The sequence below is a fragment of the Sinobaca qinghaiensis genome (assembly GCF_003610495.1).
In the GTDB taxonomy this organism is placed as follows: Bacteria; Bacillota; Bacilli; order Bacillales; family Marinococcaceae; genus Sinobaca; species Sinobaca qinghaiensis.
The window spans coordinates 403700-461370 of record NZ_RAPK01000008.1; the positions used below are offsets into that span (position 1 = coordinate 403700).

Below are 57671 nucleotides of genomic sequence, written 5' to 3' on the forward strand. Positions count from 1 at the left end.
GTGGAGCATTGTTACAGCCACCACCGTCGGATACGGAGATATATCTCCGGAAACACCGGCCGGACGGATGATTGCCATTGTCCTGATGATCTTTGGAATTGGTTTGATCGGGATGCTGACAAGCTCCATTACGACATATTTCCTCTCCTCTAAAACGAAGCAGACGCACTCGGCTGATGTGCAGCATATTATCAACCAGCTGCGCCGGTATGAAGAGCTCGAAGCCGTTGAAGTGCGGCGGCTTCGGATTCTTCTTCAAGAGCTGGAAAATGATAAACAAGAAAAGGAGAGACCTTCATGAAATATACGCTCTTTGCTTTAACTATTATATTGGTTCTCGTTTTCACCGCCTGCAGCAGCACTGGCACTACAGACGGCCGTATTCCGGCAACGATGGATAGAGTGGTCGACGGGGATACGCTCCGGATTACAATGGACGACGGCACGGAAGAAACGGTGCGGCTGCTTATGGTAGATACACCCGAGACGGTGCATCCCAATGAACCGGTTCAGCCGTTTGGCCCGGAGGCCGGCAGTTTTGTGAAACAAAACCTGGCTGAAGGTTCTTCTATAGAAGTGGAAGTCGACACAACGACACGAGACCGATATGACCGCTTTTTGGCTTATATTTGGCAGGACGGGGAGATGATTAACGAACAGCTGCTGGAAGAAGGCCTGGCCCGGGTGGCCTACGTCTATGAACCAAACACCCGTTATGAAGAGGAATTCCGTGAAATAGAACGAGAAGCACAAGAGGCCGGCCGGGGCATCTGGAGTATAGATGGGTATGTTTCCGAAGACGGCTTTCGTCCCGACGCCGCTTCGCATAAAGCTCCTTCTTTTCAAATAGACTGCGAAGACCCGGCAGTTAAAGGAAACCACAGTTCAAGCGGTGAACGAATTTATCATGTGCCCGGCGGCCAGCACTATGAACAAACAAAGGAAGAAGAGTTATTCTGCACACCGGAACAGGCAGAACAGTCAGGATACCGGGCTTCACAACGTTAAAAAAAGAGACGAAGCCTTTGCGGCTCCGTCTCTTTATGTTTTTTTATTCCACTTTTTCGCTTTTTCCACCGATTCCTGAACCTCTTTCAAGGCTTTTCCCATACCGGCTTCCACTACTGATACATAGGCGCCTTCTACAATAGGCGCATCGGCAATAACGACTTCGCCTTCCAGTTCATCCAGCATATCCAGAGCCATTTCCGTGTTCATTAGAGCACTGCCTAAATCAAAAAGAACCACAGTTCCTGCAGGGTTGTCAGCTTTTTTTAACGCTTCACTGATTAAATCAGGCGACGTCCCTATCCCGCCGTCTTCTGTACCGCCGGCTGCAATAACTATGACATCCTCCTGCTTTGTCTGATTGATTAGTTCAATTACTCCATCAGCCAGCTGACGGCTGTGGGACACTACTACTGTACTTACTTTAGCCATTTGCTTCTCCTCCTGCTTCTATCGCTTCCACCAGAGCTTCAAACAACAGATAGGAGGAATAAGCTCCGGGGTCGAGATGCCCTATAGAACGCTCCCCCAGGTAGGCAGCACGCCCTTTTTTTGCTTCGATGCCTTCTGTTTTTTCCATTGCTTCCTTTGCCGTTTGGGCCAGCTGTTCCGCCTCAATATTTCCTTTTTCAGCTTCCTGAAGTACAGGTATCCATACATCCAGCATTGTTTTCTGCCCCTGCTCGGATTTGCCGCGCTGAGCGATGCCGTCTATTGCTGCTTTTAGACCTTCAGCAAACTCTTCATCAGACACTTCAGCCTTTCCTTTCCAGACTCCTGAAGCTTTAAGAAAAGCTGTTCCATATAAAGGTCCTGCAGCTCCGCCTACTTTGGAAATAATGGTCATCGAGGCGTCTTTTACTACGCCTCCTACATCGTCGTACGTTTTTGAAGCAATCTTTTTTTCCACTTCGGCAAAGCCGCGCGCCATATTATGGCCGTGGTCTCCATCGCCTATGGCCTGATCGAGCTCTGATAGGTAGCCTTTGTTTTCCTGCATGTCGCGTCCTGCTGCAAGAAGCCATTGTTTTGCTGTTTCTGTAGTAAGATTCATGCCATTTCCCCCGCTTTTTTAATGTAAGAAATATTCGAGCTCATCATCAAGCTTTAAGATGCTTACCGAGCATCCCGCCATTTCAATAGAGGTCATATATTCTCCAACAAATGTTTTTTTAATTTCTGCTTGCTTTTCATTTAAAAGCTCGCTGACCTTCCGATTCATGATGTAGAGTTCCATTAACGGAGTCGATCCCTGCCCGTTTATCATAAGGGCAATCCGGCTGTTTTTTATATCCATATGCTTCAGCAGGTTCTGCACCAGCTCTTCTGCAATCTCATCGGCCGGCTTAAGCGTTTTGCGTTCTATTCCCTGCTCTCCGTGAATGCCTGTTCCGATTTCCATTTCATCCTCTTTGAGTTCAAATCCCGGCTTACCGGAAGCCGGAACAATGCTCGGGCTCAGCGAAACCCCCATGGAGAAAACATTATCTGCCGTTTTTTGGGCAAGTTCTGCTATATCCTTCAGGGATTTACCAGATTCAGCAGCAGCCCCCGCAATTTTATGCACAAAAATAGTACCTGCTACGCCACGGCGGTCTTCTGGATTGGCTATCGCTACATCATCACGGATGATAACCTGTTCTACTTTAATTCCTTCGTCTTTTGCCATGTCGGCTGCCATATCAAAATTCATGACATCACCGCTGTAGTTCTTAACAATAAGCAGCACACCCACTCCGCCGTCTACTGCTTTTATTGCTTCGTACACCTGGTCCGGGGTCGGCGAAGTAAATACTTCCCCGCATACTGCCGCGTCAAGCAGCTTATGGCCGACGTAGCCGGCATGGGCGGGCTCGTGGCCGCTTCCGCCGCCGCTCACTAAACCTACTTTTCCTTTTATCGGAGCATTGCTTCGAACGATTACGTTTGTTTCTGCCAGTCGTTTAATTTCATTTGGGTGGGCAGCCACCATGCCCTCAAGCATCTCATCAAGGATATCATCTGTCTGGTTGATTAATTTTTTCATTTCTGCACCCCTTTTTTCGTTTTGGCAGTCGTTAGTCTACCTATACCCTTTATATTCTGTTTTCATGTACATTCCCCTGCCTGCCCTATCGTTTTTCTTTATATAGAAAAACACCAGCCTGCAGCCGATGTTTAAGTAGAGGTTGTAGAGGTTTTCGAATGTTTTAAAACAATGATCATCCAGATAATATTGAGAATCACTACAACCAGCAGACTGATCATAAATAAGGAAATTAAGCTGATAAATATAATGGAAATATTTTCACTCTGAAAATTCCCGCCGACGATCCAAAAGGGCACCATTGCTCCAAGAAAAAACAGCCAGGGAAGCACATGCGATACAAAAGCTCTTTTTGCATGTTTAGAAACAAATTCATTGCCAACTATCCATACAATGAGAGGCAGAAGCACAGGAGCAAAAAAAATACTTATGTACGAAACAGCAGAAATGATTCGATCAGACGACATAGGACACCTCGTTTTTCATTATACGCCCTATTATCCTTTTTTATGGAAAATAAATCAAATCAAAAAGAGGCCTGCATCTGCAGACCCCTTGTTTATGTTTTTCTTTTGACAAAAAATAATACAGCACCGATCAAAATCCAGACGCCCAGAATGACCCATTCATACGGCCAGATTAAAGCGGCAGGCATGCCGGGGAAATATAATAGTATAAATCCGATGCTCAAAATGATGGCAAGCCATCCTACGACCTGTGCATTTCTAATCCGGAACGGACGTTCAAGCTCCGGCTCCGTTTTACGGAGCTTTAAGAAAGCCATAGAAACAAGCAGATAGCCGCCTACAATTCCCACACCCCCGGCATCTACAATCCAGACCAGAGCCGGACGTCCAAACAAAGGAGCAATAAAAGCCAGTGCGCCAAGAAAAAGAATAGCATGAGTCGGTGTCCCGTATTTTGGGTGAATGTAGCCAAACCACGCCGGCACCATTTTACGTTCCGCCATTTTACCAAGAATACGGCTGCCGCCGATAATAAAGGCATTCCAGCTTGTAATAATACCAGCTACCCCGCCCAGAACAAGAACGGTGCCGAAAGCCTGGCTGCCAAGCAGATTTACCATGGCATCTGCGGTGGCAAGCTCCGTGGTGGCAAGCTGATTGGGAGACAGACCAAGCGTGACGCCAAAAACGATTAATAAGTAAAACACAACGGCACTCACAATAGAAGCAATGAGAATACGTCCAATGCTTTTTCCGGGTGCATTTATTTCAGAAGCCACCTGCGGAATAACATCAAAACCGACAAAAAGAAACGGCACCATTACAAGAACCGCAAACATCCCGACGGCCCCGTCCTGAAAATAAGGCTGAACGTTGCCGTAGTCTCCATTAAAAAGAGCTCCGCCGAGTAATAGAATTCCAGTTCCCGCAATAATTAATGTAAAAATGGATTGGAAGAAAGAAGCCGGCTTTAAACCAAAGTAGTTCAACGCCGTCAGCGCAAGAGCTCCACCGGAACCAATTAATACCCACGTTATGTAAACATCCCACCCGCTCAACGTCCACAGATAGCCTGCATGTTCACTGGGCAGAATATAATCAATAACGGTTGGAAGCGCTACTGCTTCAAATGTAATAACAGAAACATAGCCGAGCAGTATGCCCCAGGCAGCAATAAAAGCCAGCGTCCGGCCAAAAGCCCGTTCGACGAATACAAGGCCTCCTCCTGATTCAGGTAACGCTGCAGACAATTCTGCATAGGTTAAGCCAATCATAATAACGAGCAGCCCGCCTATGAGAAATGCTATCGTACTTCCCAAGGAACCCGCTTCATTAATCCATGTGCCGGATAAAACAACCCAGCCCCAGCCAAGCATGGCTCCTAATGCTAAAAACATGACATCTTTTTGTGAAAGTACTTTTTTCTGCAAGATAATTTCCTCCTATTTAATTGACTCAGCCAACTGATCGTACAGCAGCTCCAGTCCCTTTTCAAGCTGATCATCCGTAATAACGATTGGCGCAAGAAAACGGATCACGTTTCCATAGACACCTGCCGATAAAAGCAGAAGACCGGAAGCATTTGCTCCCTTTACAATAGAAGAAGTTCGTTCCGGATCAGGTGTTATACCATCCTCTTTTACGATTTCAAAAGCAGCCATTGCTCCAAGGCGCCGGAATCCCCGGACAAAATGAAATTCTTCCGCCCACTTTTCCACTGTTTTTTCCACATCCGCCCCGATTTTTTCGGCACGTTCGTTAAGTTTTTCTTCCTTAATAATGTCTATAACCGCAAGTGCTGCTTTGCAGGCTACCGGGTTCCCGCAGTAAGTGCCTCCAAGCTCTCCAGGCGCCGCTGCGTCCATTACTTCGCTGCGTCCGACTACTGCGCTTAACGGGAAGCCCGCAGCAAGCGACTTGGATACGGTAATCAAATCCGGTACGACGTCAAAGTGCTCAATACCAAACCATTCTCCCGTCCGGGCAAAACCGGCCTGAATTTCATCAGAAATAAACAAGATGCCATGTTCCTTGCACCGATCTGCAACATGCTGGACAAATGCTTTCGGAGGAATAATAAACCCGCCTTCTCCCTGAACCGGCTCCATTACCACGCAGGCAATACTTTCCGGCGCAGCCTGGGTCTTGAAGAATAAATCAAATTCATCTTTGCTCCACTGAATATAAGCTTCCTCTGTCACGCCCTCCGGCTTTCTAAACATGTAAGGATAAGGTGCATGATAGACTTCAGAGGCAAACGGACCAAAACCAAGCTTGTACGGCTTTACTTTGCTGGTCATTGCCATCGTCATATTTGTACGGCCGTGGAAACCTCTTGTAAATGTAACAACAGCCTGTCGTCCAGTTGCTTTGCGGGCAATTTTAACCGCGTTTTCTACCGCTTCCGCTCCGCTGTTTAATAAAATCGCTTTTTTATCGAAATCCCCCGGAGTAATGTGGCAAAGCGCTTCAGCCACTTCAATATAGCTGCCATACATCATCACGTTAAATCCAGGATGCGTTACCTTTTCCACCTGGGCTACGGCAGCTTCGACTACTTTCGGATGCGAATGGCCGACGTTCATTGTACCTATAGCTCCGGCGAAATCGATATAGTCGGTTCCATTTGCATCTGTGAGAATGGCACCTCTTCCGGATACAGCCATTGCTCTGTTCCCATTTCCAACGCCTTTTGGAACATATCGATCTCTTTTTTCCTGCCATGTTTCTGATTGTACGTTTGTCATTCTTTTCACTCCCTGTATTAAGTATTTTCACAATTGTATGATTTATTTGGTATGCTTAATAGAACCAGTTTTAAAATAATAATGGTACCAGTTAAAGGGGAATTTCTTATGTTATCCATTCAGCTCACACGCTCTGTAAACAGCGGACCTTTATATAAACAGATTTACCAGGCCCTTAAACAGCAGATTTTGGAAGGTATACTGGCCGAACACGATCAGCTGCCTTCCAAAAGAGAGCTCGCTGACTATCTGCACGTCAGCATGAACAGTGTCATATCAGCCTATCAGCAGCTGATTGCCGAAGGATATGTTTATACGAAAGAGAGACGCGGGTATTTTGTAGAGGCGCTGGATGCGTTTATTGCCGTTCCGGAAGAGGAGATTTTCCCGGAAGAATTAATCGAAAAAAGAAGTCCCGCTTATCTATTTTCCTTTTCGCATATGAATGCAGATGCTTCATTATTTCCATTCCGTGCCTGGCAGCACTGTGAACAGCAGGCACTCCGCCACTACGCAGCCAGTCTGGATAACCTGGAACATCCACAGGGCCAGTGGCTGCTGCGCGAAGAAATTGCAAGAACTATCGGACGCACCAGGGGCGTACGCTGCCGACCTGAGCAGATTGTACTCGGTGCAAGCACGCAGTGGCTGTTCGATCTTCTTGCGATGATCTGTGATAAACATGCTTTATTTGCCGTAGAACATCCCGGCTATCAGCGGATTTACCAGCAGCTCCACGCATCCGGCCGACCGGTGCTGCCTATTACCGTTGACTATAAAGGAATGAGTCCGCAGGAGCTGGAAGAATCCGGCGCTTCCATCGCTGTCGTTACTCCGTCCCACCAAATGCCCACGGGCCTCATTATGCCGGTTTCCAGGCGCATTCAGCTTTTAAACTGGAGCTACAAAGAGGAAGGCCGTTATATCGTGGAGGATGATTATGATGCGGAATTCAAATACGAAGGCGATCCGATACCAGCCCTTCACAGTCTGGATGATTTGAAACGGGTCATTTATGTCGGTACCTTTTCCAAATCGCTGCTCCCCGGCCTTCGGCTCAGCTATATGGTACTTCCTCCTGCTCTGCTCGCCGTATATAAACATCACGCTTCTCATTTAATGCAGACGTCTTCCTCGCTGATTCAGCTGGCTCTTTACGTTTTTATTAAAAGCGGCGAGTACCAGAAACACATTAAGCGTATGAGCAAACACTATAAAACGATACGGGCCGAACTAATTGAAGCGCTCCATGACAAATTCGGCTCGTCTATATCGATTACCGGAGAAAAAGCCGGCCTGCATTTTTTAATGGAGATCAATACACCCCGTCCGACCGGTGCTATTTTAGAAAAAGCGAAAGAGCACCGCCTTGAGCTGTACGGTATGGACCGGTTTTGGCTGAAAGAAACGACGCCTGCAGAAGGCCGGCCCGTTATTATTATCGGATTTGCCCGGCTCCGTTCGCAGGACATAGCCTCCGCTGTGTCTCTTCTGCATCATTGCTGCTTTGACAAGGCCTGAAAGTATTTCGAGTTCAGAAATTTGTTTCTGTCTGCCGAATCCCATACAATAGAAAAATGAACAGATGACAGAGATGTTTCTGAAACAATTCCTTAAAAAGAAAGGACGATTAGCATGGATCATACTCCATTGAAAGACATACCATTTTCTATATTAAATTTATCTCCAGTAAACCAGAATCAAACGATAGCAGAGTCAATGCACAACAGCCTTGACCTCGCTCAGCACGCCGAAAAGTGGGGATATAACCGGATGTGGCTGGCAGAACACCATAACATCGACGGCATTGCGAGCTCAGCAACTTCCGTTCTTATGGGCTATATTGCCGGAGGCACAAGCACTCTCCGCGTCGGATCCGGAGGCATTATGCTTCCAAACCACGCGCCGCTTGCTATTGCCGAGCAGTTTGGTACATTGGAAACTCTTTACCCGGACCGCATTGACCTCGGCCTTGGCCGCGCCCCGGGCTCAGACCAGCTGACAGCGATGGCGCTCCGCCGTAACGTGAACAGCAGCGATAACTTTCCGGCGCTTCTTGAAGAACTGCGCAGCTATTTTGAGCCGTATGATGAATTTTCCCGCCGCGTCCGAGCCATTCCCGGAGAGGGGCTTGATATCCCCGTCTGGCTGCTTGGATCAAGCACATTCAGCGCACAACTTGCCGGTCAGCTGGGTCTCCCATTTGCTTTTGCCGGACATTTCGCACCGGCCAGCATGATGGATGCCCTATCTGTTTACCATCGGGTTTTCACACCATCCAAAGTACTGGATAAGCCTTACGCAATGGTCGGCGTCAATGTTATTGCTGCAGATACAAATGAAAAAGCGGAGCACGTAGCTTCTTCTCTTTATTTAAAATTTCTCAGCCTGATCCGTAACACCCCCGGACGCACTCAGCCGCCTGTAGATGATATAAATGAGGTATGGAGCGAACGGGAAAAAATGGCTGTTAACGATATGCTGAAAAATACATTCGTTGGCGACAAAGAAACCGTGGCTGCTAAAATGGACGAGTTTGTGAAACGAACCGGCGTCCAGGAGCTGATGATTAACAGCGAAGCCTATCATCATGAAGACAGGCTCCGTTCATTTGAACTCATTGCCGAAGCCAAAAACCATCCAATTTCAGCATCCCAGTCCAACTAAAAAAAACCGGAGAGCTCATGCTCTCCGGTTTTTCTTTATTACGCTAACGTAATTTCTACTTTTTCAATATCATTGACTGTCTTATCCAGCCTGCGGCCCTCTATATCTATCTCTTCAAAGGGAGCATTCAGTTTTTTTCCTTTACTCAGTAAAGCAAACAGCTCATCGTATGTTCCATTCACCTGTGCTGTTTCGTATATTTTTCCATCATTAAAATGAAAACGAATCATGAAGGTATGCTCCTTTCTCTTTTTTGTTGACGCAGGGAGGCCTGCTGCTCTTTTATCTTCTGCACGATCACTTCATTTGTACTCCGGCTGTCTACACCAATCGATGATACCCTTCCCTGGTGATCCCACTGCGTATATACGAAAAAATCAGGTGCGGCTCCAAGTGTGCGTTTCGCCTTTTTTGTCAGTTCTTCATCTAAAATATAGTAGTACGCGGCCAGTGTCTGCTCTGAATACATTTTCATGATATGCTGCCTCCCGCTTGTCTTATTGTAAAGAAAAGGAAGAAGAGATGGCCTCTGCTTCCTTTTTTTATTATGCGTTTTTCTTTTTACGGATGAATAGTGCAGCTGCGCCACCCACAAGGGCCGTTACACTTGCCCATAGTGCTGTCATCCAGCCATCATTGCTTGTTCCGCCCATGCCTGTCTGCGGCATTTCTTCCGGCATCATGTTCTCATCGCCGCCGAACTGGTCCGGGTTCTGAGCAGAGATGGCACCGCCAAGTGCTTCCCCTACGCCGAACATGAACTGGTAGCCTTCACGGAAATCAGCCGTAGACGCTTCATAGTCTTCTGCATTGTAATTGTCAAACGTGCTCAGTACCTGCGCTTCATGTGTACGAAGTGCTTCCTGTGCAGCTTCTGTTGGAAGATTTCCCTCTGTTGCTGCGCCAAGGAAAGCCCCAAAGTCCTGAGTGAACATATCAATGTGATCAAGCGCCATTGTGCGGGCTTCTTCGTCGCCTTCCAGTTCAGCTGCTACGAGCTGTCCCTGCGCGTCAATGTGATCGGGCTGCCATAGTTCTGCAAACTGGCCGCCTGCTTCTTCACCGTAAATAGAGGATATAGCTGCGGTGAAATCTGCGGTATTCTGGTCTTCTGCCCATGTTACAAAGTCATAATCATCTGCCTGGTTTACTCCTTTTTCCATACCGTAGGTGGCAAGAGCAAAGTGTTCAGCCGTTAATTTATTTAAATCGGAACGAAGGTCTGCGGCTGGCGTATCGACAGAAGTGTTGTTAAACTCTTCCGGCATCTGCGTTACAATCGCGCCTGACAACGCTTTGCTGATATCAAACATTCTGGAGAATCCTTCTCTGTAGCTTGTGTAGGCTGCTTCATAGTCGCCTTCTACGTAGCTGTCAAATGTGCTTAGAACGTCCATTTCATGGGCACGAATAGCTTCTTCAGCTGCTTCCTGCGGAAGGTTATCTTCTGTTGCACCTGCCAGGAATGTAGAGAACTCTACAACAAATTCTTCTACTTCTTCCTCTGCATCGGCACGAGCTTCTTCATCTCCCGATTTAGCTGCCTCTACAATGTCATCGGTATAGTCATTATGCTCCGTGAAAATGCGGTCAAATTCTGCCGCTCCTTCTTCTCCATAAACGGATTCAATTGCCGGCAGCATATCTTTTGAATTTTGGTATAAAGCGTCTTCTGTCTCCTGTGCATCCGGCGCTTCGTCATATGTCTTCTGCATGGTTTCAACAGCAAGTACGAAATGCTCCGACAGCAAGTAATCCAGGTCGGATCTTAAATCAGATGCCGGGGAGGTTTCCATTGCCGGCTCCATTTCCGTTTCTTCATGGTCAGCCGCCATTGCTGCGGTAGGTAGTAAAAAAGTTACGCTCATTGCGCCTGCTAGAGTTCTTTTCAATTTCATCTTCAATCATCTCCTGGTTAATTTTTTTTATGCTGTTTTCTTATCAGGGTTAACGCAGGCAGATTTCATTTGGATCACTTTCTTTGTAAATCTTTTTTTCCGGGGCACTTCATTCCATGCCGGAAGTATCGTTTTGTATCCTGTTTGAAAGAAAGGTTTTATTTAAGAGAAAAACACCACTGTTTATGCTAAACTGGGAGAAACTTCTTTAAGAGGGGGCGTTATCATGCACGAAGCTATTACAGACAAACAATCCTTTCAGGAAACAATTTCGGCCAGCGAACCGGTAGTGATTCATTTTTCTACAGACTGGTGTCCGGACTGCAGACGTTTTGAAGCATTCTTCCCTGTAGTGGAAGAAAAATTTTCAAACCTGCCTATTTATGAGGTCGATCGCGATAAGCTTTCTGACATTGGCGAGGAATATGAGGTGCGGGGCATTCCAAGTCTTCTCGTATTCAAGGATGGCAAAAAAACGGCCCACCTGCACAGTGCAGATTTAAAATCACCTGAAGACGCAGAGGAATTTCTTTCGAAATACTTTGATTAACGTTAAAAAGCTCCGGATAAAAGGCTTCTGCCTTTTATCCGGAGCTTTTTTGCTGTTGTTTTATGGTTTTAGAATAACTTTGATATTGCCATCTTCTTTTTTATCAAAAATCCGGTAGGCTTCCACTGCTTCCGAGAGAGGCATTGGATGTGTAATGATGTCGGTTGGGTCAATCAGCTTATTTTCCACCATTTTATAGAGACTTGGCATCATATGGATAACAGGTGCCTGTCCCATCGTCAGTGCGACGTTGCGGGTAAAAAAGTCACCGATTGGAAAGTTATTTGCTTCTGTACCATACACACCGGTTAATTGTACAACACCGAATTTCTTTACAGCCTGCGATGCTGTAATGATTGGACTGATGGTACCAAATTGATTGTCCCCTTCTGAGCCGAACGTTTCATTAGGCTGAACGGTGCCATCCATGCCGACACAGTCGATCACGACATCAGCGCCGCCTTTTGTATCTTCATGAAGAAGCTGTCCGATATTATCCATTTCGCTGAAATTATACGTTTCAACATGGTTTGTACGCTTAGCATGCTCCAGACGGTGCGGTACCTGGTCGACAGCGATGACTCTTGCGGCACCTTTTAACCAGGCAAATTTCTGTGTCATCAAGCCGATTGGACCGCAGCCGAGAACGATGACCGTATCACCGTATTTTACGCCGCTGTTTTCCACACTCCAAAAGGCAGTAGGAATGACGTCAGACAAAAACAATACACTTTCATCACTCAATTCGCTGTTTTCCGGCACTTTGAATGAGGTGAAATCCGCATAGGGCACCCTTAGATACTCTGCCTGGCCGCCGGGGAAACTGCCGAAATCTTCGGAGAAGCCGAACAGCCCGCCCATTTCCTGGTGAGGATTCGAATTATCACACTGGCTTTCCATATCATGTGTACAATAATGACATTCACCGCACCCTATATTAAAAGGGATAACGACCCGATCTCCTTTTTTCAGGGTTTTCACGTCCGGTCCGACCTCTTCTACAATACCCATCGGCTCGTGGCCGATAATATAGTCTTTGGGTGCTGGAATACCGCCTTTATATAGATGGAGGTCTGATCCACAGATGCCGGATGCCGTAATTTTTACAATCATATCATCATTTTTTTGAATTTTTGGAGCTTCTACTTCTTTTACTTCCATATGCTCTTTTCCTTGTATCGTTACAGCTTTCATCGAATCTCTCCTTTTGGTTTTTTATACAACCGCATACTAGACGGCTGGTGCTTTTTTTCTGCTGAAAGATAGTATGTATAAATAGTCCCTTTCCTCTCCCTCTGCAGAAGAAAAGGCTCTATTTTTTAATGCATGGCCAATGCATCATCATTTGATTACGCGTTTCCTTCTTCTTTAGCAAGTCTTACCAGCACACGGGCAAGAGGACGCTTCTCTTCATCATCCGCTACGTTCCACATTTCATGAAGAAGCTTTTCTTCAGGGTTTTTAGGATCATCTTTTTTGTTAAGGTGTTCTGCGACACGTTCTGCGCCTTTAGCCAGCTGCTCTTCGTTCAGGCCGACTTTTTCTCCTTTGTGGATCTGCTTTTTCAAGTAATCCTGAAATCCCTGATAGCTTTCCAGAATATCCTGCTTTTTTTCTTCTGATGTTTTCTCAAGCTGATCGTCTGCGTGCTGTTTTGGATCTGTCATAATAAAATTCCTCCTCTAAAATGATAAATATATAGTATTCAGTGTCTATGAGCTCTTGTACGCTTTGTTTCGGCTGTTCTTTTTTTATCACCTCCTGTATGTACACTGCTTTGTGAAAAACGGAGGGTAAAAAAAGCCGGAAAGAAGGTAAGTCGTCTTCTTTCCGGCTTTACACGCGGCTCTATTGTCCGGTGATTTATATGCCTCATATTTTTTTATGTTGGTATTCTATAATGACATGCAATAAGGATGAGTGTTGTGTACTTGTCCTCTGTTATCCTGTTTTCCCCCTATTTCGACTTTGAAACATTATTAAAAAGAAAACAGCTTTCTTTTCACTTTATTGTTTAGGAGTATTCATTAAAGGAAAGGGTTTATTATTTACTTACAAGCGAAAAGGAGGAACTTACCCGTGGATACAAAAATGTCGATTTCTTCATCCATAAAAGACAGAACAGTAGAGTATGCTGGAAGAAATCTGCTGTCTGGATTTCTTTTTGGGCTTGGTCTGGTAGCTTTTATAGATGAGATGGTTTTTCACCAGCTTCTTCACTGGCACCATTTTTATGACCTTTCCACTTCGGACGCTGGATTGGTTTCTGATGGTATCTTTCACGCTTTCAGCTGGCTGGCTACAGTTGGATCTCTTTTCATGGTCGCTGACCTGCGCAGACGCGGGGCCTGGTGGATAAAACGCTGGATCGGCGGTCTTCTTGCAGGCGGCGGTCTTTTTAACCTTTACGATGGACTCGTACAGCACAAAGTGATGGGACTTCACCAAATCCGTTACGGCGTGGACCTGCTGGTTTATGATCTCACGTGGAACATTGGAGCTGTCGTTCTTCTTATAGCAGGACTTATTATTATTTTCCAGACGAATAAAACGATCAGGCAGAAAGGAACGTCCTGATGCATAATCATCATGCTGCACTGGAATGGTGGCCGCAGCTGCTGTTGGCCGCACCTTTTTTATTTCTTTTTATTTTATATGGGATCCTTTATTTTCTTTCCTTTCATAAAAGAAAGCCATGGCCTATTCATCGGCTTTTATTATGGAATACCGGACTTGCGCTTTGCCTGATTTCTGTTATCGGTCCGCTTGCCCGGCAGGCTCATTTTGATTTCACTGCCCATATGACCGGGCATCTTTTCCTTGGAATGGCCGGACCGCTGCTGCTCGTTCTCGGGGCGCCTATTACACTGCTGCTTCGTACTCTTTCTGTATCCCGGGCAAGAAAAGTATCGGCTTTTTTAAGAAAACCATTATTACGTGTGCTGACCTATCCTATTCTGCCTGCTCTCTTAAATGTAGGAGGACTCTGGCTTCTCTACACAACCAGTCTCTACCAGTTGATGCATGAGTATATGCTGCTTCATATACTTATTCATCTGCATGTATTTTTTGCAGGATATTTGTTTACAGCTTCTATTATTTATATAGACCCTATTCCCCACCGGGTCAGCTATCTCACCCGGGCTCTGGTGCTGACGGGGGCTCTTGCCGGCCACGGCATTCTATCCAAATACCTTTATGCTCATCCCCCGGCCGGCGTTCCGGCTGAACAGGCACAATCCGGGAGCATGCTGATGTACTACGGGGGCGATGCTGTAGATTTAGTCATTATCATTATCCTCTGCCGGCACTGGTATCATGCAGCGAGACCACGTACTCTGCATTCAGGGCAGATATCAACAGGCGGGTGACCAATATTTAGTATTTCCAGCCGATATTTCGGCTGTTTTTTTATGCATAAATTTCTCTTTTCTTAATAAACCCGTGCAGCCTCCTTATTTTCACACGCTTATACGTTGGCACGGCTCTTGCAATAATTATAGGCAGATCTACTATTCTTTAAGGAGGGTTTCACTTATGAAAGCAGCAGTAGTAAACGAGTTTCACCAAAAGCTTGAGATCAAAGATGTTCCAATGCCGGAGCTGGACTATGGGGATATTCTGGTAAAAATACACTCCTGCGGTGTGTGTCACACAGACCTTCATGCCGCTCACGGTGACTGGCCCGTTAAACCTAAGCTCCCTCTTATTCCAGGTCATGAAGGGGTAGGAACGATTGAAAAAGTGGCGGAGGGCGTCAAATCATTGAAAGTAGGCGATCGCGTCGGCATCCCCTGGCTCTATTCAGCCTGCGGAGAATGCGAATTCTGCCTTTCCGGCAGGGAAACGCTCTGCCACAATCAGTTAAACGCAGGCTATTCCATTGATGGAGCGTACGCGGAATACTGCAAAGCACCTTCTGCCTATGTATCAAAAATACCTGATAATTTGGGTTTTGATGAAGTAGCTCCTCTTTTCTGCGCCGGCGTAACGACGTACAAGGCCCTTAAAGTATCTGAAGCTAAACCAGGGGATTGGGTGGCTATCTTCGGCATCGGGGGACTTGGCCACGTAGCCGTACAATACGCCAAAGCCATGAGTCTTAAAGTAGTCGCTGTTGATATACGCGATGATAAATTAGAACTTGCCAAACAGCTTGGCGCTGATGAAGTAATCAATGGGATGAACGAAGATCCGGGGGAAGCTATTATGGAGCGTTTCAACGGAGTTCAGGCTGCTATCAGCGTCGCCGTAAATCCAAAAGCATTTGAACAAGCCTACCGCTCTGTTAAAAGAGGCGGAACCCTTGTTGTTGTAGGACTGCCTGTCGGAGAGCTTCCTATCCCTATCTTTGAAACCGTATTAAATGCCGTAAACGTTCGCGGTTCTATTGTAGGAACGAGAAAAGATCTTCAGGAATGCCTGACGCTTGCTTCCGAAGGAAAAATCCGGCCGATTATTGAAACCAGATCCCTCGACGACATCAATGAAGTATTTGACTCTATGGAGCACGGAGATATTAATGGACGAATTGTTTTGAAAATACACGAATAATTTCTTCGTTATGCATAAAAACCTTCAGGATATCCTGAAGGTTTTTATTCATTAAGCCAGTAGCGCAGCTTTCTTGTATTGACCCCAAGTCGTTCTGCCGCTTTCTGCCTGTTTCCTCTAGTAATCATTAAGGCGTGGTCTATTACCTGCTGCACAGCTATCTTTTCGGCACTCCTCAGATCATCTACCATCTTATCAAGCGAAAAATAGTCCTCTTCTTCCAGCTGATTTTTCTGCCCAGTTACCCACTTATTGGAAATTGGCCCGCTTTCCTCTGCTCCATCAGCCAGGATTTTACCATTTCCATGAAACAGTATGTGTTCCGCCCCAATTAGATCTTCTGCATGAGCGCAGGCTCTTGCAAGCACATTAGCAAGCTCCCGGATATTGCCCGGCCAGAGATAGTTTTGCAGCTTTTCCAATGCCTCATTGCTTATCCGTTTCATATCATTCTCTTCTTTTTGAAGCATAGCTTCTACCAATTGAGGGATATCCTCTTTTCTTTCTCTTAAAGGAGGGACCGTCAGACGGACAACTTCCAATCGATAAAGCAGATCTTCACGGAATTTTCCCGTTTCAACGGATTCATGCAGAGATCGATTAGTAGCAGCTATAATTCTGGCACTGCTTTGAACAGAACGTTCTCCCCCGACCCGGAAAAATTCTTTTGATTCCAGCACCCGCAGTAGTTTGACCTGCGTCGCCAAAGAGGCTTCACCTATTTCATCAAGCAGCAGGGTACCGCCTTTGGCCATTTCAAAAAAGCCCTTCCGGATTTTCTGTGCCCCTGTAAAGGCTCCCGCTTCATGGCCGAACAGCTCACTTTCAATAACATTTTCCGGCAGCGCTCCAAAGTTCACTCCAAGAAACGGCCTCTCTTTTTCTCCTGCTGCTTCATGAATAAAGCGGGCAACGACTTCTTTTCCGCTTCCGGTTTCTCCATCAATTAAAATAGTCAGCGGTTTGGGGGCAAATCGGGAAGCCAGGCGGAGAAGCTCCTGCATTGCTTTACTTTCCCCGATAACCATGCCGCTTTTCTTTGCCGCCTGCTCGACTGCATTTGTATATTCAACGTTATCTTTCCGGTTTACTTTTTCTTCAAGAAGCGCTATATTTTCAAATGGCTTTTCGATATAATCCTCCGCGCCCAGCTTAATGGCTTCCACTGCCGACTCAATAGTGCTGTATCCCGTCATTACAATACACCGGCATCCCGGCTGTTGAAGCCTTATTTCTTTGAGCAGCCGGAGGCCGTTTGTATCGGGAAGCTTTATATCTATAAAAGCAATATCGAATTTTTCCCAGGAAAGCATAAGCTGATGAAACTCTTTTCCGTTCCGGGCTATATGAATGGTGTGGTGCTGGGTGCCAAGCAGGTATATAAAGAAATCTCCTATGTCTTTGTCATCATCCACTACTAAGATATTCACTCCGGGACCTCCTTCTTTGGCGCTGCTGGAAGCCGGAGCTCGAACGTACTTCCAATCCCGCTTTTGCCCACAATAACCAGACTGCCTCCATTTCGCTCTGCGAGATCCCTGCTCACGGAAAGCCCGAGCCCGGTTCCGCTTTGTTTTTCTTTCGTTGTAAAAAACGGATCAAAAATCAAATCTTTTTTATCTGCCGGAACACCACATCCATTATCTTCAACAACTAGTTTGATGCAGTCCGGAGTATGATGTGTCGACAGTGTAATATATCTGGGCTCCTCTTTTTCTGATAAGGCATCTTTAGCATTAAGAAGCACATTGATAATAATCTGGCCGATTTGATGAGGGCTGGCTTCCACTAACGGAAGATCCTCAGCAAAAGACCGTTCAATTTGAATATTTTCCCGTTCAATCTGAAAACCGATTAAACTCAATACATCTTCTACAGATTCATTCAGGCAGCATTCCGTGCTTTCTTCCTTTTCCGGACGGGAAAAAGAAAGTAAATTCCGGATAATATCCTGACACCTTTTCCCGCCTCTTTCAATTGCCTCTGCCAATTCACGAGGCCTGCCATCCGCCGATAACTGGCGTTTCAAAATCTGGGTGTTTCCAATTACGGCGGTGAGGGGACTGTTCAACTCATGTGCCACCCCGGCTGCCATTTCACCAATCGCCGCCAGCTGCCCGGAATGCTGAAGCTGCGCCTGCGTTCTGATTTTTTCTGTAATATCTTTAATATAGATAAGCAGGCCTTTCATTTCACCAGCTTCCCCGCGTACCGGATACGTCTGAATATCGCACATACTGCCATTTTTCAGGCTCATTTGATAATTTTTCATCGACTGCGTATGATAACTTTCTTCTATTGGACAGAATGAATGATCTTCTGGAAAAAGCACATCATGACAGCGAAGACCAACTATATTAGCAGGCGGCTGCCCGAAAAAATGGTGGGAGGCCTGGTTGCAGCGGATAATACGATGATCGGTATCGGCAAGCAAAAGCAGATCTGCCACTGCCTGAAACGTTTCTTCCCATTCTTTTTTGCCTGCGGACACTTCCCCGTACAGCCTGGAATTTTCCACCATTACAGCAATATGATCCGAAAGCTGGCGGAAAAACGTGATATCCGAATACTCATAGGGCATGCGCTCTGCTGTAGCAAAAGTCAACACGCCGATAACGGCTGTTTTCATCCGCAGCGGGATCACACAGGCGTGATGCAAATTATTGGCGGCAAGGGTCTGCTCTTCTACGAAGCGGTAGGAGGCTCCTGGTTCCCATTCATGAATAACAATAAGGCTCTGATTGATTGCTTTCCAGTAAATCGACTGTCCGCGCGGCAGATGCATCCCTACTTCTTTATCCTCGCTGGAGACCGGATAGATACTTTGAAGAGTCATGACCTCATCTTCAATTAGTGAGATACTGACCCGATCAATCGGATAAAGCTCATAGATGGTTTCTAAAATATGCTGCAGGGATCTTTCCATCGTCCCTGTCAGCTGAAATCCTTTTGCGACCTCATTTAGTATTTCCAGCTTTTGATTTTTCTTTTCCAGCTCGCCGATCGTTTTTTTCAAATCGGTATAGTAGCTTTTTTTAGATGCTTTAACCCCTGTCAGCTTTTCGATTAAAATCTCCTTTTCTGTAAACATAGCGCTCCCCCTTCATTCATAGGCTTTTAAAAACAAGGCTTCTACATCCTGCAGCGTTACGTCCCGCGGATTGGTTACCATGCACGCATCTTCAAGGGCAGTTTCAGCCATTTTGTGAAAATCAGGGTTGTTCAGTCCGACTTCTTTTAACGTTTTGGGAGCACCGATGTCACCCGCAAGTGAACGCAGGGCCCGAATGCCAAACCTCCCTTTTTCCATCTCATTTTCTGTAGAGCCGGCAGCTCCCAGGATATCCCCTATCTCTGCAAAGCGCGAAGGAGAGGCGATCAGGTTAAATTCCATCACATGGGGAAGCAGAATGCTATTAATTTCTCCATGAGGGAGCTCATAGCGTCCCCCTATCGCATGGGACATGGCGTGAACCGCTCCGAGTATCGCATTGGAGAAGGCAAGGCCAGCCTGCATACTGGCCATAGCCATGGAGCGCTTGGCTTCCAGATTGGTGTGGGATGCAGTAGAAGGCCGTAAATTAGCTGCGGCCAGCTTGAGAGCGTTCAGTGCATGTACATCCGTGAGCGGTGTGGCTGCTACGCTGACATATGCTTCAATCGCATGGGAAATCGCATCCAGTCCGGTAGCTGCTGTCAGCAGATGATCCTTCGTCATCAATACAAAAGGATCCACAATCGCAATATCCGGAACAAGGGATTTGGAGACGATCGTCATTTTCTTTTTGCGTTTAGGATCAATAATAATCGAAAACTGGGAGACTTCAGATCCCGATCCGGCAGTGGTCGGTACCATTATCGTCGGCGGCAGAGGGCTGTGAATACGATCCACTCCTTCATAGTCTTCGATGGCCCCTCCGTTGCTTACGATAATGGCCACTGCTTTTGCTACATCGAGCGCGCTTCCGCCTCCAACTCCGAGCACGGCATCGCATTTTTCTTCTCTGTATAAAGCAGCCCCATTTATTACCTGGTCCGTACCTGGATTTGTAGTCACTTTTTCATACAAGGTATGAGCAAGTCCCGTTTCTTTTAAGTTGTTAACAGCCTGTTCCGTCCACCCGGCAGCCTTTACGCCCGGATCACTGACTACGAGAATGCGCTGAGCCCCCAGCCGGAGAAAACTTTCTCCAATTTGATGAATCGCATGATCTCCAAATATGATTTCCGGTGCCATGAATTTTGTAATCATTGGTTCACCTCATCCGCTTTTATGAATGCGCTTTTATATGTAGTATACCACCGGTTCTGGTTTTCTATTCTGTTCGATTAAAATCACCCATACAAAAAAGCCTCCTATAAAAGGAGGCTCTTTCTATGAGGAAGAAGAAACCGGCTCCGGCTCATATCTCTTTGCTTTCCATGTGAAATAGAAAATCGAGGCAGTATGAAAAATGACAAATATTCCTGTTAGGATAAGCAGCTCTGTTGTAATGGACCCGCCAAGAAATATAGCTTCACGATATGCAGAAACTGTATAAGTCATTGGAAGAAACGGATTAATCTGCTGGAAGAAATGGTTCAGCAGTTCTACCGGCATAGTTCCTCCTGCGGCTACGAGCTGCAGAATCATTAGAATCAACACAATAAATCGACCGGGATTTCCAAAAACGACGGCAAAAAACTGCACAATTGCCATAAAAGCAAGTGCCGATACTACCGCAGTTAAAAAGACCAGACCCGTGCTTTGAACATCAACTCCCATCCATAAGACAACACCTGCCATTACTACTGCCTGTAAAATGGATACCGGCAGCAGGATGGAAAATTTACTTAACCACCATGCAATACCTGAGCTCGGTAATGTTTCGGGCTGTTTCACCGGGTACAATAAGCAGAAAATGACACTTCCGAGAAACAAAGCCACCGCCATCATATACGGCGCCATCGCATGGCCATAGTTTGGCACAGATGATAACTCATGCTCTCCTAAAAGAAGCGGACTGGAAAACATATCGCTGTTTTCATTTCCGGTGCCGACTGCCCTTATATCACCGGCTCCGTCTGCAAGCTCTCCGGACAGATCCCCTGCTCCATTAACCAACGAGCCGGCTCCTTCCTGCAGCTCATCTGTGCCGGATGCAAGATCAACGGATCCGTCCTGTAAATCAACAAGTCCTGTATTTAACGATTGAAGGGCTTGTTGGAGCTGCGGCAGGCCTTCTGTTAATGATCCCGCACCTTTATTTAGATCGCTGCCGCTGGAAGCAAGTGCACGGCCTCCTTCTGTAAGCTCTCCTCCGCTTCCTGCAAGCTCCGCTGATCCTTCCGCGAGACCTTCTCCGTTATCTTCAAACGCCTGTGCACCTTCTGATAAACCGGCGGATTGGCCGGCAAGCTGTCGGGATCCTTCCGCAAGCTCTGCTGACGCTTCTGTTATTTGATCTGCACCGGTTAAAAGAGCATTTGACTGACTTGTCAGGCTGCCAGCTCCCTCCGCAAGCGTCTGCGCCCCCTCGTCCAGCTTCTCTACTCCCTGCGTGTAATCTTCCAGACTTCCCTGAAGCACAGAGGCACCATCCGACAATTCATCCAGCCCTTCACTTAATTCTTCTGTACTGGAAGCTAATGCAGTGACCTTGTCAAAAGAGGCGTCCCCGGAAATATCCGGCAGAATCGTTGTAATCTGCGAAACCAAAGAACTGTTTTCTGTCATAGAAAGTATTTGATTTTGACTTCTTTCTAAAGCCTCTGCGGCTTCCAGCCCTGATGCTGCTGCTTCGGCGGCACCAGATGTTTCAGGAGCAGACAATGCGTCCAATGCTGCCGCCATTTGCTGCACCGCTTCGGTTACTTCATCTTTATTTAGAGACGACTGGCTTGTTTCTGTATTCTCCGCTTCCTGAAGCAGTATCTGTTCCTGTTCTTCAGTCAAATCAGCCGATGTATTGTTTATCAGGCTTGCCACCTGTTCCGGAGCGGAAGAGGATGAATCGGACGCTTCCAGACGATCCACAGCATCGGAAAGCACCAGAAGCGCTTCTTCCGCTTCTGCTTTTCCTTCTATATCTGTGCTGCTGTTTTTTTGATCTGCTATTGAACGCAGCGTTTCCGTCAGCTGGTCTGCTTCTTTGGAGGAGGACCCGGCTTCCTGTCTAATATCTTTCATAACATCATCTACAGCTGCTTCTACAGAAGAAGAATCTATATTTGATAAAGCTTCTGCTTCTGAGGCAGCAGCCTGCACCTCTTCATTTAAGGCACGCATTCCGGGTGCTGCTTCCTGCAGTCCGTCCGCCAGCGCCCGGCTTCCGCTAGTCAGCTCGTCATTATAAGCTGCTAGTTCCTGCGTTCCTTCCCGCTGCTGAATCAGCCCGGCTTCCAGCTCTTCCGTACCACTTGTGTACTGCTCCAGACCATTTCCCAGCTCCTGTGTACCAGAAGAAAAAGATTGAATTCCTCTGTCCAGCTCATTTACTCCGGCAGTGTACTGCTGCACCCCACTGTTTAAATTTCCGGCTGCTCCTGTGTACTTTTGTACTCCGGTATCCAGGCTGCCGGCACCTTGCACATATTGTTGAATACCCTCATTCAAATCGCCGGCGCTGCTCGTATACGCATGCACACCTTCATTTAATTCTTCAGCACCGTCTGCTGCACTACTCATGTTTCGTTCAATATTGCCGCTTCCGTCCGCCGCTTCTTCTAGTCCATCACGAAATGTCAAAGTGCTGTCAGACAAAACAGCTAAATTACTTTCCAGCTCTTCATTTCCTTTTTTTAATTCCCCTGCACCATCGGAACCATCCTGAAGACCTTCTTCAATATCACCGAGCTGGGTCAGCATAGCCTGTGCATATTCCCCTGTTACGCTGTCTGCGATTTCTTCATACAGCCCTTCGGCAGCCTGTTCACTTATCTGCCCGGCTGTATAATTCATACCGGGGTTCGTATAGTAATCAAGTTCCATCTTTTCAGGATGCTCATCAAAAACGGTGGCCGCATGTTCCGAGAAGTTCCCGGGAATGACGACGGCCATGTAATAATCACCGTCTTTCACTCCCTGCCTGGCTTGTTTTTCGCTCGTAAATGTCCAGTTCAGTTCATCGTTTTTTTTTAAGTTGGCGATCGTTTCGTCCCCAATGTTCAAGGTTTCCCCTTCATAATCGGCCGGCTTGTCTTCGTTGGCGACAGCGACTGGCAGCTGGTCTGCATTTCCATATGGGTCCCATGCCCCCCTCAAGAAGATGCCGGCATAAATAAGAGGTATAAGAATAACAGCAAACACTACTATCCTCATTTTTCGGTTATGCATTAAATGTTTCCATTCCGCTTTTATCATGTTCACTCTATCTCGTCTCCTAATTGCATCTTCCGGCGCAGTGCCTGAATTTCCTGTCTTTCCGGTTTTTGGTTCCAATCAACCACTCTAAACTGAGCCGTTCCGATAATTTCTTTAAGTACATCTGCTACAGTTACTTTCCTTAAGGTGGAAAAATAATTTTCCTGTGCTTCAGCAAAGATGTCTTTAAGCATTGCTTCCCCTTGGGGAGCTACTTCCGATTCCGGAAAAGCCTGGGGGATCAACCCGTTCAGCTCTATAAAAGGACCACTTTCTTCAATTGCTACGAACACATCATATATCGTTATTTCATTCGGCGGCCGCGTCAATTTTATTCCTCCCTGGTTTCCCGGTACAGAAACAATAAGTTGATGCACTACCAGTTTTCTTAACATTTTTTTCAAATAGGAAGGCGACACCTGCAGCTTGGCACTGATTACATCACTGCTGACTAATTTATGCTCTTCCTGTGTAGAAATCATAGCCAGAATGCAGGCGGCTTGTTCTACTCCCATTTTCATTTTCACGGCATTCATCCCCTTTTATTATAGATGTATTATATCCATAATGGATATAAATTGTCCACAAAAAATGCAAACATAACTTTTTTTTACATAAATCTTTTTAATAGTAAAAAAAGCTGAAAAGTGATATATTCAACTCCGTATGACGGTAGATAAATTTATAATCAGGCACAAGCAGTGAAGGGAGTTGCCGCACATGCCTAATGAATATAATCTGCATTCTTCTGATTTCACTTCACTGAAGTCTGTCTCGCAGAAAATATTTCGCATTATAAGTAAACGGTTAAATGTAAATACAGCTTACGTGGCTCTGCGCGGAGATAAAGAAATGACCGCTCTTAGTTCCTATAACGCAAAAGACCTTATCGTACCCGAAGGATACTCATTGGATCATTCTGATTCATACTGCCAGATGGTTTTATCTGAGAATACTCATTCTTTTTACACAAACAATGTGAATGAGGAAAGCGTCATGAGACATCTAAATATTACGGATGATTTTAAGGTGAAAGGCTTTCTGGGAGTTACTCTTTTTGATCTGGAAGGAAATGTATTCGGCACCCTTTGTGTAATGGACAAAGAAAAAGAAAATTTTACCGAGGAAGATGTGCAGTATTTAGAAGCCATGGCAGAGGTTCTTTCACATATTATTGAACTCGATCGTACTAAATTTAATATGGGGTTTCTAAACGTGCCTATTATCCCTATTACGAAGGGCATTTCCATCCTTAGTATTCAAGGTATTGTAGATGAGCATCGTGCAGACAAAATCACCCAGTCCGTTTTACACTACGGCGCCTCTCATAACATTAACTATTTTATTATTGATTTATCCGGTTTGATCATACTGGATGGTATTTTCCCCCAAGTCTTGATTGACCTTGTTAAATCACTTAAATTGATGGGGATCGAAGCCATTCTTACCGGTATTTCACCCGACTTCGCCCAAAACCAGGCAGGAGCCGTGTCGCTGCTGCAGTTAAATATCAAGATTGTGCACAGTCTGGAAACCGCTCTAAAGTATATAGGGTTTACTCTTTCTGAACACAAATAAAGCCGGGGCAGCTGCCCCGGCTTTATTATGTTGAAAACAAATCAGCAGTAAATGCCTGAATATGCTTATGCGTCACATCCGGCTGTTCTTCCGGCACGTAATGGCCGCAGTCTTTTACTTCTTCAGCCATTACGATAGAGTTTGCTTTTTGTTTCCAAATGTCCACTACCGGCTGTCCGGCTAGATTTCCTGAATCGCCCCAGAGCAGCATTACCGGCACTTCTACCCTTTCTTTGTTCTGCTGTTTATCTCTATACTTAGGCAGATCCACCCGATAGGAGGCCCGGTAGTCGTTTAGAGCGGCCTGCACGGATCCTTTTTTCTGCCAGGTTCGAAGGTATTCCTCCCAGGCCCCGTCCGCTTTAAAAGCCTCCATTAGATGAGGAGAGCGCTTAAAGAAAAATTCCAGATATACCTCTTCTTTGCCTTCAATTAAAGCTTCCGGCACGTCCGGTACTACTTGAAATATCCAGTGCCAGTATTTTTCAGCGGCTTCGCCGGCGGTAAGGTGATCATAAATATATTCCAGAGGCAGAATGTCTATCAGGCCAACCCCTGCAAGTTTTTCCGGATAGTCCAAAGCATACCTTCTTGCGATTCTCGCTCCCCGGTCATGGCCGATCATCGCTATATGTTCAAGCTCCAGCAGCTGCACCAGCCCATGGACGTCCGCAGCCATCTGCTCGTTATCATACGCACCGATTCCTTCCGGCCTGCTCGAATCACCGTAGCCGCGAAGATCCAGAGCCAGCACATAATGATCTTCGGCAAGTTTTGGAATGAGGTCTCTCCAAATCAGCCAGCTCTGTGGAAATCCATGAAGCAGCAGTACAGGCTTTGCTGTATTGGTACCAGCCTGTACATAATGAACCGTAATTCCATTTACTTCTGCATATTGGTGATCCCATTCTTCTGCCGCATATTTTTTCGTCTGGGACATAGGGAGCCTCCTTAATGTTTTTCTAATAGTTCAGGGGTGTTATTTTTAGGGCTGTTAACGTCCCGGCTGACGGGATAAGCTGTCATCTGCCCACTCTCAAAAGGCTCCAGCATGGCTTTTACTTCTGTTTTGGAAGTGTTGGGATGCAGCCAGGCCTCCCTCCGGTTTTTTGGAATAATAACCGGCATGCGGTGATGAAGATCCTGCATTAATTCATTTGCTTCTGTAGTAATAATCGTACAGGAAGTAATGGTCTCTTCCTCCCCTTCCCATCTGTCCCAAAGGCCGGCAAATGTAAAAATCTGTTCTTCATTCAGCATAATCCGGTACGGCTGTTTTTCTTTGCCTTCTTTTTTCCATTCATAAAAGCTGTCAGCTACTACAAGGCAGCGTCTCCTCTCCAGCAGCTTTTTAAAAGAAGGCTTTTCATCTACTGTTTCTGCTCTGGCATTAATCATTTTATGGCCCACCGAAGGGTCTTTGGACCAGGATGGGACAAGTCCCCACTTCAAAAAGCCTGCTTTCGTCTGCTCCTGATTCGAAGCAATCGTCAGCACAAACTGGGTGGGAGCTACATTATAATTTGGAGATATGTCAGGAATCTCCACCCCTGTTTCCTGTTCAATGGCTGTGGCTGAAGAATATAACGTAAATCTGCCGCACAATGCTATCACCTCTTTTTCTGCTTCTATACCCTTTTTTTCAAAAGCATATCCACCGTTCAGCGGTTAAAGCCTTTCAAAAAAGGTTATGGAAAAGAAAGAGTCTTATACAAGGGGGGCTTTTCATGTGGTGGGCTGAATTTAATCATGATGGACCGGGATTTGTTCCATTTGGTCCTGCGCATCTGCTCGTGTTTGCAGTCGTTATTTTAAGCTGCGCGTGCCTTCTTATTTGGCGACGGCCGCTGCGGCGTTCGCAGGCATTTCAGAAAACGTTTTGCTGGACAGCTGCCGCTTTTCTTTTGCTGGCCGAAGTATGGCTTCATACCTGGTATGTTTTAGAGGGCGTTTGGAACATTCGGTTTGCCCTTCCATTAAAGTTAAGCAGCTTTGCCTGGATGGCTGTTGTCGCTATGCTTCTTATAAAACGACCTTCCTTTTGGACTGCTTTTGCTTTTTACGCCGGCATGACGAGTGCTTTTCTAACATTAATTTTTCCGGATGTAGATGATTATGGCTTCCCCCACCTCCGCTTTCTGCATTTCTTTATGACCCATGGACTTTTGATTATAGCGGTATTCTACAAGCTCATTATTGAAAGAGCACCGGTAACATTTCGTTCTCTTTTTGCTGTATGGCTCGTAATGAATGTGCTTGCGGCATTTGTCTTTCTCGTCAATTCGCTCACAGGCGGAAACTATATGTATTTAATGGAAAAACCGCCGTCACCGACGCCTTTTGATCTGCTCGGGGAATGGCCTTATTATCTTATTGCTCTGCAGCCTCTGGCAGTTGGACTTTTCATTCTGATGTACTTGTTTTACTACTACGCTGTAAAACGTTGGCAGTAGATCCTTATTAGGAAAAAACTGCCAGGCTGGCGGCAATACCTACAAGGATAACCAGTACAGGCAGAATAATAATATACAGCACCAGCATATTAGAAGTACTTTGGCCGGCATCGTACTTTTTATCTTCTTCATCCGTTACTTTTGTTAAGCCCAGCGTGATTCCCGTGGCAGCAATTCCTATAAGAATAATCAATACAACAGCCACATTCATATCCGGCTTTCTCCTCTCCGTTACCATTCTTCTCTATACAGATTTCGCCTTTTCTATCTATATCCCTGCCGGGGAAACCTTTAGCTTCCCTATATGTTTATGATAAGATTAATTTACAATTTATTCTATAAATAGGAAAATATTTTTATTATAACAAGGCTCAAACATCCGGGGTGCCGGTATAGACGCGGATGTGCTCCGGCATTTTTCACTGTAGCGAGGTGTCTTTATGAGAAAAAGGTTTGATCCATCTAAATGGCAGCTGAGATTTGGGTTTCTCTTTCTTGTGGTACTGTATCTGGGAGCCGCTTCTTTTGTCGAGTATATTATCGACGACCCTGTGCAGGGACTGATCTACGGATATATGGGCGGACTGTTTCCCTTTATAGGGATCATTATTTATGCAGAAACCCGCCTGAAGAAAACTACTGAAGAATCTTTATCCCAGGCAGACAAAGACTTTAACCTTAAACCAGATATACTGGTTTCAATTTTAGCTTATACAGGAGCTTTTCTCTTTGTTTACTATTCTTTTAATTTTCCTTTAAGAGACATAATAGTGCAGGGTTCCCTGTTGGCCGGCAGTGCTCTTTCTTCGTTTATTTATTATATTATCCGAATGAAAGACAAAGGCTACGAGCTTGAAGACGGTACCTGGGTAAAAAGAAAAGGAGATACTAACCATGATTAGACCATTAACCTCTATGGAAGACCCTCCTATGTCCCTGCTGCTTTCGGCCGATCCTTCTGATAAAATGGTGCAGTCCTATTTGGACAAGGGCGTTTGCTTCGTAATGGAAAAACACGATCAAATTGTTGGAGCGTATATACTCGTCCCTGTAGAAGCAGATGCCTCCGAAATTGCAAACATTGCCGTTTTAGAAAAATATCAGCGGCAGGGCCTGGGGAAAGCTCTTTTGCTGGATGCTTTTTCCCGGGCGGAAAATCTCCCGGTTTCGCGTCTTCTTATTGGTACAGCCGATGCCAGTATTCATCAGCTCACTTTTTACCAGGCGATGGGATTTCATATTACCGGCCGTATTTCCAATTTCTTTGTTGAACATTACGAGGAACCGATTTACGAGAATGGCGTGCAGTGCAGGGATATGATCAGACTTGCTAAAGAAGTATAAAATTTTCTACTGTATATAATAATATACTAAAAGAATTGATATTGTTTCCGCTTTCCATCATAGTAAAAGAAGATCGGAATGTTTTAAAAAGTTCCCATTACTACTATCAGGAGGTATGTCCATTGACGCTCGTTATTGACAATGTAACCAAACGATTCGGTTCTCACCAGGCAGTAGACGGAGTATCATTAACTGTAGAAAAAGGAAGCATGTTTGGCATGCTTGGTGCAAATGGAGCCGGTAAAACGACCACATTCCGCATGATTCTTGGGCTGCTTGACCCTACTTCAGGCTCTGTAACCTGGGACGGGCGCCCTCTTTCCTACAAACGTACCAGTTTAATTGGGTACCTGCCGGAAGAGAGAGGTCTATACCCTAAGCTGACAGTGAAGGAACAGATCATTTACTTAATGCGGCTGAAAGGAATGAAAAAAACCAGTATCGTTCCAGCTCTGCAGGAGTGGCTTGAAACGTTCCAGGTACCGGAATATGAAAACAAAAAAATTGAAGAGCTTTCCAAAGGAAATCAGCAGAAAATCCAGTTTATTGCAGCAGTTTTACATAAACCTGAGCTTTTAATTTTAGATGAGCCCTTCAGCGGACTTGATCCCGTGAACACCGACATGCTGAAGCAGGCCGTGGAGCACATACAAAAACAGGGTACAACTATTGTTTTTTCAAGCCACCAGATGAAAAACGTAGAAGAGATGTGTGAAGATTTAATTATGCTCAAACGCGGCAGCGCTGTTCTGCAGGGCAACCTGCGGGACATAAAAAGATCGTACGGCGTAAAAAACATAACGGTCCAGGCAGACTATAACTTGAATTTTCTCCAGGAAGTGTCCGGAGTCCTGGATCTGCAGCAGAATAAAGACGGAGCCGTACTTCGGGTAAAGGATGAGACAATCGCAGAACCTGTCTTTCAGCGAATTGCCGAAAAAGGATTTGTTCGTAAATTCGAAGTAGAACAGCCCAGCCTGCACGACATATTTATTGATAAGGCAGGTGTAGAACACGATGAATAATTTTTGGATTACTGTTGCTCATACAATGACTAAACGTGTCCGTTCCAAGTCTTTTTTCTGGTCCAGCCTTGTTACACTTATTCTCGTTATAGGGTTAATGAATGCTGCCGGCGTATTATCTTCTTTTTCCGGAGAAGAGGACCGGGAGCAGCAGAATGTAGCGGTTCTTGATAATACATCAGAAGAAGAAAGTATGGGAGAAGCGCTTGCTTCCTACGAAGAAAGTTCTTTTGCCTATGAAAATTATTCCGGTACAGAAGAAGAAGCGCTCGCCTCAGCAGAAGAAGAGGAATATGCTTTTGTACTGACTCTCGCCGGAGAACCTGCTGAACTGGACGCTGTCCTATATGGCAGCGAAAGTGATTTTCAGGATGGACAGGAAATCAACCAGGACGTACAGCGTATTAAAGAGGGATTTGTGACCAACGAACTGAATCTCGATGAGCAGCAGCTCGCCACTATATATGCACCGGTATCTTTTTCTGAACAGCCTCTTACGGAAGGCGCCGAAGTTCAGACGGAAGAGGCACACAATCAAGCCTATTGGATGGTATACGCCCTTGTTTTTGCCATTTATCTGCTGGTGATAATGTTTGGTTCGATGATTGCAACGGAAGTAGCTACCGAAAAATCCTCCAGGGTGATGGAACTGATTGTTTCCAGCGTTAATCCCATTACACAGATGTTTGGAAAGCTTGTCGGCATCGGTATTGTAGGCCTTTTAAATGTAGCCGTTCTGGCAGCCGCCGCCTTTATTGGTGATGCCATCAGCGGTGATAATATACTTGAAGGGTTGTTTAGTGAAGCGATTGAAGTGTCCCTGCTTTTATATGCCCTGCTTTTTATTGTGCTCGGCTATTTTCTGTATGGGGGCATTGCTGCCATGCTTGGAGCACTCGTCAGTCGCGCAGAAGAGGTGAACCAGGCGATTCAGCCGCTCATTTATGTAGCTATGATTGCATTTTTTATAGCTATCTTCGGCCTGAACGCCCCGGATGCGACAATCATTCACATCTTATCGTATATTCCATTTTTCACGCCGCAGCTGCTTTTCCTAAGAATCGGTATGACCTCAGTGCCGACATGGGAGATCATTTTAATTATTGTTATTCTTACTATCAGCGCAGTGCTTATTAATATGCTCGCAGCCAGAGTGTATAAGGGCGGCGTGCTGATGTACGGTAAGTTCTCTATTAAAAATGGCATGAAGCAGGCATTTACTATTTCCAAAAAAGAAAAATAACGCACAATAAAACCGGGAGCGGACCTGCTCCCGGTTTTGTTCGTGCTGTATGTGTGCGATTTATGAATATTTTTTCTCCCAGCGCTGCAGTCGTCCCCGATTATAGCGTTGAATCATAATAAAGGGCATGTTAAAGCTGAAGGCATAGAGCATGATAAACCAGCCGGACAACGGATCATTGAATAGAAAAAACAAGGGTGCCGGAAGAATCTGCAGCCAGTGCGAAAGCTCCGAGCGGCTTGCCTCCCGTTTAAATACCGCTAAGTCATCAGCATTCCGCAGCCGCAGGGTGCTTTTCGCAATTCCCATTTTGGTCCAGGAACCCGCTTCCGGCAGACGATGCTTCCATTTTTTGATTTTAAATATATCGTATATTTTTCCGTCATTTTCCCAATTCCGAATGGTATACAGACAGGAAAAAGAAGCGATAAAAGACGGGGGCAGCAAATAAACAATGGTGCTGATGCTCACATGGATAAACAGCCACGCGGCTGCATTTATCCAAATCATTCAGATGCCCCCTCTCTACTTCCCTGCAATGTTACGGCCTTTCCATGTCGCTTTTTTAAAGAAAAATGTTTTAAGCAGCGAATACATGAATATACAAACAAAAAAGACAAAATATACCGGAAATAAAAGCGCATCAAACCACCGGAAATTCCCAATATCCCGAAGCGTTTTATAAAGCCATAACGCTATGGCCAAATAGCCGGCCAGGCTCCACCATCCGGCTTCAGGACTGTTTACGAAAAAAGAAACTACCGCAGTAATCCATATCACGTTTGCTGCAGTCAGCCATAAAGAAGCAGTTTTTGCTCCAGAGGCGAAGCTTTTAGACCACCCCTGCACTACATCTATAAGCCTTGCTTCATACATTCTCATATTCAGTACCCCTCTGCCGCTGAAAGCACGGGTCTCTATTCCCTGATGCTGTGCTTTCCGGGCAAAAGCCAAATGTTCTACGATCTCGCTTTTAATACATTCGTGGCCGCCCATTTCCCAATACATCTCCCGTTTTATTAGAAGACAGGGTCCAAAGCCTCCCTGAGCCCAGCTCTGCTTTGCGAAAATGTGGGTAATTCCAGAGGAGGCAAACACGACCAGATGAAAGACTGCCGACAGTTTTTCCCAAAAAGAATACATAAAATGAAAAGGATGTACTGTCACAAAGGAGGCTGCTTCCGGTTGTTCTAAGTATCGAATCATACGGTCCGGACCGTCCTCTGAGAACCAGGTGTCCGCATCTAAAAAACAAAGTGTATCTCCGCCTGCCTGACGGGCTCCCTGAAAACAAGCCCAGGATTTCCCCATCCATCCTTTAGGAAGGGGCGGAGTACTGATGACTTTTACCCCGAATGAGGCAGCCGTCTCTTTTGTTCCATCACTGGAATCATCATCGACGACGATTACTTCCCGCTTGTCATTGGGAACCGCCAATAGAGAAGGCAGCAGCCGTTTCAGATTTTTTTCTTCATCACGTGCTGGAATAATAATAGAATAGGTGCCGGTTTCTTTGACCGGCACGATAGGAAAAGAGACCCTCTGCCAAAAAAGCAGAAGGGTCGCCAGTACTGCTGTTACAAGAAACCACATCATTACTCACCTCAGGATTTTACAGCTTTTTTGGGGCTTCCGTGCTTTTCCAGAATAGCGTTGGCTGCCATGTGTCCGGACAGCGTTACCATTGGCACACCGCCTCCTGGATGAGTAGCACCTCCTACAAAGTACAGGTTATCTACTACGCTGCTCTTTGTATCCATTTTAAAGCCGCCGTTCAGCTTGCGGTCTGTCACTACTCCGTAAATAGAGCCGCCGTTGGAGCCGTAGAGAGATTCAATGTCATTCGGCGTGAATGTGTATTCATACTCAATCCGATCACGCAAACCTGTCATTCCCATACGTTCGAGCTTGGAAAGTACTACGTCACGATAGCCGGAAAAGTTTTTATTCCAGTCTTCACCTTTTTGCAGCGCGGGTACGTGCGTCAGGACAAACATGTTTTCTTTGCCTGGAGGAGCCTGGGACGAATCGCTTTTCGACGAAATACCTACGTATACTGTAGGATCGTCAGCCGGTTTCTTTTCTTTAAAGACCTGTTGAAATTCTTTTTCCTGATCCTCGGAAAAGAAGAAATTATGATGACCTAGCTTATCATAGTTGCTGTCTACGCCGAGCAGCAGTACAAGCCCGGATACTGTAGGCTCAAACTTTTTGCGGTCAGCCAATGCTTTTTTGCGGAGCTTTTTGCTTTCCAGCAGATGTTCATAAAATGGAATAACCTCCAGGTTGGACACAACAAGATCTGGAGTCAGAACATCGCCGCCGGCTAAATGTACTTCTTTCACCTGTTTCTTTTTCGTTACTACTTTTTCCACTTCTGTCTCCAGACGTATCTCTACGCCCAGTTCCTCAAGCACGCTTTCCATAGCTTCTGCAATTTTGTACATGCCGCCCTGCACATAGAAAACTCCAACGCCCAGCTGGACATGCGTCATCTGTGACAACATGGCAGGAGCGTCATAAGGCGAAGAACCGATATACATAATTAGAAAATTAAACATCTGCTGCAGGTGTTTATCCTTAAAGAACCGCTCTGTGGTCTGATTCAAGGAGTGGAATGGATCCATGGCCCACATTTCCTTAAGAGAGTGATTGGCTCGCAGATCTGATACACCTGAAATGCTGTCACGGTAGAAAGACTTCATGCTTAAGTCATACATTTTATGGCAGTAATCCAGATATTCAAAAAAGCGGGAGGCATCATCTTCCGACACTTTTTTCAATTCTTCCAGCATTTTAGGGAGGTCACTCGTTAAATCAATTGTGGTTCCATCTTCAAAAAACGTCCTCCAGCCCGGTTCAATGCGCTGGATATCCAAATAATCATGAACGTCCTTGCCGACTGCTTCAAACAGTTCTTCGAGCACCCAGGGGAGAGTCAAAATAGATGGACCGGTATCAAAAATATACCCCTTTCCCGTCCGCTGATTGAGTTTTCCACCGAGACGTTCTCCTTTTTCGATAATCGTTACGTTATAATCTTCTCCGGCTAAACGAATCGCAGATGCCATACCTGCAAGTCCTCCGCCGATAACAGTTACATTTTCGGGCATAATGACAGGCTCCTTTATGGTAAATTGGATTATTTCCTTTATAAAAAGGAAGCGGTAACAGAACATTTTACTCCCTCTAATATACCCTTTTCAACTGGAAATTACTCTCTATATCCCTTGTTTCGATTATATTTCAAAAAGGAAGGGTATAAGTAAAAAAAGAAATGAGGCCTTTCTATGCTGAAATTAATTGCTGCAAACATAATCCGCGCTATTCCTGACAAAGCTTCAGGCAGGTCAATGATAGACTTTGAAACCGTCCGTGAAGTGAAGGAAGTATTATTGGAGGTAGAAGAGCGAACCATTCACCTTTCCTTTTATTATCCTTTGTTATCGATCAATGAACCGCTGCCTGCATACATTAACCTGCACGGCGGAGCCTTTATTATGAATAACAAAGACATGGATGACCCATACTGCCGGTATCTGGCAAACCACGCCCGGACTGTCGTGGTAAACGTCAATTACAGCAAGGCACCCGAAACCCCGTTCCCTGGTGCACTCGAAGAATGTTATCAGGTTATTCAATGGCTTCGCCGCAATGGCTCTGCTTTGGGCATAGATACCCGCAAAATAGCGGTGGGAGGCCAAAGCTCCGGCGGCAATCTTGCTGCGGCATTATGCCTGCTGCTCAAAAAACGTCGGGAGAAACAACCTCTGCTTCAAGTGTTGTCTGTACCAATGCTGGATTTTGTTACTCCTCATGCTGACAAACCCGAACCGGATCCGCTGCGGGCAAAATACCCACAGGCAGCCGGCTTTTTAAATGCCTGCTATGTACCAACAATAGAGCAGGCATCCAATCCGCTTGCCTCCCCGGTTCTGGCAGCTGATGTAAGCGGACTGGCTCCTGCACTAATCGTTTCGGGTGAAAATGATGCTTTCCGCCCTGAAATAGAACGCTATTCTGACAAGCTGAAAAGAGCCAAAGTGCAGGTACGCTATGAACTATTCAAAGACTGCACCCATACGTTCATGAATACCGGTCCTGAAAAAGAGGCCGCTGCAGCCTGGAATATTATAGCATCAGAACTGCACCGCGGTTTTTATCCCTCTTCCTTCTTTAAAACCCATCGTCCCTCCTAAAATACGGGACTCTTTTTTATCGAAAATGATAGAGCGCATGTAAAAAAGCAGGTTAAAACAATATGTTTGTTTTAACCTGCTTTTACATATATCGGCTGCAGCAATATCTTCTGAAGACTTAGTAATGTAAAGACAATTATACGCATTATGTTAGATCAGCTTTTTTTGACGAAGCTGCTGTTCTGCCAGCAGTGGCAGCAGGTTGTCAAAAACATGGGTATCATCATCGTACACCGAATAGCCTCCTGCATATTGATCATTGTTTCCACTGTTCTGGTGTACTTTTAGACGATCAAATATATCCATTGCCAATTCTTCTTCGCCTTCAGCTAAGCAGTACATGACAAGCAGGCCGTAAATAGCCGGAGACTCGTATTCTACGTTTTCTTCTTTGGTTTCTATATCATACTGTCCGAACACCTGCCCATGATCGTCCATTTCTTTACGAATAAAGGCAAGAAAATCACTAGTCTGCCCACCACTCTGAGCTCTGTATAACGCTACCAGCGACTGGTCAACGATGTTGACACTTTCATCATATTCGTACTCTGTTTCTTCCACATTATAGCCTTTCGGAAAAAACCCATTTCGTAAAGGTGCCTCTTCTAATATCCGCTCCATGTTGTCATAGATCTGCTGATCCAGTACCCTTTCATCCCGCATGCGGCGGAGAGCCTGCATATCAATATAGGACAGCGTAATCACATCGCTTGCATATTCGTCATTCGTTTCATAAAAATCGGTCAATACGTTTTCATTTAAATTATATTCGGTCGTATATGAAGCAATACGCTGGGCAGTCTCCTGGTATTCCGCTTTGTCCCATCTATCAAATCCTTTGTAAAGAACCTCCACCAGTCTAATATCATCTACCAGCGCATTTGTTGTTTCCATCTTGTTCCCATTCTCCTGTATTTTCCAGTGAACAAATCCATCCTCTTCTAAAAAATAAGTCTGCAGCTGTTCGAATCCTTTATGAAAAAGCTCTTCATCATTTTCTTTGAGAGCAAAATCCATCCACAGCCCCAACGTTTCCGACAACGATTCTCTTCCCTTTACCTCATCCGAATCTTCTACATCGCCGTCCTGAATATAGGTAGCCACGGTACCGTTGTCGTTCAGCATCCAGGTCTGAATGAATCCGGATACGGGATATTTACTATCCACTACCTCTTCTGAGGGAGGCGGGGGCGGGGAAGAAGAGGAATAATAAAAATAAATGCCTGTTCCCACTAAAGCCGCAATGATTAGAATAACTACCAGCATTTTCAACCACTCCCCACTCCTTTAGGTGATAGACTCTGATTTCTGCTTGGAGTTGAGGGCGGGCGCCTTCCATTCTTGAATCTGCTGTAGAATCGCCTGAGCACTCTCTCCATTTCCGAATGGGTTTTTAATTTGACTCATTTCATGATACGCCTGCGGATCATTAAGAAGCTGAGAAGCCTCCTTATAAATCATGTCCTCCGATGTCCCTACCAGCTTCAGCGTGCCGGCTTCCACCCCTTCCGGCCGCTCTGTCGTATTACGGGCTACGAGAACGGGTTTTCCTAATGCGGGTGCCTCTTCCTGAATCCCTCCTGAATCTGTAATAACCAGATAGGAATGCTTCATAACGTGAACAAAGTTTTCATAATCCAACGGCTCAATAAGGTGTACCCTGGAAGTATCTTCTATTGTTTCTGTTACTTTTTTTCGGATGACCGGATTTTTGTGTACCGGAAAAACGATTTGAATATCGTCGTTTTCCGTTACCAGACGATTTATTGCTTTGTAGACATGCTGTAGCTCTTCAAGGTTTTCCCGGCGGTGTGTCGTTAATAGAATGGTCTTTTTCCCTGATTGGAAAATAGGTTCCAGATGTTCCGGAAAAGTATATGGCTTATTAGCTACCGTCAGCAGCGCATCAATTACTGTATTGCCGACTACAGCGATTTTTTCATTCTGCACATTTTCCTGAAGCAGATTTTCTCTGTTGGCAGCCGTGGCAGAGAAATGATAATCTGCAATTCGACCCACCAGCTGCCGGTTTCCCTCTTCCGGAAACGGTGATTTCATATTATTTGTACGCAGCCCGGCCTCTACGTGAGCGACCGGCACCTGCTTTAGAAAAGAAGCGTAGGCTCCTATAAACGTTGTCGTCGTATCCCCGTGAACCAGCACCAAATCCGGTTTTTCCTGTTCGATAATAGGCGATAACCCTAAAAAGATCCGGCTTGTCAGCTGCTCCAAAGACTGCCCGTTCTGCATAATATTTAAATCATAGTCCGGTACAATGTGAAACAGCTCCAGCACCTGGTCGAGCATCTCTCTGTGCTGGGCTGTATTAACAAACACACTTTCAAATTGAGTACTCTGATTTAATGCCTGAATAACCGGGGCCATTTTGATTCCTTCCGGCCTTGTACCCAGAACCGTCATTACTTTCAGCATGTTATCCGCTCCTTTAATTAGATGGATGGTTTACGTATTCTGCTTGAAACGCTGGGTTTTGTACCATTTTACTTCCTGCTTGAAAACCACCCTGCGGATTTCCAGCACTGTCGCATAGGCAACCAGCGCTACCCAGAGCTGTGAATAAGTGAAGTACATAAACACAACGACCAGAGTATTCTTAAATGTAAGCTGTCCCTTTTCCATACTCAATGCTATTAATGCTTCCGTTACAAAGAGCAGGAAACCGGTAATAAGCAGTGCGATAGAGATAGGACCGATACTCAGCTCTAAATCAAAAATCAGGTTCGATACAAAAATGCCATGCGATAAAATGATCCCGGAAAAGAAAAGAATGTAGGTGAATAAAAAGTAGAAAAGATCAAACGTAACCGTTCTATTTTTCATTGGGGAGAACAAATATTTAAAAATTACATATTCGTTGCCCCGTGCCCAGCGGGTACGCTGTTTCCACCATACCTTGAGCGTTTCCGGCTCCTGCTCCCATGTGACGGCCGAAGGGAAAAAACGGATGTAGTAGCCAAGATTGTAAACGCGAAAGCTTAATTCTGTATCTTCAGACAGGGCTTTTTCGTCCCATCCGCCAAGCTGCTGCAATATAGAACGCCGGATAGCAAAGTTTGTGCCTGGTATGGTAGTCATTTTAAACCAGTACCAGCGTCCTGCCTGAGCCAGCCACTGAAACGTTAATGTTTCCACATTTATTAATCTGGTCAGCAGGTTCTGCTTAGCGTTTGTTACCCTGAATTTACCCACCACTGCGCCTGCTTTTTTATCTTTTGCGATGCCGAGAGCCAGGTAATAAACAGCGTCCGGTTCGGGGGTGTTGTCTGCGTCATACACTACTACCACTTCACCTGTAGCATGTTTTAATCCTTGATTTAAAGCGCCGGATTTACCCTTTCCTATATTAGGGGGCTTCGTATGAACTACTTTAACGAACGGGTGCTTGGCTGCGTACAAATCTGCTATATGGCCGGTGTTATCACTGGAATTGTCATTAATGACGATGACCTCGAGCTTTGTTTTATCGTACCGAAGAGCGATCATCGACTGAATGGTCTGCTCGATAACTACGTCTTCATTATGCGCCGGAATGAGTATACTGACTGTTGGAAGCTCAACCGGCTCATCTGTCCATTCCTTTTCCAGTTTCTTATGCTTCAGCGAATACAAGTACCCCCCATGCATAAGAAACATGTGATAAAACAACATCAGCCAGATAATAAATAATGAAGTATATAACAATACATCTGCCATACGGTTTCCTCCCCTTTAGCTCTTATTTGCCTGCGAACGGTTTCTGAAGATGTAAAAGAAAAATATAATAACCGCAAGTCCGCCGATGATCGCAATAAGCCGAACCATAGCTTCTACGGTATTGTTTAAAAAGTAGAGCGGATAAGAAAAGCCCGACGTGTAAAGAGCGATACGGTCTTTATTAACGTCAATCTCACCGCCGTCTGCCCTTATTTCTACTTTATCTGTTACTACTTGACTGTCTGTCTCTTTTAAATCAATCCATTCAATACCTTCAATTTGTTTCATGCCTTCCACTACTTCAATGAGCCCGTCCAGGCCTAGATAAGGGTGGTAAAAAGCAGAAGTAACGCCTCCGTCGGTAAATTGATACTCTTCAGCGTTTTTCATCATCATATCAACAGCGTCTGGTTCATCCGGCTGTACGTATCCCATCGTTTCCGGGTATAAAGTCATTCCATGGAGGTACGTTGGCTGCCCTACCGTCGGGATCGGCCGCATAATTTCCCAGTTTTCATCACTCATCTGCACCTGTCCTACATAGGTGGAAAAATAGTCTGATAAAACTTCGTATCCGTTTTGGGACATTGTATAGTGCGGCGCTTCAAAAGCAAGTGGATACAGCTCGTACTTCGCCAGCTCATCAATACCGCTCTCAATTCTGTCTTCTATATAAGCTCTTTCATAATCAAGATTCTCCTGATTGTATGCTTCAAACTCTTCAGGACTTTCGAAATCTTCTTCGGTTTTCGGATTCACTTCTTCATTTTCTCCATGGTAGATGGGCATATTATTTTCCACATCCCAGAACTCAAATCCTTCTCCTGTTTCACTTGATCTGAACTGATGGGTATATCCATGCAGAACAATACTGGCTCCATCGTCCTGCATTTCCTGTAATACTGAGGTAAGCTTTTTATTATCAGAAAAACGATATTCCCGTCCTGTTTCAGGATCAGTATAAATGGGAATAACCGCTATCATGTACGGAATATTCTCGCTTTTGAGGTAATCAGCTATTTCTTGTACCTGCTCTGCATCCGCTAATGGATGAACATCTTCCAGCCTCAAATAGCCCGGATGTCCCTCTTCCTTTTCTACATTGAATATTCCAGACATTTCCTTTGCAAACATAACAGCATGCATAGAATCTAAGTTGGGAGCAGCGTAATAATATATATCATCCTCTATAAAAAACAGAGGGTTTTCCTGACTTTCGTTGGTTCCGTACAGTAGTATTTCTGCCGACTCAGAGGGATCGGTAGGAAACATAGCCTGAGATTCAAATTCCACTGCATTGTCTTCATTATCAGCTTCATAGGCGCCTTCCACTGCTTCCTGTAATGAAGTGTCCACATGGTCAAGCTGAGAGCTTAATTGGTCCGCATTATAACCAATAATTGTTTTTACACCATCAAAATCAGCAAACAGCTCTACTGTTTCTTCATGTAACCGCTCCTCCACCTTTCCGTAGTAAAAAAGGTGCGTGGCTTCTTCCAGGTCTTCAGCTTCTACACTGTTGGCTTCTACGTAGGAAATATCCGTCGTGTACCGGCTGATCATGCCGTCCAATACCTTTTGATTTTCCTCTACTTTTCCGTTCTCTGAAGAATACATTATGACTGCTTTTTTTCCTCCGCCAGCGTCTGCTTCTGCCAGGTTCACCGGAAACACACTCATAAGTACCAATAATACGACTCCCCACACCAGTTTCCCATTTCTTTTCATCGGCCATCCCCCTAAATCTCTAAATGTATTCTTAATAAAGAATTTATATGTTCTTTAAAAAGAATACAAAGCCGATGTCGAACTATATAAAGCATTATGAGTTCTTTAAAACGAACTAAATAGCTCATCCTTTGATTTACTTCAAATTTCATTCTTTTCTAAAAATAACCAAAAGAATAAATCCTCTGCTGTGAAACAAAAATCTTTTTCTTTCGTTTGAATGGATACAAGAGAGAATTTGTTTCACTGTTAGTTGATGGGTTATATAGTGGAAACACTCTTCAGCCTTACGCTTCAGAGAACGTTTTAGTGGGGTTAAAAACATAAAAAACCGGACGCAGAGAGTTTTCTCTGCGTCCAGCATCAGCGTAAACCAGGACTTTTGGTACTTTTATTTATTCTGCGACAGCTGCTCATTATTTGAATAAATACCAAACGAAGCCAGGACAGCAAAGATCGAGGAAACCAGTGCAGATAAAGCCGTTTCAATTTCTGTAAGATTGTCCAGACCAAAAAAAGCACCGAGAGCCAGAACAAGAAGCGGAACATTATATAACACAATTTTTTTGATGTTTTTTTGTGGCACTAATTTCCCTCCTTTCAACGCAGTGTTACATAGTTTTCATTTGTCGTGATATACAGGCCGGAAACCAGACGGTATAACGCCGAAGAGCTGCCGGATACAGATACGATCTCCACTACGGTAAAAGCTTCCCCTTGAACGACCTGCCCCGCTACCGCATCTGCGGCAAAGGAAGGACGGGAGCGGACATTCACCGAGGCCGCTGTAACAACGACAAGCCGCCCTTCCACTTTGGCCCGGTCGAGTGCTTCCCAGGTCTGCGAACCTGCTACCCCATCCACAGTAAGATCCATTCTTCGTTGAAACGAACGCACCGCTTCTTCGGTTTCTGCCCCAAATCCACCATCTGCCCCAAATTGAGGCAGACTTTCTCCTGCAGCCAGCAGGTCGTTCTGCAGTACAAGAACATCCGGCCCGCTGTCTCCTCTGCGCAGAACGGGATGGCCGTGGTTTCCTACCGGATGCCCTTTTACGATCGCAGTGCGCACTACATCCATATTGATGCCCGGACAGACATTGGAAGCATGCCCTGGATATTCATTGTGGCCGCGCAGGTTCGAAACAGCCACATTAATGCCACTGGTGCTGCGAAGGGCCGTAACCAGATCAAAATAGGACTGCTCCTGAGCGGCCGTAAAAGACCCGTTTCCTACCAGACAGATACCGATTAAAGGCGTGTTGTTATTTCCGACATGATAAGATACACGATCTATGCTGTTTGCCCATTGAATCGTGCCGTCTTTTGTAATCACAAAGTGATACCCGATACCCGGCCAGCCCAATGTATTCACGTGGTAATTGGCAAAAGAAAAAGCATCGCCTGACGTCGTAGCGGAATGATGACGGGCAATTCCTGTAATTTGGGTCCACGATCTGGAAGCAAACGATCCATTTCTTTTGACCTGTCCTCTTACATCTACAAGCTGAGTTAAATTTCTGTACAACCTCATCGCCTCCTGAGTTTTTTAGGCTTACCATCTCTAAAGGGAGCCTGGGAATTTTTTTACAACCACTATTTATATATTGTTATTTTTTTAATAAGGAGGAGAGAGTTATCGTACTAGAAAAAAGAGCAGCTCAGGGCTGCTCTTTACGTTCGTTTCTCTGATTTATTAAATCCTGAAATTCCCGGTCCAGTTTTATTTTTTCCTCTCCTTCTGCACTTCCCAGACGGCTTAGTATTTCCGTTATCTTCATTTCAAGTACAGCCAAGAGTCTTTCATCTTTCTCTATGGCGGGAGCCGTTTCCTCCCTTAAGCGTTTATTGATTTCGGCTTCACCTGCTTTAATCTGCATTATATGGGTTGCCGTACTTTCTATAAACTCTCTATCATGTGTAACAAATATAATTGTCCCCGGATACGTTTGAATTAACTTCTTTAACGCTTCTTTTGCTTCTATATCCAAATAGTTGGTCGGTTCGTCAAGAAGCAGTATATTGGCAGGCTCCAGCATAACTTTTATTAACGCCACCTTCACCTGCTCTCCTCCGCTCAAAGAGGATACAGGCTGATGCACTTTTTCTTCTTTGAATTGAAGACCCGCCAGTACTGTTCGAATAAATATTTCTGTATAAGGGCTGAACTCCTGCATGTTAGCCAGAACTGTCTTTTTAAGATCAAGGTGGGAAATCTGCTGATCAAAGTAACCAATTACAGCCGGCTTTGCCGTTTGTATTCCTTTTTCTCCTTGATATATTTTCTGAAGAAATGTGGTCTTCCCGCACCCGTTCGGGCCGATAACAGCAAGTTTGGTACCCGGTGTTATATTTGCAGGTTGTATATGAAACAGCAGACGCCCTTTCCGAAAAACGCGGCCCTCTTCTAAAAAGACAGCAGATTTTCCATACAATGGTGTAAAAGGCTGCTGCTCAAAGCTCAAAGTGCCGTGTTTAAACGGCTTTTCTTTCTTATCCAGCTGAGTAATCCGCTTTTCCACTGATTTTCCTGCCCGGCTTAATTTCGCTTTTTGGCGGCCGACACTTCGTTTATGCAGGCGGGCTTCTGAGTTACCCATCCGGCTGGGTGCTTTTTTCAGCTGGCGGGACAGCTTTTCTTTCGCTTCGGCTGCTGTTTCAAGTCTCTTTTTTTCTTTTTTGTAGCTTTCGTATTCTTTTTCCTGCAGCTCTTTTTCTTTTTGTTTCTGCTTTTGATAGGCACTATAATTTCCCGTATATTCTTTAATAATTCCGTTTTCCATTTCCCATATCACCGTGCAGACGGCATTCAGAAGCATTTCATCATGGGAAATTAATACGATACCTCCCTTAAAACTCTGCAGATTTTTTTCAAGCTGCTTTATTCCACTAATATCTAAATGGCTCGTCGGTTCATCTGCTAATAAAAAACGGGTATCTGTCGAAAAAGCCTGCGCAATTTTTTTTCTTGTTTCCTCTCCTCCACTTCCTTTCATTTGTTCCGGACCAGGGACTCCCCAGATACTTCTGTCTTTCTTTGGCAGGAAAACTGATTCTGAATGCTCCATCTGCGGGATAACAGTCGGCTCCTCCCACAGATTCACCGTACCCTTATCCGGCTTTTCCCAGCCCGCGATTAAGTGAAGAAATGTTGATTTCCCGCTTCCATTCTTTCCAACAATGCCGATTCGGCTGTTATCATATATTTTGAGATTTGCTGTTCGTACCATTTTTCTGGCACCATAACTTTTTTCCACATTTATTATTTCTGCTGTTAACATAAAAAAACCTCCCTAGATAATCTAGAGAGGATCAGCCGTTGTCAAAAAGGCACACGTTTCCCATAAGGAAGATATGTGTTGCATGGAGGCACCTCTATGAAGACAAACTAATCCTGTCTAGACGTTAACTGCTTTTCATTAATTATGATAGGCACGTCTTTTGATCAGGATTACTGCTTCATTGGCAGGGTACCTCTCTTTCCGTTGAATAAATTCTAGTTTCAGCATAAGGCGGGCGCCCTGTTTTTGTCAACGGCACTTATATAATTAAATACAAGACAACAAGGACTAAGGAAACAATAAACCCCAGTACAATCACGCCGTTATACTCTTTTCTTAATATGGAAGCACCCAGTCCTGAGGCGGCCAGTATATATCCCGCCGTTAGAAAATAAGAAGCATCCATAAAGAAAACAGCTGCGATATTGGCAAGCATGGCCGCAATAAACAAGTAATAAGAAGTTTGTTTAATAAATAACAGGCTCTGCAGATACAGGCTGTCATCACGGACGTTCCAAGTACCCAGGACGTCAGTAATTTTTCCCGGGGAAGGCATGTCTTTGAATTTTGTATAAATAGGCTGGAGATAAGGAGCCGATCCTGAAAGACTCTGAAAGCCATAGGCAAAATTCTCTTTTCCAAACGTACTGAGCGGATAGCCTGCCGGGGCTTTGGTATCGTTATACTCTGGAGAAAGCGGCCATTCTGCATCCAGACAGAAAACAACGCGGCGCCCGGAAAATTCTCCAAAATAATTTAACACTCCGGTACTTTCTCCCCGCTGAAGTGGATGTCTTAATAAGCTGTCGTTCTTTTTTAAAGAAGCAGCCACGCTCGTATCTATAGGAACCCAGCCATATTCTTCTATATAGCATTCGTTCCAGACATGAGGCTGGAATTTTTTCATAAATGCCCCGATTACTGAACGACAGGGAATTCCAAGCGCCCGGGCATAAGAGCAGAAAAGAAATGAAAACTCCCCGCAGTCTCCTTTTCCTTCTTTTAAAAAGAAAGAAGCACCCCGCTTTTCCGGCGGAAAATGATATGTATACGTATTGTATATATGTTCAAACAGACACTGCAGTTTATCTATAGGATTTTCTGCGTTCTTCGATATTTCTTCCGCTTTTTCCCGCATCGCTTCATTAACCGGGCTTAAGTAAGTATTTCGTAAATAAAACTGTTTTTCTGCCGGTGACAGGGTTTCAGGAGCTTCGTCTTCTTCAAGAGAGGAGGAATATAAATCCATTTCCGCACTTACGTTAATAGTCTCTCCCGGTTCCAGCTGATAGTAGGCGAGTTCCTGTCCCAAATACTCCGAAAGTTCCTGTGGTTCTGTGGAATAAATTACTTTTTTGACCCGCTGGCAGGCCATCTGCGGCGGTACAGCCAGCCAGAGGGACAAAGGGTCCTGCTGTCTATTTTTGTAGGTGTAATCCAGAACGACTGATTTTTCCAGTATAGGCATTCCTCTGCTCCTTTCCGGTATACTTTTACATTCCCCTTATTTTCCATATAATAACCAATTCATGTTAAAACTCAAGAGTTAGTATGTATCAAGGTACCGGGCATACAAAAAGGTCCCCCGGAAACGGAGGACTGTATTATATACATATAAGGATAAGACCAAAAAGACCAGGCTAAATTTTATAATTTTGGAAGGAACGGATCTGTGATTCAGTCTTGGCAAAAACATTTCCTGCTTCTTCTGAAGAGATATCAAAATGTTCGCTTGCTTTTTGTTCTACATATTCATCATTTTTAGCTTCGTCGAAATGTTCACCCTGTTCTGTCAGAATATCGTATTCCTTACGCATGAATAAATAGATTTCTCTCTGCGGTTCCTCAAGTGATTGAATAAACTGCTCGGTTTCTGGATCATTTTTTACGTAACTCATCACTATTCCTCCTCTTTCTGCTTTAAAAAAGATTTCTCTATTAAGACGCTAATTCCTTCCACCTGTTACATTTTACACATTTTTTCATGATTCATGCTGCAGAGACTTTGTTACTTTTTTTGTCTGCCCTGCTTTCTTTTTCTGGACATCATAAGCAAACACAAAGCTTGTTACGTCAGTAAACGCAGCTACAGGTGTTTTTAAATTCGGCTGATTGGACAGCATAACCCCTTCAAGCCGCCACTCCTGCATATGCCCGGGCGGCATATTAATAATGTCTACCGGCTCTTTTACTTCCTGTTTTTCCCCATTCCGCTCAATCTGCTTTTGCTCAAGCAGTTCAATGCGGACTAAGGAGCCGGCTTTATCCTTTACGGCAATATGCCTGTTATGAACAGCCCTGGTAGAAGAGGCACTGTTATAAGCCTGAACAATTAAAGTAACGGTCAGCCTTGTAGCTGTTTCCGGCTCCGCCGGAACGAGCCGGCCGCTCTCTAAGTTTGTGTAATCAAAATGTGTATCCGTTACATAGGTCGTAATGGTCCCTCCAAATTGTTTTGCCAGCAGGACCAGCAGCAGGACAATTAGTAGAAGAGGTATTATTCCTGCTAATATCATTCCTTCCCACATCAACAAGAAATAACCTCCTTTGACTCTCTCTATCTTTCTACATTATAACAAGAATTGCCGGCGGTTTCAGAAGGAATAGCAAACTCTTTTCTTTTTTCATTTTTACGTTACAATAAAAGGATTGCTGTATACATTTAATGGAAACTTATATTGAAAGAAAGAAGGCGTTTTTATGGCTGATGTTTTGTCTCCTAAACGTCGTCTGTGGATGGCTGCCGTTCTAGGTTCCCTTGCGGCTTTTGGTCCGCTGACGATTGATATGTATCTTCCAAGCTTTCCATCTATATCTGATGATCTGCAGACAAGCGCCTCCCTCGTACAGCTTAGCCTGACGGCCTGTCTTCTCGGCCTGGCTGTAGGACAGCTCGTGATGGGACCTATGAGCGATGTACGCGGCAGAAAAGGACCTCTTTTGGGAGCTTTAGCTGCTTTTTTTGTGGCTTCCATCCTCTGTGCTGTCGCCCCTACTATTTGGGTGCTTATCATCTGCCGGTTTATCCAGGGCTTTGCCGCTTCAGCAGGAATTGTTATCTCCCGGGCCATCGTACGCGATTTATTCCAGGGAAAAGAATTAACAAAGTTTTTTGCTCTCTTGATGCTTGTGAACGGACTGGCTCCTATTTTAGCTCCCGTCTTCGGAGGCATCATTCTGGAATTTACAATATGGAATGGTATTTTTATCGTATTAAGTGCCGTATCAATAATCATGTTTGCAACAGTCGTCTGGGGCCTGCCGGAAACGCTTCCTGTCGAAAGCCGGTCTAAGAGCAACATCGGCCAGACAATCCGGACGTTCGGATCGCTCATGAAAGACCGGGCCTTTACTGGATATTCTCTTGCGCAGGGATTTAAGATGGCCGGCATATTTGCCTATGTGTCGGGTACTCCGTTTATTTATCAGGGAATTTACGGAGTCTCCCCTACCACCTTCAGCTTACTGTTCGGGATGAACGGTATCGGCTTAATTATTGGAACGCAGGTCGTTGGCCGCCTTGCCGGTATTGTGCCCGAAAAAAAGCTGCTTTCCATAGGCCTTGTCCTTACTTTTGCAGCCAGTACCGTTTTGTTGGTAATGACATTAATAGAAGCTCCGTTAATCGGAATTGTTATTCCTATTTTTATTATTGTATTCTGTGTCGGCATTATTGCTACCACCTCGTTTTCGCTTGCAATGGAAACGCAGGGACACCGTGCCGGAAGCGCTTCGGCTCTGCTGGGCCTTCTTCCCTTTATTCTCGGGGCAGCAGCCGCTCCTTTGGTAGGAATTGCCGGCGAAGATACGGCTGTCCCTATGGGAGTTGTTATCTTTACCGCTGACGGATTAGCTCTGCTTGCTTATTTACTGCTCGTTAGAGATAGAAAATCAGACAACCAGGAACCTTCCCCCTCTTAAAAGGGAAAGGTTCTTTTTTATGCTTTTTTAATAGAAAATCTCAAAAGTCTTGGTACATATGCTGTTAATACGAGGGAACGCGACAGGGAAAATAAAATAAAAGCCAGCCACAGTCCATCATTTCCTAAAATAGGCTTCGCTATCCCGAGTACTACAAAAAAGACTATCATCGAATAAATAAGTGAATTTCGGACTGGAGCCGTCTGCGTCGCTCCAATAAAAATGCCGTACAGCTGCAGGCCGGCAAATCCGGCGGCTGGGAACCATATGATCCAGCTGCTGTATTCCACCGCCGCTGCCTGAACTTCATCGATAGAGGTAAACCACCCAACTATGAAAGGTCCGGCAGCCAGCATCACCATAGTTATAACAACGGCAATTGCAGCAGACCATCCCATTCCTATTTTCACAGCCCGGTGCAGCAGTAATTTATCCTGACGCCCTATGGCCCGGCCGGAAGTAATACTGCCGGCATTTGAAAGACCGTCAAAAAAGTAGGTCATAATAAAATGGATTTGAAATAAAATCGCATTTGCTGCAAGGATAACTTCCCCAAATGCAGCTCCAGAGGAAGTAAACCAGGCAAATACACCCAGCAGGCATATTGTTCGAATAAATAAATCGCGGTTCACGCGCAGCATGTGCAGCAGTGGTTCTTTTTTCCATAAGATGCCGGAGCGAAAGAAAGAAAAAGGCATACGGATTTTCCATAAAACATAGCTCAGACCAACTGCAGCAGCCGTCACTTCAGCAATCAGCGTCGCAAGGCCGACGCCTGCAGCTCCCATATCTATATAGAACACAAACAAAATGTCCAGCCCCATATTAAGTATATTGGCTCCGAGCTGCAGCAGAAGCGCAATATTCACTTTTGAACTTCCTACGAGCCAGCCGATAACCACATACTGCATCAGTGCAAACGGCGCTCCCCATATACGAAAGCTGAAGTAGGCCTCTGCCTGCTCCGCCACCTGGGCCGGAGGCTGTATGAACGCAAAAGCCGCCTCTTTGATAGGAATTTGAAATAGAATAAACAGAGAACCAATCAAAGCTGCCAGAAGCAGCGGACGGGCAAACAGTATATTCATGTCCAAAGCAGAGCTTCTCCCTGCCGCCTGGGCAGTAAATCCCGAAGTGCTGACCCGCAGGAATCCAAAAAGCCAGTACAGCGTATTAAAAATCAGAGCGGCAACCGCTACGCCGCCAAGATAATGGGGCGAATCCAGATAACCTACTACTGCGGTATCCACCGCTCCAAGAACCGGGGTCGTAATCGTTGCCAGAGTTAAAGGAAGGGCGAGCGCTAGAAAATGCCTGTGTGTCCCTTCCTGGTATGTTCTTTTTTTCATTGATTGGTCTTCTCCCATTTTCTTTTGTGAACACACCATTTCATACCAAAAGAAAACGGCGGGTCGTGTTGATTAAATCGTACGCATCATCGTTTGTCAATTGTTAAACTTCTACTGCTTTAAGGAATAACCAGCATCCCCTGCTCATTAAAATCCCAGTCTTCCCCGTAGGCCACTTCCCATATAAATCCATCCGGGTCTTTAAAATAGCCGCTGTACCCTCCCCAAGTCTGTACTACTGCCTTTTTTACAACAATGGCTCCTGCCTCTTCCGCCCGGCTGAGCATAGCATCGACCTCTTCTTTAGAAGTTGTATTATGAGCAAGTGTAAAACGGGGAAATCCTTCTGAAGTAACGTCCGCCGCTTCTCCGATTTCTTTTTGTAGATTTTCCAATGGAAAAAGCTCCAGCCTGGATCCCCCATTATTAAAAAATACTATAGCCGGTTTCTGCCCTTCTGCTGTTGTTTCAAAACCCAGACCGTCCCGGTAAAAAGCCAGGGAGGTTTCGATATTTCTCACTCCCAGACAAATTAAGTGAATACTGTTCATTTTGTTCCCCTCCTTCTTTATGGTATTGTTTTCTTTTTTTACGATCAGTCTTCCTGCTTTTATTTTTGTTCTTTATTAAGAATGGAAATCGTGGTACAGTTTTTTACATACATTTACTCATACAGGAGGAGAACCCGGTGCCGCGAAAAAAACTGGCTCTTATTCAATTTTCACGCGCTTTAGTCCCGTTGATGGTCGTAACGTTTCATGCTGCCGCCAGCGTTATGTATTACTTTGATTTTGATTTTCTGGGGCTTTCCGTTTATCCGCTGTCCGGCGGAGTGAACTACTTTTTTACATTAACCGGGTTTATGGTGTTTTATATTTATTATAAAAAACTGGCCCATCCTGAAGAACTTCGTCCCTATTTACTGCAGCGGTTCATCCGTATTTATCCGTTGTACTGGATTTTATCTTTTTTATGGCTGATGGTCGTTATTCTTCTGCCTGCGCATTTTGGCGTGGGACATGAAACGGAAGCCGCCACATTATGGTATTCGCTGCTTCTGCTGCCAAGCAGCCAGGCGCTGGATCCTATTCTTCTAGTCGCGTGGTCTCTTATTCATACGGTGTTGTTTTATGCGGTGTTTGCCCTTCTGTTTTTAAAAAAGCAGCGACTCATCAAGGGGTTCTTTGTGATTTGGATGGCCGGGTCTTTATTGTATGCACTCGGGTTTGTTCCAGGTGAACAGGAACTTGTTTACTTTGCATTCAGCCAGTATAACCTCATGTTTGCCGCTGGAATAGCCAGCGCCTGGCTTTTGCTCCGTGCCCCTTTTCCAGCCGGGGTTGGATGGCTGCTTACGGCTGCCGGGCTGGCTGGGTTTCCGCTCACCTGGGCGAACTATCATTACGAATGGCTGCCTTTGGCTTTTGACTTAACAACAGGAGCCGCTTCTGTGCTGCTTCTCCTTGGTCTGGGTTCCATTGATCTTCGAAAAGACATTTATCTTCCCCGGGCTCTGGATTACCTGGGAAGAGCGGCGTTTTCTATCTACCTGTCCCATCTTGTCCTGCTGGATGTATTTTCTGAACTGTTTGCTGCCTTTTCCTTGTTCGACCTTTTAGGAGGATGGGTGACTACTCTTCTTTTTATCCTGCTCTCCTCAGCAGGAGGATGTCTCGTTTACTCCTATATGGAACGTCCTCTGACAAGCTATTTGAAAAAAAGACTGATTACAAAACCGGCTCCTTTAACGGACCGCAGTGTTCAACAGCCGCGTACCTCTGCTAAATAAATGCAAAAAAAGACTCCGACCTGCAGTCCAGGCGGAGTCTCTTTTTAAAATATGCCGAATCGTTTTTTCTTTTTCTTTTTTTCAAATGGCTCCGGCTGATCAAGTCCTACCGGCTGGTCATCAAAAATAGCGGCCGCGTTTTCCTTAAACATATTGCTTACTTCCGGGCCGAATACGTCATCTATGTGAGCATAGGCTTCTGCTAAAGCAAACGGGCGGTGGTCCACGCCGTGCGCATCGGAAGAAATAATATGGGCCAGATTATGCTCAATCAGCGTTTCACAGAACTGCTGGGACGCTTTACCCCCTTTTCCGGAAAGAGCCTCCGCGGTAATCTGGGTAATGGCTCCATTTGTTACGATATCAAACAGCTTTCCAGGCTCCGACACAAACGTCTTGTTCCGTTCCGGATGGGCAATTAACGGAATGTAACCTGCTACCTGCAGATCATAAAAAAGACGCTTCAAATAAGAAGGAACTTCCACCGAAGATAGTTCAATTAATAAATAACGGCTGTCGTTTAAGGTAAGCGCAGTTCCTTTTTTCAATTCATCCAGAATATCGCCATTAATACGGATTTCCTGTCCCGGCTTTACTTCAAGCGGCACTTCTTCGTATTCGAGCAGGTCATTTAGTTCCTGGACTTTGCTGCGGATCATATCTCCACTGTTCGTAAACATGCCGTTCCGGTGGTGAGGGGTGGCTACTATAGATTCCACGCCTGCCTCTACCGCCGAGCGGGCCAGCGCAACAGAATCCTCCATTGTTTTCGGTCCGTCATCTATACCATGTAAAATGTGGGTATGCAGATCAATCATAGGTGCTGACTCCTTTACTTCATAGTATTCATCGCTCGTTACATTATAGCAGAAACATAGATAGAAGAAATTTTCTCCTTTTACTATTTTCTTTTCAGATTAGCAGCCATCAGGGATGGCAGAACGGATTCAGAAAAAAAGATCCTTCCGGCAATAACTGCATGGCGTAAAGAACCTTATATCATCATAAATTCTCCACTTCCCCTGAGTAAAACCCTGTATATTTTTATTCCTTTCCAATATGTTAAACAATTCAAAACATTTCGTTACATTATGTCTAATGTCTCTGCTGGCTTTATTCTGTAAAATTTACGCTATATCCTTTTTCAGCCTATAGAAATGAGGGATCACATGACAGTGAACAGTTCGTATCATACTAACAATAAACGATTAACAAACCGTATTCATACCCTTTCACAAATTGGAAAAATTCAGGAAACCGGCGTACGCCGTCTGGCTCATTCTCCAGAAGATGTGGAGGGCATGGAACTGGTAAAATCGTGGATGGAAGATGCCGGTCTTGAAGCAAGAATAGATCATTTCGGCAATCTGATTGGACGCTGGGAAGGAACAGATCCCCAGGCTCCCGTGCTTCTGCTGGGCTCCCATATTGACAGCCAGCCCTACGGCGGCCGGTTTGACGGGCCAATCGGCGTGCTTGGGGCGTTGGAAAGTGTGCAGACATTGATGGAAGATGGCATGACACCTTCCCATCCTGTGGAAGTCATCGCGTTCGCTGATGAGGAGGGTGCCCGTTTTAATAAAGGATTGTTTGGCTCCCGCGGTATTTTAGGTGAAGTAACCGAAGAAGAACTGGAGCGCACCGATGAAAATGGAATATCACGCCGGGAGGCTCTGCTCCGCATGGACTGTGATCCGTCTCAGTTCAGCTCTTCTGTTTATCCACCGGGTTCTATTCGCGCTTATCTTGAGATGCACATCGAACAGGGACCTGTTTTGGAAGAAAAAAACGAACCAATTGGCATTGTCACCGGCATTTCCGGCCCTCTCTGGCTCACGGCTACGCTTACCGGATTCGCCGGACACGCAGGCTCTGTGCCCATGCACCTGCGAAAAGATGCCCTTCTTGGCGCCTCGGAAGCTGTGACGGCTCTGCATGCCATTGTATCCGAACATTCTCCAGCGCCAACGGTTGGAACCGTTGGAAACATGACCATTTTTCCAAATTCACGCAATATTATTCCAGAATCCGTCTCCTTCACTATTGATCTGCGCGACATCGACCTGGACCGCCGCAATGCCTGTGAAAAAAAACTGATGGAAGAACTTCAGGCAATATGCACACGGCGGGGCCTTGAGCTTGACCTGCAGGAGGATACGAGAAGCGATCCCCGTTACTGCGCGGACTGGATCATGGATTATATGAAAGAGGAAGCTTCTAATATGGGAGCGGCGGGCATTCCACACCTCATGAGCGGCCCCTTTCATGACGCTCTCCCCATTTCCCAGGTATGTGACTACGGAATGATCTTTGTACGCTCCGAAAACGGCATCAGCCACAATCCGGCGGAATTCAGTACGGATGAGGACATTGCCGCCGGCACCGAATTATACTATCGAACGGTGAAACGTATGCTTCAGACATAAAGAAAGATGCCGGATTTTCTCCGGCACCTTTCTTTTTTATTTTTGCATGAGGTCAATGGTAAAGCCTGACTTCTTTTCTTTTAATGCTTCCGGCACTGTATCTGTCCACTCCGCCAGTTCGGCGTTGGACGGATACCTGCCTTTAAGGCGGCACTCATTGCCAACAAATGTAAGAGGCAGAGCATCTACGCCTTCTTTTTGAAGAATCTGCTGCACGTCCTTGTTTTCGATAAAAGCCTGCGGCTCCGCGCTCAAGTTGTACCGCTCAATCTCCGCTTTATCCTGCAGCATATAAAGAGCTGTGGCAACTCTTGTCAGCTCCGGATCGGTTGTCGGCCCGCACACTCCTGTAGAGCAGCACATAGAAGGATCATACATTTTTATCGATGTCATGATACCATCTCCTCTCTTTTATTTTCCAGTATCAGCAAATGTCTGCAGACGGCCGCCAATTTCATCGCGTACCCGCTGGAAAAACTGCCATTTTTCTTCTTCTGTTCCCGTCGCTTTGGCCGGATCATCAAATCCCCAGTGTTCGCGCTTCACATGAGGTGGTGTCATCGGACAGCGGTCCGCTGCGTCCCCGCATAAGGTTACAACAAGATCTGCGTTGTTTAACACGGTCGTATCAATCATATCAGACGTCTGTCCGGAAATATCAATGTTCACTTCGTTCATAGCTTTTACCGCATTGGGATTTAGGCCGTGCGCTTCAATTCCTGCACTTTTTACCTCCCATTCACTGCCGAGCAGTTCTTTTCCCCAGCCTTCTGCCATCTGGCTCCGGCATGAATTACCTGTACATAGAAAATATAATGTCTTTTTTTCCACTTTTTTTCTCTCCTTCAATTATAAAATAAGGGCCAGCCATAAATAAAGGCCGATCAACGTAATAAGCAAGGTCGGAATGGTTAGTATAATTCCAACTTTGAAGTAGTAGCCCCAGCTGATTTTAAAGCCTTTCTGCTTTAATACATGAAGCCACAAGAGCGTAGCTAAAGAACCGATCGGCGTGATTTTCGGACCTAAATCCGACCCAATAACATTGGCATAAATCAGCGCTTCCCGAATATTCGCTGAGGTGGCCGTCTCCTGTATCGCAAGCGCATTAATAAGTACTGTCGGCATGTTGTTCATGACCGATGACAATATGGCTGCGATAAAGCCCATGCTAATCGTCGCCGCAAACATGCCGTGTTCTGCTGTCCACTGAATTCCCTCGGCAAGAACACCGGTCAGACCGGCATTACGAAGGCCGTAAACGACCACATACATACCAATCGAAAAGAATACAATCGCCCACGGGGCTCCCTTTACGACGGTTACTGTATTAACAGCTTCGCTTTTTCTTGCCACGAGAAGAAATACAATCGCAATCACGCCGGCAATAAGAGATACCGGAATTTCCAGAAACTCACTTCCAAAATAACCAATCAGCAGCAGGCCGAGAATCAGCCAGGAAAGCCGAAACATTTTTGCGTCTTTTACTGCATCTGCCGGCCGCTTCAAATCAGCTACTTCATAACGCTCCGGCAGATCTTTTCTAAAATAAATCCAGAGAACAAGAATACTGGCTCCCAGACTGAAGAAGTTTGGAACGATCATCCGGGTCGCGTACTCTACAAACCCGATACCAAATACGTCCGCCGATACAATATTCACCAGGTTACTTACGATCAGCGGCAGGGATGTGGCATCTGCAATAAATCCGCTTGCCATAATAAAAGGCATAATCATTTTTTCTTTAAAGTGAAGATTACGAACCATTGCCAGTACAATTGGCGTTAGAATCAAGGCAGCTCCGTCATTGGCAAATAAAGCAGCCACTACAGAACCGAGAAGCATAATGTAAATAAACATGCGCAGCCCGCTGCCTTTAGCAAGCCGTGCCATATGAAGCGCGGACCATTCGAAAAATCCTATTTCGTCTAAAATAAGTGAAATGATAATAAGAGCAACAAACGTTAATGTGGCGTTCCATACGATGCCGGTGACATCCTGTACATCCTGAAAAGAAACAATCCCGATCAATAAAGCAATAATAGCTCCCCCGCACGCCGACCAGCCAATTCCCAATCCTTTCGGCTGCCAGATAACCAGCGTCAGCGTAACAAGAAAGATAATACTCGCAAGCCATACTTCCATCGTCTCAAACACTCCCTGATATTATTCGCAGCAGCTGATGCGTTTGCCTGCTGCAATGAGTTCTTCTAAATGGTGATTTTGATCAGGAACGTATTCAAGCATATCCTTCACTAAATCATATCCTTCAAATGAAGAATTTAACGAATATACAATCCACTGGCCTCTGCGGTGTTCTTTTACCATGCCGACGTCTTTCATTTTGCGGACATGCTGGCTCACAGAAGGCTGGCTCATCTCAAAAATTTCTACAAATTCACACACACAGCAGTCATGGTCGGCAAGAAGACGAAGCATCGTCAGTCTTGTCTTATCGCCCATGAGTTTCAAAATAACGGCGGTTCGTTCTATTTCCAACAGGTTTTTTGTTTCCATAAATTCTTCCCCTTTCTAAACACTCTGTATAGAAGCTGCTGCGGCACCGGCTGGTTTCCAGGGAATCAGGACGGCTCGTTCTGCGAGTTCGGTGTTCACTTTATGAATCCACTTGTATTCCGACGCGCTGCGTCCCTGCAGCACGGGATCTTTTGTACCGGAGCCATACAGGCTTTGATTAATAACCCACCATTGCGGCTGAATGGAAGCCCGCTTGAGGTCTTCCTGAAGCCTTTCTGCTTCGAGCACAGGTGTTGCTTCCGGAAGCGTCACGACGGCTACAAAGGTTTCCAGCGGATTCCGAAGCCTCGGCAGAAGATGGCTGACTGCTTTATTAACAGAGCCGCTGCTTCTTTCCACCTCTTTTTCATAAGAGCCTGCGGAGTCAAGCAGCAAAAGCGTATGGCCGGTCGGCGCTGTATCAATAATGACAAATTCATCATCCGCCTGCTCTACTACTTCGGCAAATGCCTGAAAGACAGCTATTTCTTCGGTACACGGCGATTCCAGATCTTCTTTAATATAGGCTAATTCTTCTTCTGACAACTCTTGTTTTACATCAGCCAGCACTTTGTTTTTATAATCAGCCACCACCTGTTTTGGATCAATACTGCTGATTTTTAATTTGTCTTTCATCTCTGGCGTAAGCCCGGCATAGGATAAATGATTGGCCGGATCCGTCGTTGTTAAATGGACACGCAGTCCTTTTTTCACCAGCCCCATCGCTACGGAAGCGGCTACGGTTGTTTTGCCGACCCCGCCTTTTCCCATCGTCATAAAAACACCCTTTTCAAGCGGTGCCAGTTTTTCCACAATGGTAGACAGGGAAGGGAGCTCAAGAGGCGGCCGTTCTTTTTCAGCGTCTGCCGGCGGTATGGTTTCCTCTTCCCAAAGACGACGCAAAGAGTCCATCCCGGTTAAATGAAACCCAAAGAGCGGAAGGTAATAACGCTGTTTATCTGTGAAAAATGCCGGCATTGCCTCTAGAGCTTTCTGCTGGCCCTGTTCGAGCTGCACGGCCGTTTCGTCTTCTGTGCTGCGCTCAAACAATCCGTTCACGATAAGCGTCTGGTTCACAATTCCAATCTCCTGAAGCTCGTGTCCTGCCCTTTCCGCTTCTTTTAAGGAGGAGGTGTCCGGTCTGGCCACCAGAATGAGTGACGTTTGTTCCCGATCCGATAATGTATGAAGAGCTTCCTGGTACAGTTCTTTCTTCGCCTCGAGTCCCGAAAGCGGCCCAAGGCAGGAAGCACCGTGATCGCTTGTTTCCAGGAAAGAAGACCAGGCGAGCGGCAGCTGCAGGAGACGCAGCGTATGGCCGGTTGGTGCGGTATCAAACAAAACAAAGTCATAGGTTTCTGCAACCGGCTTATCGGTAAGCAGGTGCGAGAATTCGTCAAACGCAGCAATTTCTGTTGTGCAGGCTCCGGAAAGCTGCTCTTCCATATTGGCAATAGCATCTTCCGGGAGAAGCCCCCGGTACGGACCGACTACTGAATTCCGGTATGTTTCAGCGGCCTCTTCCGGATCGAGATTGATCGCATGCAGTCCTGATACAGAAGCAATGGCTGTAGCTGTCTGACCGATTTCCTGCTCAAACACATCCTGCAGATTCGAAGCAGGATCGGTACTTACGAGCAGCACATTTTTCCCGCTGTCCGCTAAAGAGGTACCGATAGCGCAGGCTGTCGTTGTTTTGCCTACGCCGCCTTTGCCGGTAAAAAATAAATAGCGGGTGCTGCCTAGACTTTCTGCCTGTAATCGTTCCACTAATATCACTCCATCAGTATATAACTATTTGCTTATATACTAATAGAAGAAAATTTGTGTGTCAACAGCGGCTGTA

58 protein-coding genes (1 of these 58 cut by a window edge) are annotated in these 57671 nt (G+C 45.5%); 18 read left to right on the forward strand and 40 right to left on the reverse strand.

What is annotated here, in order from left to right; translation table 11 throughout:
• Positions 1-301 carry the 3' end of a potassium channel family protein gene (locus ATL39_RS09330; RefSeq protein WP_120193071.1) on the forward strand. The gene continues 434 nt to the left of window position 1, outside the view, so 301 of the gene's 735 nt are visible here — the last part of the coding sequence; its start codon lies off the left edge, out of view; it ends in the stop codon at positions 299-301.
• Positions 298-1008: a thermonuclease family protein gene (locus tag ATL39_RS09335; RefSeq protein WP_120193072.1), complete on the forward strand. Its 711-nt coding sequence runs from the start codon at positions 298-300 to the stop codon at positions 1006-1008. Before ATL39_RS09330 ends, ATL39_RS09335 begins: the two co-directional genes overlap by 4 nt.
• Positions 1009-1041: 33 nt before the next feature.
• Here the strand turns inward: ATL39_RS09335 and dhaM are convergent, their stop codons facing one another.
• From dhaM to gabT, 6 genes are all read right to left on the reverse strand, one after another.
• Positions 1042-1440, reverse strand: coding sequence for a dihydroxyacetone kinase phosphoryl donor subunit DhaM (gene dhaM, locus ATL39_RS09340; protein WP_120193073.1), 399 nt, complete (start codon positions 1438-1440; stop codon positions 1042-1044).
• Complete coding sequence (dhaL, locus tag ATL39_RS09345; RefSeq protein WP_120193074.1) at positions 1433-2062, reverse strand: dihydroxyacetone kinase subunit DhaL; 630 nt, start codon at positions 2060-2062, stop codon at positions 1433-1435. The genes dhaM and dhaL overlap by 8 nt, the downstream gene beginning before the upstream one ends.
• Positions 2063-2080: 18 nt before the next feature.
• On the reverse strand, positions 2081-3034 hold the full coding sequence (gene dhaK / locus ATL39_RS09350; protein ID WP_120193075.1) for a dihydroxyacetone kinase subunit DhaK: 954 nt from the start codon (positions 3032-3034) through the stop codon (positions 2081-2083).
• A gap of 131 nt (positions 3035-3165) precedes the next feature.
• Positions 3166-3501, reverse strand: a complete 336-nt coding sequence (locus tag ATL39_RS09355) for a hypothetical protein (RefSeq protein WP_120193076.1) — start codon at positions 3499-3501, stop codon at positions 3166-3168.
• A 92-nt stretch (positions 3502-3593) separates the two neighbouring features.
• A complete protein-coding gene (locus ATL39_RS09360; protein WP_256497888.1) occupies positions 3594-4931 on the reverse strand; it encodes an APC family permease in 1338 nt (445 codons plus the stop codon).
• 12 nt (positions 4932-4943) lie between these two features.
• On the reverse strand, positions 4944-6248 hold the full coding sequence (gene gabT / locus ATL39_RS09365; protein ID WP_120193077.1) for a 4-aminobutyrate--2-oxoglutarate transaminase: 1305 nt from the start codon (positions 6246-6248) through the stop codon (positions 4944-4946).
• A 108-nt stretch (positions 6249-6356) separates the two neighbouring features.
• On the opposite strand from gabT, the gene gabR reads away from it, so the two are divergent.
• The gene (gene gabR / locus ATL39_RS09370) at positions 6357-7769 is read left to right on the forward strand and encodes a MocR-like transcriptional regulator GabR (RefSeq protein WP_120193078.1); all 1413 of its coding nucleotides are present in this window, start codon (positions 6357-6359) and stop codon (positions 7767-7769) included.
• A 114-nt stretch (positions 7770-7883) separates the two neighbouring features.
• A complete protein-coding gene (locus ATL39_RS09375) occupies positions 7884-8915 on the forward strand; it encodes an LLM class flavin-dependent oxidoreductase (RefSeq protein WP_120193079.1) in 1032 nt (343 codons plus the stop codon).
• A 38-nt stretch (positions 8916-8953) separates the two neighbouring features.
• On the opposite strand, the gene ATL39_RS09380 is transcribed toward ATL39_RS09375, so the two are convergent.
• The 3 genes from ATL39_RS09380 to ATL39_RS09390 all read right to left on the reverse strand — a co-directional run bounded on the left by ATL39_RS09380 (position 8954) and on the right by ATL39_RS09390 (position 10813).
• Complete coding sequence (locus ATL39_RS09380; RefSeq protein ID WP_120193080.1) at positions 8954-9145, reverse strand: hypothetical protein; 192 nt, start codon at positions 9143-9145, stop codon at positions 8954-8956.
• Complete coding sequence (locus ATL39_RS09385; protein WP_120193081.1) at positions 9142-9390, reverse strand: hypothetical protein; 249 nt, start codon at positions 9388-9390, stop codon at positions 9142-9144. The genes ATL39_RS09380 and ATL39_RS09385 overlap by 4 nt, the downstream gene beginning before the upstream one ends.
• A 70-nt stretch (positions 9391-9460) precedes the next feature.
• Entirely contained in the window at positions 9461-10813 is a 1353-nt protein-coding gene (locus tag ATL39_RS09390) for a copper amine oxidase (protein ID WP_120193082.1), read from the reverse strand.
• Positions 10814-11039: 226 nt separating this feature from the next.
• Here ATL39_RS09390 and ATL39_RS09395 point away from each other — a divergent pair, with 226 nt between their 5' ends.
• On the forward strand, positions 11040-11363 hold the full coding sequence (locus ATL39_RS09395) for a thioredoxin family protein (protein ID WP_120193083.1): 324 nt from the start codon (positions 11040-11042) through the stop codon (positions 11361-11363).
• 60 nt (positions 11364-11423) lie between these two features.
• Here ATL39_RS09395 and ATL39_RS09400 read toward each other — a convergent pair whose 3' ends face one another.
• Together ATL39_RS09400 and ATL39_RS09405 are read right to left on the reverse strand one after the other, a co-directional pair.
• A complete protein-coding gene (locus ATL39_RS09400) occupies positions 11424-12557 on the reverse strand; it encodes an alcohol dehydrogenase catalytic domain-containing protein (protein WP_120193084.1) in 1134 nt (377 codons plus the stop codon).
• Positions 12558-12712: 155 nt separating this feature from the next.
• The gene (locus ATL39_RS09405; protein WP_120193085.1) at positions 12713-13030 is read right to left on the reverse strand and encodes a DUF3243 family protein; all 318 of its coding nucleotides are present in this window, start codon (positions 13028-13030) and stop codon (positions 12713-12715) included.
• A 424-nt stretch (positions 13031-13454) separates the two neighbouring features.
• On the opposite strand from ATL39_RS09405, the gene ATL39_RS09410 reads away from it, so the two are divergent.
• From ATL39_RS09410 to adhP, 3 genes are all read left to right on the forward strand, one after another.
• Positions 13455-13940 (forward strand): DUF2243 domain-containing protein, encoded by a 486-nt coding sequence (locus tag ATL39_RS09410; protein ID WP_120193167.1) that lies wholly within the window; start codon positions 13455-13457, stop codon positions 13938-13940.
• Entirely contained in the window at positions 13940-14734 is a 795-nt protein-coding gene (locus ATL39_RS09415; protein ID WP_120193086.1) for a cytochrome c oxidase assembly protein, read from the forward strand. Before ATL39_RS09410 ends, ATL39_RS09415 begins: the two co-directional genes overlap by 1 nt.
• 166 nt (positions 14735-14900) lie before the next feature.
• Positions 14901-15917 (forward strand): alcohol dehydrogenase AdhP, encoded by a 1017-nt coding sequence (gene adhP, locus ATL39_RS09420; protein ID WP_120193087.1) that lies wholly within the window; start codon positions 14901-14903, stop codon positions 15915-15917.
• Positions 15918-15961: 44 nt separating this feature from the next.
• Here adhP and ATL39_RS09425 read toward each other — a convergent pair whose 3' ends face one another.
• From ATL39_RS09425 to ATL39_RS09445, 5 genes are all read right to left on the reverse strand, one after another.
• Positions 15962-17347 carry a sigma-54-dependent transcriptional regulator gene (locus ATL39_RS09425; protein WP_120193088.1) on the reverse strand — a complete coding sequence of 462 codons (1386 nt, stop codon included), beginning with the start codon at positions 17345-17347 and terminating at the stop codon, positions 15962-15964.
• On the reverse strand, positions 17344-19008 hold the full coding sequence (locus tag ATL39_RS09430; RefSeq protein ID WP_120193089.1) for an ATP-binding protein: 1665 nt from the start codon (positions 19006-19008) through the stop codon (positions 17344-17346). The genes ATL39_RS09425 and ATL39_RS09430 overlap by 4 nt, the downstream gene beginning before the upstream one ends.
• Before the next feature lie 12 nt (positions 19009-19020).
• Complete coding sequence (locus tag ATL39_RS09435; protein ID WP_120193090.1) at positions 19021-20169, reverse strand: iron-containing alcohol dehydrogenase; 1149 nt, start codon at positions 20167-20169, stop codon at positions 19021-19023.
• A 123-nt stretch (positions 20170-20292) separates the two neighbouring features.
• The gene (locus tag ATL39_RS09440; RefSeq protein ID WP_245960967.1) at positions 20293-23259 is read right to left on the reverse strand and encodes a YhgE/Pip domain-containing protein; all 2967 of its coding nucleotides are present in this window, start codon (positions 23257-23259) and stop codon (positions 20293-20295) included.
• Positions 23260-23261: 2 nt separating this feature from the next.
• A complete protein-coding gene (locus ATL39_RS09445) occupies positions 23262-23780 on the reverse strand; it encodes an Rrf2 family transcriptional regulator (protein WP_245960968.1) in 519 nt (172 codons plus the stop codon).
• A gap of 199 nt (positions 23781-23979) precedes the next feature.
• Here ATL39_RS09445 and ATL39_RS09450 point away from each other — a divergent pair, with 199 nt between their 5' ends.
• Positions 23980-24837 (forward strand): GAF domain-containing protein, encoded by an 858-nt coding sequence (locus ATL39_RS09450; protein WP_120193093.1) that lies wholly within the window; start codon positions 23980-23982, stop codon positions 24835-24837.
• Between the two features lie 25 nt (positions 24838-24862).
• Here the strand turns inward: ATL39_RS09450 and ATL39_RS09455 are convergent, their stop codons facing one another.
• Both ATL39_RS09455 and ATL39_RS09460 read right to left on the reverse strand, forming a co-directional pair.
• The gene (locus ATL39_RS09455; RefSeq protein WP_120193094.1) at positions 24863-25777 is read right to left on the reverse strand and encodes an alpha/beta fold hydrolase; all 915 of its coding nucleotides are present in this window, start codon (positions 25775-25777) and stop codon (positions 24863-24865) included.
• A gap of 11 nt (positions 25778-25788) precedes the next feature.
• On the reverse strand, positions 25789-26451 hold the full coding sequence (locus tag ATL39_RS09460; RefSeq protein ID WP_342768770.1) for an SOS response-associated peptidase: 663 nt from the start codon (positions 26449-26451) through the stop codon (positions 25789-25791).
• Between the two features lie 113 nt (positions 26452-26564).
• Between ATL39_RS09460 and ATL39_RS09465 the strand changes: the two genes are divergently transcribed.
• Complete coding sequence (locus tag ATL39_RS09465) at positions 26565-27290, forward strand: YwaF family protein (RefSeq protein ID WP_170146890.1); 726 nt, start codon at positions 26565-26567, stop codon at positions 27288-27290.
• A 7-nt stretch (positions 27291-27297) separates the two neighbouring features.
• Here ATL39_RS09465 and ATL39_RS09470 read toward each other — a convergent pair whose 3' ends face one another.
• A complete protein-coding gene (locus ATL39_RS09470; RefSeq protein ID WP_120193097.1) occupies positions 27298-27501 on the reverse strand; it encodes a hypothetical protein in 204 nt (67 codons plus the stop codon).
• A 229-nt stretch (positions 27502-27730) separates the two neighbouring features.
• Here ATL39_RS09470 and ATL39_RS09475 point away from each other — a divergent pair, with 229 nt between their 5' ends.
• From ATL39_RS09475 to ATL39_RS09490, 4 genes are all read left to right on the forward strand, one after another.
• On the forward strand, positions 27731-28192 hold the full coding sequence (locus tag ATL39_RS09475; protein WP_120193098.1) for a hypothetical protein: 462 nt from the start codon (positions 27731-27733) through the stop codon (positions 28190-28192).
• Positions 28185-28634, forward strand: a complete 450-nt coding sequence (locus ATL39_RS09480) for a GNAT family N-acetyltransferase (RefSeq protein ID WP_120193099.1) — start codon at positions 28185-28187, stop codon at positions 28632-28634. The genes ATL39_RS09475 and ATL39_RS09480 overlap by 8 nt, the downstream gene beginning before the upstream one ends.
• A 122-nt stretch (positions 28635-28756) precedes the next feature.
• Positions 28757-29659 (forward strand): ABC transporter ATP-binding protein, encoded by a 903-nt coding sequence (locus ATL39_RS09485; RefSeq protein WP_120193100.1) that lies wholly within the window; start codon positions 28757-28759, stop codon positions 29657-29659.
• A complete protein-coding gene (locus tag ATL39_RS09490; protein WP_120193101.1) occupies positions 29652-30902 on the forward strand; it encodes an ABC transporter permease in 1251 nt (416 codons plus the stop codon). The genes ATL39_RS09485 and ATL39_RS09490 overlap by 8 nt, the downstream gene beginning before the upstream one ends.
• A 60-nt stretch (positions 30903-30962) precedes the next feature.
• Here the strand turns inward: ATL39_RS09490 and ATL39_RS09495 are convergent, their stop codons facing one another.
• Genes ATL39_RS09495 through ATL39_RS09505 form a run of 3 tightly spaced genes read right to left on the reverse strand, consistent with a single transcriptional unit; the run spans position 30963 to position 34015 of the window.
• The gene (locus ATL39_RS09495) at positions 30963-31412 is read right to left on the reverse strand and encodes a glycosyl-4,4'-diaponeurosporenoate acyltransferase CrtO family protein (protein ID WP_120193102.1); all 450 of its coding nucleotides are present in this window, start codon (positions 31410-31412) and stop codon (positions 30963-30965) included.
• 15 nt (positions 31413-31427) lie between these two features.
• Complete coding sequence (locus ATL39_RS09500; RefSeq protein ID WP_245960964.1) at positions 31428-32498, reverse strand: glycosyltransferase family 2 protein; 1071 nt, start codon at positions 32496-32498, stop codon at positions 31428-31430.
• An 8-nt stretch (positions 32499-32506) separates the two neighbouring features.
• On the reverse strand, positions 32507-34015 hold the full coding sequence (locus tag ATL39_RS09505; RefSeq protein WP_120193104.1) for a phytoene desaturase family protein: 1509 nt from the start codon (positions 34013-34015) through the stop codon (positions 32507-32509).
• A gap of 177 nt (positions 34016-34192) precedes the next feature.
• On the opposite strand from ATL39_RS09505, the gene ATL39_RS09510 reads away from it, so the two are divergent.
• Entirely contained in the window at positions 34193-35101 is a 909-nt protein-coding gene (locus ATL39_RS09510) for an alpha/beta hydrolase (protein WP_120193105.1), read from the forward strand.
• 150 nt (positions 35102-35251) lie between these two features.
• Here ATL39_RS09510 and ATL39_RS09515 read toward each other — a convergent pair whose 3' ends face one another.
• The 10 genes from ATL39_RS09515 to ATL39_RS09560 all read right to left on the reverse strand — a co-directional run bounded on the left by ATL39_RS09515 (position 35252) and on the right by ATL39_RS09560 (position 46357).
• Positions 35252-36373 (reverse strand): hypothetical protein, encoded by a 1122-nt coding sequence (locus ATL39_RS09515; protein ID WP_120193106.1) that lies wholly within the window; start codon positions 36371-36373, stop codon positions 35252-35254.
• Positions 36374-36388: 15 nt separating this feature from the next.
• Positions 36389-37534 (reverse strand): non-hydrolyzing UDP-N-acetylglucosamine 2-epimerase, encoded by a 1146-nt coding sequence (gene wecB / locus ATL39_RS09520; protein WP_120193107.1) that lies wholly within the window; start codon positions 37532-37534, stop codon positions 36389-36391.
• 30 nt (positions 37535-37564) lie between these two features.
• The gene (locus tag ATL39_RS09525) at positions 37565-38815 is read right to left on the reverse strand and encodes a glycosyltransferase family 2 protein (protein WP_120193108.1); all 1251 of its coding nucleotides are present in this window, start codon (positions 38813-38815) and stop codon (positions 37565-37567) included.
• 15 nt (positions 38816-38830) lie between these two features.
• A complete protein-coding gene (locus ATL39_RS09530; protein ID WP_120193109.1) occupies positions 38831-40543 on the reverse strand; it encodes a polysaccharide deacetylase family protein in 1713 nt (570 codons plus the stop codon).
• A 391-nt stretch (positions 40544-40934) separates the two neighbouring features.
• A complete protein-coding gene (locus tag ATL39_RS09535; RefSeq protein WP_120193110.1) occupies positions 40935-41129 on the reverse strand; it encodes a hypothetical protein in 195 nt (64 codons plus the stop codon).
• A 14-nt stretch (positions 41130-41143) separates the two neighbouring features.
• Positions 41144-42070 (reverse strand): peptidoglycan-binding protein, encoded by a 927-nt coding sequence (locus tag ATL39_RS09540; protein ID WP_170146891.1) that lies wholly within the window; start codon positions 42068-42070, stop codon positions 41144-41146.
• A gap of 133 nt (positions 42071-42203) precedes the next feature.
• On the reverse strand, positions 42204-43823 hold the full coding sequence (gene abc-f, locus ATL39_RS09545; protein ID WP_120193112.1) for a ribosomal protection-like ABC-F family protein: 1620 nt from the start codon (positions 43821-43823) through the stop codon (positions 42204-42206).
• A 259-nt stretch (positions 43824-44082) separates the two neighbouring features.
• Positions 44083-45291: a transglutaminase-like domain-containing protein gene (locus ATL39_RS09550; RefSeq protein WP_120193113.1), complete on the reverse strand. Its 1209-nt coding sequence runs from the start codon at positions 45289-45291 to the stop codon at positions 44083-44085.
• 172 nt (positions 45292-45463) lie between these two features.
• Positions 45464-45721 carry a hypothetical protein gene (locus ATL39_RS09555; protein ID WP_120193114.1) on the reverse strand — a complete coding sequence of 86 codons (258 nt, stop codon included), beginning with the start codon at positions 45719-45721 and terminating at the stop codon, positions 45464-45466.
• 84 nt (positions 45722-45805) lie between these two features.
• Positions 45806-46357: a hypothetical protein gene (locus ATL39_RS09560; protein ID WP_147419346.1), complete on the reverse strand. Its 552-nt coding sequence runs from the start codon at positions 46355-46357 to the stop codon at positions 45806-45808.
• Between the two features lie 166 nt (positions 46358-46523).
• On the opposite strand from ATL39_RS09560, the gene ATL39_RS09565 reads away from it, so the two are divergent.
• Positions 46524-47744 carry a multidrug effflux MFS transporter gene (locus tag ATL39_RS09565; RefSeq protein WP_120193116.1) on the forward strand — a complete coding sequence of 407 codons (1221 nt, stop codon included), beginning with the start codon at positions 46524-46526 and terminating at the stop codon, positions 47742-47744.
• Positions 47745-47761: 17 nt separating this feature from the next.
• Here the strand turns inward: ATL39_RS09565 and ATL39_RS09570 are convergent, their stop codons facing one another.
• Positions 47762-49093 carry an MATE family efflux transporter gene (locus ATL39_RS09570; RefSeq protein WP_120193117.1) on the reverse strand — a complete coding sequence of 444 codons (1332 nt, stop codon included), beginning with the start codon at positions 49091-49093 and terminating at the stop codon, positions 47762-47764.
• Positions 49094-49212: 119 nt separating this feature from the next.
• The gene (locus tag ATL39_RS09575; RefSeq protein WP_120193118.1) at positions 49213-49644 is read right to left on the reverse strand and encodes a VOC family protein; all 432 of its coding nucleotides are present in this window, start codon (positions 49642-49644) and stop codon (positions 49213-49215) included.
• Between the two features lie 137 nt (positions 49645-49781).
• Between ATL39_RS09575 and ATL39_RS09580 the strand changes: the two genes are divergently transcribed.
• Positions 49782-50882, forward strand: a complete 1101-nt coding sequence (locus tag ATL39_RS09580) for an acyltransferase family protein (RefSeq protein ID WP_120193119.1) — start codon at positions 49782-49784, stop codon at positions 50880-50882.
• Between the two features lie 44 nt (positions 50883-50926).
• On the opposite strand, the gene ATL39_RS09585 is transcribed toward ATL39_RS09580, so the two are convergent.
• A complete protein-coding gene (locus tag ATL39_RS09585) occupies positions 50927-51700 on the reverse strand; it encodes a tyrosine-protein phosphatase (protein ID WP_120193120.1) in 774 nt (257 codons plus the stop codon).
• Between the two features lie 351 nt (positions 51701-52051).
• Between ATL39_RS09585 and ATL39_RS09590 the strand changes: the two genes are divergently transcribed.
• The gene (locus ATL39_RS09590) at positions 52052-53308 is read left to right on the forward strand and encodes a M20 family metallo-hydrolase (RefSeq protein ID WP_120193121.1); all 1257 of its coding nucleotides are present in this window, start codon (positions 52052-52054) and stop codon (positions 53306-53308) included.
• A 36-nt stretch (positions 53309-53344) separates the two neighbouring features.
• On the opposite strand, the gene arsD is transcribed toward ATL39_RS09590, so the two are convergent.
• Genes arsD through arsA form a run of 5 tightly spaced genes read right to left on the reverse strand, consistent with a single transcriptional unit; the run spans position 53345 to position 57595 of the window.
• Entirely contained in the window at positions 53345-53701 is a 357-nt protein-coding gene (arsD, locus tag ATL39_RS09595) for an arsenite efflux transporter metallochaperone ArsD (RefSeq protein WP_120193122.1), read from the reverse strand.
• 18 nt (positions 53702-53719) lie between these two features.
• On the reverse strand, positions 53720-54139 hold the full coding sequence (gene arsC, locus ATL39_RS09600) for an arsenate reductase (thioredoxin) (protein WP_120193123.1): 420 nt from the start codon (positions 54137-54139) through the stop codon (positions 53720-53722).
• Between the two features lie 18 nt (positions 54140-54157).
• Entirely contained in the window at positions 54158-55453 is a 1296-nt protein-coding gene (locus ATL39_RS09605; RefSeq protein ID WP_120193124.1) for an arsenic transporter, read from the reverse strand.
• A 21-nt stretch (positions 55454-55474) separates the two neighbouring features.
• Positions 55475-55825, reverse strand: a complete 351-nt coding sequence (locus ATL39_RS09610; protein ID WP_120193125.1) for an ArsR/SmtB family transcription factor — start codon at positions 55823-55825, stop codon at positions 55475-55477.
• Positions 55826-55840: 15 nt separating this feature from the next.
• Positions 55841-57595 carry an arsenical pump-driving ATPase gene (arsA, locus tag ATL39_RS09615; RefSeq protein ID WP_120193126.1) on the reverse strand — a complete coding sequence of 585 codons (1755 nt, stop codon included), beginning with the start codon at positions 57593-57595 and terminating at the stop codon, positions 55841-55843.
• Between the last annotated feature and the right edge of the window lie 76 nt (positions 57596-57671).

Bases quoted from the DNA above. Each gene is read 5' to 3' on its own strand.
- adhP (WP_120193087.1), top strand. From the start codon at position 14,901: ATGAAAGCAGCAGTAGTAAACGAGTTTCACCAAAAGCTTGAGATCAAA.
- dhaL (WP_120193074.1), bottom strand. From the start codon at position 2,062: ATGAATCTTACTACAGAAACAGCAAAACAATGGCTTCTTGCAGCAGGA.
- ATL39_RS09510 (WP_120193105.1), top strand. From the start codon at position 34,193: ATGCTGAAATTAATTGCTGCAAACATAATCCGCGCTATTCCTGACAAA.
- dhaM (WP_120193073.1), bottom strand. From the start codon at position 1,440: ATGGCTAAAGTAAGTACAGTAGTAGTGTCCCACAGCCGTCAGCTGGCT.
- ATL39_RS09445 (WP_245960968.1), bottom strand. From the start codon at position 23,780: ATGAAAATGGGAGTAGAACAAGCCGCCTGCATTCTGGCTATGATTTCT.
- ATL39_RS09375 (WP_120193079.1), top strand. From the start codon at position 7,884: ATGGATCATACTCCATTGAAAGACATACCATTTTCTATATTAAATTTA.
- dhaK (WP_120193075.1), bottom strand. From the start codon at position 3,034: ATGAAAAAATTAATCAACCAGACAGATGATATCCTTGATGAGATGCTT.
- ATL39_RS09490 (WP_120193101.1), top strand. From the start codon at position 29,652: ATGAATAATTTTTGGATTACTGTTGCTCATACAATGACTAAACGTGTC.
- ATL39_RS09390 (WP_120193082.1), bottom strand. From the start codon at position 10,813: ATGAAATTGAAAAGAACTCTAGCAGGCGCAATGAGCGTAACTTTTTTA.
- ATL39_RS09450 (WP_120193093.1), top strand. From the start codon at position 23,980: ATGCCTAATGAATATAATCTGCATTCTTCTGATTTCACTTCACTGAAG.
- ATL39_RS09570 (WP_120193117.1), bottom strand. From the start codon at position 49,093: ATGAAAAAAAGAACATACCAGGAAGGGACACACAGGCATTTTCTAGCG.
- ATL39_RS09480 (WP_120193099.1), top strand. From the start codon at position 28,185: ATGATTAGACCATTAACCTCTATGGAAGACCCTCCTATGTCCCTGCTG.
- ATL39_RS09380 (WP_120193080.1), bottom strand. From the start codon at position 9,145: ATGATTCGTTTTCATTTTAATGATGGAAAAATATACGAAACAGCACAG.
- ATL39_RS09355 (WP_120193076.1), bottom strand. From the start codon at position 3,501: ATGTCGTCTGATCGAATCATTTCTGCTGTTTCGTACATAAGTATTTTT.
- ATL39_RS09385 (WP_120193081.1), bottom strand. From the start codon at position 9,390: ATGAAAATGTATTCAGAGCAGACACTGGCCGCGTACTACTATATTTTA.
- ATL39_RS09335 (WP_120193072.1), top strand. From the start codon at position 298: ATGAAATATACGCTCTTTGCTTTAACTATTATATTGGTTCTCGTTTTC.
- ATL39_RS09465 (WP_170146890.1), top strand. From the start codon at position 26,565: ATGTGGTGGGCTGAATTTAATCATGATGGACCGGGATTTGTTCCATTT.
- ATL39_RS09575 (WP_120193118.1), bottom strand. From the start codon at position 49,644: ATGAACAGTATTCACTTAATTTGTCTGGGAGTGAGAAATATCGAAACC.
- ATL39_RS09455 (WP_120193094.1), bottom strand. From the start codon at position 25,777: ATGTCCCAGACGAAAAAATATGCGGCAGAAGAATGGGATCACCAATAT.
- arsD (WP_120193122.1), bottom strand. From the start codon at position 53,701: ATGACATCGATAAAAATGTATGATCCTTCTATGTGCTGCTCTACAGGA.
- wecB (WP_120193107.1), bottom strand. From the start codon at position 37,534: ATGCTGAAAGTAATGACGGTTCTGGGTACAAGGCCGGAAGGAATCAAA.
- ATL39_RS09495 (WP_120193102.1), bottom strand. From the start codon at position 31,412: ATGATTTGGATAAATGCAGCCGCGTGGCTGTTTATCCATGTGAGCATC.
- abc-f (WP_120193112.1), bottom strand. From the start codon at position 43,823: ATGTTAACAGCAGAAATAATAAATGTGGAAAAAAGTTATGGTGCCAGA.
- ATL39_RS09410 (WP_120193167.1), top strand. From the start codon at position 13,455: ATGTCGATTTCTTCATCCATAAAAGACAGAACAGTAGAGTATGCTGGA.
- ATL39_RS09470 (WP_120193097.1), bottom strand. From the start codon at position 27,501: ATGAATGTGGCTGTTGTATTGATTATTCTTATAGGAATTGCTGCCACG.
- ATL39_RS09555 (WP_120193114.1), bottom strand. From the start codon at position 45,721: ATGAGTTACGTAAAAAATGATCCAGAAACCGAGCAGTTTATTCAATCA.
- ATL39_RS09430 (WP_120193089.1), bottom strand. From the start codon at position 19,008: ATGTTTACAGAAAAGGAGATTTTAATCGAAAAGCTGACAGGGGTTAAA.
- ATL39_RS09475 (WP_120193098.1), top strand. From the start codon at position 27,731: ATGAGAAAAAGGTTTGATCCATCTAAATGGCAGCTGAGATTTGGGTTT.
- ATL39_RS09435 (WP_120193090.1), bottom strand. From the start codon at position 20,169: ATGATTACAAAATTCATGGCACCGGAAATCATATTTGGAGATCATGCG.
- ATL39_RS09605 (WP_120193124.1), bottom strand. From the start codon at position 55,453: ATGGAAGTATGGCTTGCGAGTATTATCTTTCTTGTTACGCTGACGCTG.
- ATL39_RS09550 (WP_120193113.1), bottom strand. From the start codon at position 45,291: ATGCCTATACTGGAAAAATCAGTCGTTCTGGATTACACCTACAAAAAT.
- ATL39_RS09440 (WP_245960967.1), bottom strand. From the start codon at position 23,259: ATGATAAAAGCGGAATGGAAACATTTAATGCATAACCGAAAAATGAGG.
- ATL39_RS09610 (WP_120193125.1), bottom strand. From the start codon at position 55,825: ATGGAAACAAAAAACCTGTTGGAAATAGAACGAACCGCCGTTATTTTG.
- ATL39_RS09400 (WP_120193084.1), bottom strand. From the start codon at position 12,557: ATGAAAGCTGTAACGATACAAGGAAAAGAGCATATGGAAGTAAAAGAA.
- ATL39_RS09565 (WP_120193116.1), top strand. From the start codon at position 46,524: ATGGCTGATGTTTTGTCTCCTAAACGTCGTCTGTGGATGGCTGCCGTT.
- ATL39_RS09415 (WP_120193086.1), top strand. From the start codon at position 13,940: ATGCATAATCATCATGCTGCACTGGAATGGTGGCCGCAGCTGCTGTTG.
- ATL39_RS09590 (WP_120193121.1), top strand. From the start codon at position 52,052: ATGACAGTGAACAGTTCGTATCATACTAACAATAAACGATTAACAAAC.
- ATL39_RS09500 (WP_245960964.1), bottom strand. From the start codon at position 32,498: ATGATGTGGTTTCTTGTAACAGCAGTACTGGCGACCCTTCTGCTTTTT.
- ATL39_RS09505 (WP_120193104.1), bottom strand. From the start codon at position 34,015: ATGCCCGAAAATGTAACTGTTATCGGCGGAGGACTTGCAGGTATGGCA.
- ATL39_RS09585 (WP_120193120.1), bottom strand. From the start codon at position 51,700: ATGATTGATCTGCATACCCACATTTTACATGGTATAGATGACGGACCG.
- ATL39_RS09525 (WP_120193108.1), bottom strand. From the start codon at position 38,815: ATGGCAGATGTATTGTTATATACTTCATTATTTATTATCTGGCTGATG.
- gabT (WP_120193077.1), bottom strand. From the start codon at position 6,248: ATGACAAACGTACAATCAGAAACATGGCAGGAAAAAAGAGATCGATAT.
- ATL39_RS09395 (WP_120193083.1), top strand. From the start codon at position 11,040: ATGCACGAAGCTATTACAGACAAACAATCCTTTCAGGAAACAATTTCG.
- ATL39_RS09405 (WP_120193085.1), bottom strand. From the start codon at position 13,030: ATGACAGATCCAAAACAGCACGCAGACGATCAGCTTGAGAAAACATCA.
- ATL39_RS09530 (WP_120193109.1), bottom strand. From the start codon at position 40,543: ATGAAAAGAAATGGGAAACTGGTGTGGGGAGTCGTATTATTGGTACTT.
- gabR (WP_120193078.1), top strand. From the start codon at position 6,357: ATGTTATCCATTCAGCTCACACGCTCTGTAAACAGCGGACCTTTATAT.